The sequence below is a fragment of the Dactylosporangium sp. NPDC051485 genome, from assembly GCF_040682015.1.
Lineage (GTDB): Bacteria > Actinomycetota > Actinomycetes > Mycobacteriales > Micromonosporaceae > Dactylosporangium.
On record NZ_JBFAZW010000024.1, the window covers coordinates 55,154 to 109,147 of the forward strand.

47 protein-coding genes and 1 pseudogene are annotated in these 53,994 nt (G+C 73.1%); 25 read left to right on the forward strand and 23 right to left on the reverse strand.

From position 1 onward, the window contains the following. Positions 1 to 343 precede the first annotated feature (343 nt). Entirely contained in the window at positions 344 to 1,825 is a 1,482-nt protein-coding gene (locus AB0M46_RS16510) for an SDR family NAD(P)-dependent oxidoreductase (RefSeq protein ID WP_363336700.1), read from the forward strand. 76 nt (positions 1,826 to 1,901) lie between these two features. On the opposite strand, the gene AB0M46_RS16515 is transcribed toward AB0M46_RS16510, so the two are convergent. Together AB0M46_RS16515 and AB0M46_RS16520 are read right to left on the reverse strand one after the other, a co-directional pair. After that, the gene (locus tag AB0M46_RS16515; RefSeq protein ID WP_363336702.1) at positions 1,902 to 2,603 is read right to left on the reverse strand and encodes a bifunctional nuclease domain-containing protein; all 702 of its coding nucleotides are present in this window, start codon (positions 2,601 to 2,603) and stop codon (positions 1,902 to 1,904) included. Positions 2,604 to 2,707: 104 nt separating this feature from the next. Further along, positions 2,708 to 3,370 carry a sporulation protein gene (locus AB0M46_RS16520; protein ID WP_363336704.1) on the reverse strand — a complete coding sequence of 221 codons (663 nt, stop codon included), beginning with the start codon at positions 3,368 to 3,370 and terminating at the stop codon, positions 2,708 to 2,710. A gap of 36 nt (positions 3,371 to 3,406) precedes the next feature. Here AB0M46_RS16520 and AB0M46_RS16525 point away from each other — a divergent pair, with 36 nt between their 5' ends. Further along, entirely contained in the window at positions 3,407 to 3,808 is a 402-nt protein-coding gene (locus tag AB0M46_RS16525; protein WP_344620860.1) for a MerR family transcriptional regulator, read from the forward strand. Positions 3,809 to 3,890: 82 nt separating this feature from the next. Here AB0M46_RS16525 and AB0M46_RS16530 read toward each other — a convergent pair whose 3' ends face one another. Continuing rightward, a complete protein-coding gene (locus AB0M46_RS16530; protein WP_363336706.1) occupies positions 3,891 to 4,532 on the reverse strand; it encodes an NAD(P)H-dependent oxidoreductase in 642 nt (213 codons plus the stop codon). A 95-nt stretch (positions 4,533 to 4,627) separates the two neighbouring features. On the opposite strand from AB0M46_RS16530, the gene AB0M46_RS16535 reads away from it, so the two are divergent. Next, positions 4,628 to 5,176, forward strand: coding sequence for a MarR family winged helix-turn-helix transcriptional regulator (locus AB0M46_RS16535; RefSeq protein WP_363336708.1), 549 nt, complete (start codon positions 4,628 to 4,630; stop codon positions 5,174 to 5,176). Between the two features lie 59 nt (positions 5,177 to 5,235). Here the strand turns inward: AB0M46_RS16535 and AB0M46_RS16540 are convergent, their stop codons facing one another. Then, positions 5,236 to 5,988: a helix-turn-helix domain-containing protein gene (locus AB0M46_RS16540; RefSeq protein ID WP_363336710.1), complete on the reverse strand. Its 753-nt coding sequence runs from the start codon at positions 5,986 to 5,988 to the stop codon at positions 5,236 to 5,238. Between the two features lie 77 nt (positions 5,989 to 6,065). Here AB0M46_RS16540 and AB0M46_RS16545 point away from each other — a divergent pair, with 77 nt between their 5' ends. Together AB0M46_RS16545 and AB0M46_RS16550 are read left to right on the forward strand one after the other, a co-directional pair. After that, positions 6,066 to 6,620: a TIGR03086 family metal-binding protein gene (locus AB0M46_RS16545; protein WP_363336711.1), complete on the forward strand. Its 555-nt coding sequence runs from the start codon at positions 6,066 to 6,068 to the stop codon at positions 6,618 to 6,620. A gap of 29 nt (positions 6,621 to 6,649) precedes the next feature. Then, positions 6,650 to 7,378 (forward strand): M23 family metallopeptidase, encoded by a 729-nt coding sequence (locus AB0M46_RS16550; RefSeq protein ID WP_363336713.1) that lies wholly within the window; start codon positions 6,650 to 6,652, stop codon positions 7,376 to 7,378. Between the two features lie 11 nt (positions 7,379 to 7,389). On the opposite strand, the gene AB0M46_RS16555 is transcribed toward AB0M46_RS16550, so the two are convergent. Both AB0M46_RS16555 and pta read right to left on the reverse strand, forming a co-directional pair. After that, complete coding sequence (locus AB0M46_RS16555) at positions 7,390 to 7,740, reverse strand: VOC family protein (protein ID WP_363336715.1); 351 nt, start codon at positions 7,738 to 7,740, stop codon at positions 7,390 to 7,392. 53 nt (positions 7,741 to 7,793) lie between these two features. Further along, positions 7,794 to 9,833 carry a phosphate acetyltransferase gene (gene pta / locus AB0M46_RS16560; RefSeq protein WP_363336717.1) on the reverse strand — a complete coding sequence of 680 codons (2,040 nt, stop codon included), beginning with the start codon at positions 9,831 to 9,833 and terminating at the stop codon, positions 7,794 to 7,796. Between the two features lie 18 nt (positions 9,834 to 9,851). Here pta and AB0M46_RS16565 point away from each other — a divergent pair, with 18 nt between their 5' ends. Next, positions 9,852 to 10,958, forward strand: a complete 1,107-nt coding sequence (locus tag AB0M46_RS16565) for an acetate kinase (RefSeq protein ID WP_363336718.1) — start codon at positions 9,852 to 9,854, stop codon at positions 10,956 to 10,958. Here the strand turns inward: AB0M46_RS16565 and AB0M46_RS16570 are convergent. Beyond that, a complete protein-coding gene (locus AB0M46_RS16570) occupies positions 10,944 to 13,430 on the reverse strand; it encodes a tetratricopeptide repeat protein (RefSeq protein ID WP_363336720.1) in 2,487 nt (828 codons plus the stop codon). The two genes, AB0M46_RS16565 and AB0M46_RS16570, sit on opposite strands and share 15 nt — an antisense overlap. A 119-nt stretch (positions 13,431 to 13,549) precedes the next feature. Between AB0M46_RS16570 and AB0M46_RS16575 the strand changes: the two genes are divergently transcribed. The 5 genes from AB0M46_RS16575 (at position 13,550) to AB0M46_RS16595 (ending at position 18,589) form a co-directional block, all read left to right on the forward strand. Then, positions 13,550 to 13,657, forward strand: coding sequence for a class III lanthipeptide (locus AB0M46_RS16575; protein WP_363336722.1), 108 nt, complete (start codon positions 13,550 to 13,552; stop codon positions 13,655 to 13,657). A gap of 144 nt (positions 13,658 to 13,801) precedes the next feature. Continuing rightward, positions 13,802 to 13,909, forward strand: coding sequence for a class III lanthipeptide (locus tag AB0M46_RS16580; RefSeq protein ID WP_363336724.1), 108 nt, complete (start codon positions 13,802 to 13,804; stop codon positions 13,907 to 13,909). 26 nt (positions 13,910 to 13,935) lie between these two features. Continuing rightward, entirely contained in the window at positions 13,936 to 14,043 is a 108-nt protein-coding gene (locus AB0M46_RS16585; protein ID WP_363336726.1) for a class III lanthipeptide, read from the forward strand. 362 nt (positions 14,044 to 14,405) lie between these two features. Continuing rightward, positions 14,406 to 17,060: a class III lanthionine synthetase LanKC gene (lanKC, locus tag AB0M46_RS16590; protein ID WP_363336728.1), complete on the forward strand. Its 2,655-nt coding sequence runs from the start codon at positions 14,406 to 14,408 to the stop codon at positions 17,058 to 17,060. Further along, positions 17,060 to 18,589, forward strand: a complete 1,530-nt coding sequence (locus AB0M46_RS16595; protein ID WP_363336730.1) for an ABC transporter ATP-binding protein — start codon at positions 17,060 to 17,062, stop codon at positions 18,587 to 18,589. Before lanKC ends, AB0M46_RS16595 begins: the two co-directional genes overlap by 1 nt. 163 nt (positions 18,590 to 18,752) lie before the next feature. On the opposite strand, the gene AB0M46_RS16600 is transcribed toward AB0M46_RS16595, so the two are convergent. Together AB0M46_RS16600 and AB0M46_RS16605 are read right to left on the reverse strand one after the other, a co-directional pair. Next, positions 18,753 to 19,502 carry an SGNH/GDSL hydrolase family protein gene (locus AB0M46_RS16600; RefSeq protein ID WP_363336732.1) on the reverse strand — a complete coding sequence of 250 codons (750 nt, stop codon included), beginning with the start codon at positions 19,500 to 19,502 and terminating at the stop codon, positions 18,753 to 18,755. Positions 19,503 to 19,781: 279 nt separating this feature from the next. Next, on the reverse strand, positions 19,782 to 21,170 hold the full coding sequence (locus AB0M46_RS16605; protein ID WP_363336734.1) for an aminotransferase class I/II-fold pyridoxal phosphate-dependent enzyme: 1,389 nt from the start codon (positions 21,168 to 21,170) through the stop codon (positions 19,782 to 19,784). A gap of 154 nt (positions 21,171 to 21,324) precedes the next feature. Here AB0M46_RS16605 and AB0M46_RS16610 point away from each other — a divergent pair, with 154 nt between their 5' ends. The 7 genes from AB0M46_RS16610 (at position 21,325) to AB0M46_RS16640 (ending at position 32,211) form a co-directional block, all read left to right on the forward strand. After that, positions 21,325 to 22,161: a nitrilase-related carbon-nitrogen hydrolase gene (locus tag AB0M46_RS16610; protein WP_363336736.1), complete on the forward strand. Its 837-nt coding sequence runs from the start codon at positions 21,325 to 21,327 to the stop codon at positions 22,159 to 22,161. Then, positions 22,158 to 23,567, forward strand: a complete 1,410-nt coding sequence (gene hydA / locus AB0M46_RS16615) for a dihydropyrimidinase (protein ID WP_363336738.1) — start codon at positions 22,158 to 22,160, stop codon at positions 23,565 to 23,567. Before AB0M46_RS16610 ends, hydA begins: the two co-directional genes overlap by 4 nt. Positions 23,568 to 23,580: 13 nt before the next feature. Next, positions 23,581 to 25,065 (forward strand): CoA-acylating methylmalonate-semialdehyde dehydrogenase, encoded by a 1,485-nt coding sequence (locus AB0M46_RS16620; RefSeq protein WP_363336740.1) that lies wholly within the window; start codon positions 23,581 to 23,583, stop codon positions 25,063 to 25,065. Positions 25,066 to 25,069: 4 nt separating this feature from the next. Continuing rightward, positions 25,070 to 26,065, forward strand: a complete 996-nt coding sequence (locus AB0M46_RS16625; protein WP_363336742.1) for a TIGR03842 family LLM class F420-dependent oxidoreductase — start codon at positions 25,070 to 25,072, stop codon at positions 26,063 to 26,065. A 228-nt stretch (positions 26,066 to 26,293) separates the two neighbouring features. Then, entirely contained in the window at positions 26,294 to 26,683 is a 390-nt protein-coding gene (locus AB0M46_RS16630) for a hypothetical protein (protein ID WP_363336744.1), read from the forward strand. A gap of 186 nt (positions 26,684 to 26,869) precedes the next feature. Next, positions 26,870 to 30,622, forward strand: a complete 3,753-nt coding sequence (locus AB0M46_RS16635; RefSeq protein ID WP_363336746.1) for a GTPase — start codon at positions 26,870 to 26,872, stop codon at positions 30,620 to 30,622. After that, positions 30,619 to 32,211, forward strand: a complete 1,593-nt coding sequence (locus AB0M46_RS16640; protein ID WP_363336748.1) for a hypothetical protein — start codon at positions 30,619 to 30,621, stop codon at positions 32,209 to 32,211. Before AB0M46_RS16635 ends, AB0M46_RS16640 begins: the two co-directional genes overlap by 4 nt. An 87-nt stretch (positions 32,212 to 32,298) precedes the next feature. Here the strand turns inward: AB0M46_RS16640 and AB0M46_RS16645 are convergent, their stop codons facing one another. After that, positions 32,299 to 33,639, reverse strand: a complete 1,341-nt coding sequence (locus tag AB0M46_RS16645; protein ID WP_363336750.1) for an aspartate aminotransferase family protein — start codon at positions 33,637 to 33,639, stop codon at positions 32,299 to 32,301. Between the two features lie 79 nt (positions 33,640 to 33,718). Between AB0M46_RS16645 and AB0M46_RS16650 the strand changes: the two genes are divergently transcribed. Next, positions 33,719 to 34,333 (forward strand): pyridoxamine 5'-phosphate oxidase family protein, encoded by a 615-nt coding sequence (locus AB0M46_RS16650; protein WP_363336751.1) that lies wholly within the window; start codon positions 33,719 to 33,721, stop codon positions 34,331 to 34,333. A 102-nt stretch (positions 34,334 to 34,435) separates the two neighbouring features. Here AB0M46_RS16650 and AB0M46_RS16655 read toward each other — a convergent pair whose 3' ends face one another. From AB0M46_RS16655 to AB0M46_RS16670, 4 genes are all read right to left on the reverse strand, one after another. Next, positions 34,436 to 35,200 carry a putative protein N(5)-glutamine methyltransferase gene (locus AB0M46_RS16655; RefSeq protein ID WP_363336753.1) on the reverse strand — a complete coding sequence of 255 codons (765 nt, stop codon included), beginning with the start codon at positions 35,198 to 35,200 and terminating at the stop codon, positions 34,436 to 34,438. Continuing rightward, complete coding sequence (locus AB0M46_RS16660; RefSeq protein WP_363336755.1) at positions 35,197 to 35,838, reverse strand: response regulator transcription factor; 642 nt, start codon at positions 35,836 to 35,838, stop codon at positions 35,197 to 35,199. The genes AB0M46_RS16655 and AB0M46_RS16660 overlap by 4 nt, the downstream gene beginning before the upstream one ends. Continuing rightward, entirely contained in the window at positions 35,790 to 37,079 is a 1,290-nt protein-coding gene (locus AB0M46_RS16665) for a sensor domain-containing protein (protein WP_363336757.1), read from the reverse strand. Before AB0M46_RS16665 ends, AB0M46_RS16660 begins: the two co-directional genes overlap by 49 nt. Before the next feature lie 116 nt (positions 37,080 to 37,195). Next, positions 37,196 to 37,690: a DUF892 family protein gene (locus AB0M46_RS16670; RefSeq protein WP_363336759.1), complete on the reverse strand. Its 495-nt coding sequence runs from the start codon at positions 37,688 to 37,690 to the stop codon at positions 37,196 to 37,198. Between the two features lie 138 nt (positions 37,691 to 37,828). Here AB0M46_RS16670 and AB0M46_RS16675 point away from each other — a divergent pair, with 138 nt between their 5' ends. Beyond that, positions 37,829 to 39,328: a bifunctional 3-(3-hydroxy-phenyl)propionate/3-hydroxycinnamic acid hydroxylase gene (locus AB0M46_RS16675; protein WP_363336761.1), complete on the forward strand. Its 1,500-nt coding sequence runs from the start codon at positions 37,829 to 37,831 to the stop codon at positions 39,326 to 39,328. A 5-nt stretch (positions 39,329 to 39,333) separates the two neighbouring features. On the opposite strand, the gene AB0M46_RS16680 is transcribed toward AB0M46_RS16675, so the two are convergent. Further along, positions 39,334 to 39,642, reverse strand: coding sequence for a hypothetical protein (locus AB0M46_RS16680; RefSeq protein ID WP_363336763.1), 309 nt, complete (start codon positions 39,640 to 39,642; stop codon positions 39,334 to 39,336). An 82-nt stretch (positions 39,643 to 39,724) separates the two neighbouring features. On the opposite strand from AB0M46_RS16680, the gene AB0M46_RS16685 reads away from it, so the two are divergent. From AB0M46_RS16685 to AB0M46_RS16695, 3 genes are all read left to right on the forward strand, one after another. Further along, a complete protein-coding gene (locus tag AB0M46_RS16685) occupies positions 39,725 to 40,291 on the forward strand; it encodes a helix-turn-helix domain-containing protein (RefSeq protein ID WP_363336765.1) in 567 nt (188 codons plus the stop codon). Between the two features lie 177 nt (positions 40,292 to 40,468). Then, entirely contained in the window at positions 40,469 to 41,833 is a 1,365-nt protein-coding gene (gene tnpB, locus AB0M46_RS16690) for an IS607 family element RNA-guided endonuclease TnpB (RefSeq protein ID WP_363336767.1), read from the forward strand. Positions 41,834 to 41,912: 79 nt separating this feature from the next. After that, positions 41,913 to 42,455: an RNA 2'-phosphotransferase gene (locus AB0M46_RS16695; protein ID WP_363336769.1), complete on the forward strand. Its 543-nt coding sequence runs from the start codon at positions 41,913 to 41,915 to the stop codon at positions 42,453 to 42,455. On the opposite strand, the gene AB0M46_RS16700 is transcribed toward AB0M46_RS16695, so the two are convergent. Then, the gene (locus tag AB0M46_RS16700) at positions 42,452 to 42,877 is read right to left on the reverse strand and encodes a hypothetical protein (protein WP_363336771.1); all 426 of its coding nucleotides are present in this window, start codon (positions 42,875 to 42,877) and stop codon (positions 42,452 to 42,454) included. The two genes, AB0M46_RS16695 and AB0M46_RS16700, sit on opposite strands and share 4 nt — an antisense overlap. A gap of 109 nt (positions 42,878 to 42,986) precedes the next feature. Between AB0M46_RS16700 and AB0M46_RS16705 the strand changes: the two genes are divergently transcribed. Continuing rightward, positions 42,987 to 44,696, forward strand: a complete 1,710-nt coding sequence (locus AB0M46_RS16705) for a DEAD/DEAH box helicase (RefSeq protein WP_363336773.1) — start codon at positions 42,987 to 42,989, stop codon at positions 44,694 to 44,696. A 16-nt stretch (positions 44,697 to 44,712) separates the two neighbouring features. Here the strand turns inward: AB0M46_RS16705 and AB0M46_RS16710 are convergent, their stop codons facing one another. From AB0M46_RS16710 to AB0M46_RS16740, 7 genes are all read right to left on the reverse strand, one after another. Further along, positions 44,713 to 45,138 (reverse strand): hypothetical protein, encoded by a 426-nt coding sequence (locus tag AB0M46_RS16710; protein ID WP_363336775.1) that lies wholly within the window; start codon positions 45,136 to 45,138, stop codon positions 44,713 to 44,715. A 10-nt stretch (positions 45,139 to 45,148) separates the two neighbouring features. After that, positions 45,149 to 46,360 carry an adenylosuccinate synthetase gene (locus AB0M46_RS16715; RefSeq protein ID WP_363336777.1) on the reverse strand — a complete coding sequence of 404 codons (1,212 nt, stop codon included), beginning with the start codon at positions 46,358 to 46,360 and terminating at the stop codon, positions 45,149 to 45,151. A gap of 8 nt (positions 46,361 to 46,368) precedes the next feature. After that, entirely contained in the window at positions 46,369 to 47,334 is a 966-nt protein-coding gene (locus tag AB0M46_RS16720; protein ID WP_363336779.1) for a hypothetical protein, read from the reverse strand. A 20-nt stretch (positions 47,335 to 47,354) separates the two neighbouring features. Beyond that, positions 47,355 to 48,299: a lipopolysaccharide kinase InaA family protein gene (locus AB0M46_RS16725; RefSeq protein WP_363336781.1), complete on the reverse strand. Its 945-nt coding sequence runs from the start codon at positions 48,297 to 48,299 to the stop codon at positions 47,355 to 47,357. Further along, a complete protein-coding gene (locus tag AB0M46_RS16730) occupies positions 48,296 to 49,048 on the reverse strand; it encodes an NUDIX domain-containing protein (RefSeq protein ID WP_363336783.1) in 753 nt (250 codons plus the stop codon). The genes AB0M46_RS16725 and AB0M46_RS16730 overlap by 4 nt, the downstream gene beginning before the upstream one ends. A gap of 124 nt (positions 49,049 to 49,172) precedes the next feature. Further along, positions 49,173 to 51,008 (reverse strand): winged helix-turn-helix domain-containing protein, encoded by a 1,836-nt coding sequence (locus tag AB0M46_RS16735; RefSeq protein ID WP_363336785.1) that lies wholly within the window; start codon positions 51,006 to 51,008, stop codon positions 49,173 to 49,175. Between the two features lie 795 nt (positions 51,009 to 51,803). Continuing rightward, entirely contained in the window at positions 51,804 to 52,145 is a 342-nt protein-coding gene (locus AB0M46_RS16740; protein WP_363336787.1) for an MmcQ/YjbR family DNA-binding protein, read from the reverse strand. 1,740 nt (positions 52,146 to 53,885) lie between these two features. On the opposite strand from AB0M46_RS16740, the pseudogene AB0M46_RS16745 reads away from it, so the two are divergent. Beyond that, positions 53,886 to 53,994, forward strand: a pseudogene (locus tag AB0M46_RS16745) (alpha/beta hydrolase); the annotation flags it as partial.

Sequence of the window (53,994 nt, forward strand, 5' to 3'; positions counted from 1 at the left end):
CCCAAGCCGCTCAAGTCGCGGCGCGCCCGACTTGTCCATCCCGATCTTGCCGCACGGGACGGGGGAGGTCATCGCGAAGGCCAGCCGGCGCATAGCGGCCGCGCAAACCCGGCGTCGAAGAGCCCTAACGGCGGAACCTCACCCCGAATTATCCGGATATGCCGGATTTGCGAGGCATGCCGGGTTTAACTGAGGCGATCGCACGGAACGACGTGGTGTCGCCGAGGTGCAGTCGCAACGGGGGACGGTGTACGCCACGCAGCAGCGGGTCCGGGAGGCAAAGGCGCCTCCCGGACCCGCTTTGGTTTGGTGCGGCGGTGGGGGCGTTGCGTACAGTTCCTGCGTGACCCCGCACGACCCTGCCCTCCACAACCCTGCCCCCCACGACCCTGCCCACGGCCCCGGCGTCGACCCCGAGCGGCTCGCGATCTGCCTCGCCGTGTTCGACGAGCTGCAGGAGCTGCCGCCGGACCACCCGGACGTGCAGCTGGTGCGGCGCGCCACTTCGCACCTGTACAAGAGCGTCAAGCGGCAGCGGCGCAGCGAGCGGCGGGCGGCGATCACCGAGGCGGACCGGCAGGTGACGGCGTCGACGGCGACCGGCGCGCCGGGGCGCATCGACGACGAGACGGCCGGGATCGCGCTGGTGTCGCCGACGGCCGGGGCGTCGGCGGGGCGGCTGCTGCGGGCCCGGTCGTGCTACACGTGCAAGAGCCGGTACGTCGACGTCGACGCCTTCTACCACCAGCTCTGCCCGCCGTGCGCGAAGCTCAACCGGGAGCGGCGCGACCAGCGTACCGACCTGACGGGGCGGCGGGCGCTGCTGACCGGCGGGCGGGCGAAGATCGGGATGTACATCGCGCTGCGCCTGCTGCGCGACGGGGCGCACACCACGATCACCACGCGGTTCCCCAACGACGCCGTGCGGCGCTTCGCGGCCATGCCGGACAGCGGGGAGTGGCTGCACCGGCTGCGCATCGTCGGGATCGACCTGCGCGACCCGGCGCAGGTGGCGGCGCTGGCCGACGACGTGGCCGCGCAGGGGCCGCTGGACATCCTCATCAACAACGCGGCGCAGACGGTGAAGCGGACCGCCGGGTCGTACTCGCACCTGGTGGCGGCCGAGGCCGCGCCGCTGGTGCTGGAGGGGCCGATGCCGGACGTGGTCACGTTCCACAAGGCCGACCCGCACGCGGAGCTGACCCTGGAGGCGGGGGTGGCGCCGACGCTGATCCCGCCGGACGCGCTCACGGCGCTCGCGCTGACCAGCCGCAACACGACGCCGGAGAAGGTCGCGGCGCTGACCGCGATCGACGCCGGCGGGCTGGTGCCGGACCTCGCCGACTCCAACAGCTGGGTGCAGACGGTCGAGGAGGTCGACCCGCTGGAGCTGCTCGAGGTGCAGCTGTGCAACGTGACCGCGCCGTTCATTCTGGTGAGCCGGCTGCGCCCGGTCATGGCGGCCTCGTCGGCCCGGCGCAAGTACGTGGTGAACGTCTCGGCGATGGAGGGGCAGTTCAGCCGGCGGTACAAGGGGCCCGGCCACCCGCACACCAACATGGCCAAGGCGGCGCTGAACATGCTGACCCGCACCAGCGCCGAGGAGATGCTCTCCGACGGCATCCTGATGACCGCGGTCGACACCGGCTGGATCACCGACGAGCGGCCGCACCCGACGAAGATGCGGCTGCACGAGGAGGGCTTCCACGCCCCGCTGGACCTCGCCGACGGCGCCGCCCGGGTGTACGACCCGATCGTGCGCGGCGAGCGCGGCGAGGACCTCTACGGCTGCTTCCTCAAGGACTACGAGCCGTCGAGCTGGTGAGCGGGCACTATCGCAGCTGGTACTGCAGCGTGAACTTGCCGAAAGGACTACGAGCCGTCGAGCTGGTGAGCGGGCACTACCGCAACTGGTACTGCAGCGTGAACTTGCCGACCTGGACCTCGTCGCCGTCGCTGAGGGCGGCGGACTTGACCCGCTCGCCGTTGACGTAGGTGCCGTTGAGGCTGCCCAGGTCGAGCATCGTGTAGCCGACGCCGCCGGAGTTGCGGTGGAACTCGACGTGCTTGCGGGAGACCGTGTTGTCGTCGAGCACGATCTGGTTGGCCGAGTCGCGGCCGCAGCGCACCACTTCGCCGTCCAGCGCGAACTCGGCGCCGGCCTCGGCTCCCTTGCGGATGAGCAGGGTGGCCCGGCCCGTCGGGAGCTTCTCCATGTGCGCGGTCAGGTCCAGCGGCTGGGTCGGCCCCTCGGGCGCGGCCACGGCGGCCTGGTCGAGCAGCTCGTCGGTGGTGAGGATCGGCACGCCCCAGTGCCGGGCGAGGGCGATCGCCTCCAGCGGCGCGGCCGGCACCCGGATGCCCTGGCCGAGGACCAGCTGGAACGGCCCGTGCGCGGCGACGACCTCGACGGCCCGCAGCGGCGCCCCCAGCGCGGTCAGCGCGCGCTGGAACAGCTCGGCGCTGACCGGCTCGTCCATGCTGCGAGGGCCGCCCTCGACGGGCAGCTGCAGGTGCCGCCCGGTCGGTTCGTCCTTGAGCAGGACCACAGGACGGCTCTGCCAGGTCTGCGCTCGCACACCCACCACGACGAGCTCTCGCATGCCCCGCCTCCTGCGTCCGTCGTCAACCTGCCGTCAACTCTTGTCGCCTAACGGTACCGTGTCGACCGATCGACAACCTGGCCCGGTCAGGTAGGAGTGCATCGTCAGATCTGCCCGATCTGTCGCATCAGACGGTCGACGGCGGCCGCCCAGTCGACGGGTTCGCGCCGGTCGTGGCGGATCCGCAGGCGCCCGTCGAGCACCAGTTCCACGTAGTGGACTCCGGTCACGAATCCGACACGGATCTCGGTGGCCAGGTCCTGATACTGCGGCGCCACCCAGAATTCGAACACCTGTGTCACGTCGGCGGACTTGAACCGGAACCCGAGCGAGCGCAGCGCCTCGAGCGCGGCCGCCTCGGCCGGCAGGGGATGCACCGCCACCGGATCCAGGTCGCCGGGGTCGACCGCGAAGGCGACCTCGAGATCGGTGCGCACCCCGACGGCCAGCCCGGGGACCCGCTCGCCGTAGACGTGCGTCACGGGGGTGTGCAGGGGAATGTGGAGCCGCATCGGCAGGTCCCGGTGCTCGCCGGCGGCCAGCCGGAACCCGCCGTCGACCTCGTGCCGGGCGATCTCCGCCGTGCCCGCCCCGTCCCTGGTCACCAGCGTGAGCACGATCCGCTCGATGTCCACGTCGCGCTCGCCGCCGGTGAGCCGGACCGTCCCGGGGAGTGTCGCGCCCGGGCGGGTCACAGATTCGTCTAGTACCGTGTCGACGGCCGGCCCGCCCACGCCCATGGCGCGGCGCAGGCTCCGGAAGACCATGCAGCACACTAACACGCGGCACTGTAGGGTTGGATCGTGTCAAGACTGCTGCGGATCGGGGAGCTCGCCAGCCAGGCCGGCGTGTCGACCCGCACCGTCGACTTCTACACCGGGCTCGGCCTCATTGAGTCCGCGCAACGCACGGCGGGCAACTTCCGGCTGTATGACGCCTCGTGCGTCGAGCGCATCGCCGCCATCAAGGTCCTGGAGGCCAACGGCGTGAGCCTGGCCGACATGGCCGAGGCGCTGGAGCGCGGCGTCGGCGACCTGCCGGGCCAGCTGAGCCAGGTCCAGGGCGACCTGGAGACGCTGCGCGAGGCCGCCCTGCACGCCGGGCCGGCCGCCCACCAGCTGCTGCTGGCCCTGACCGCGCGGCTGCAGTCGCTCATCCACACCGCGATCGAGCTGACCAACAACCTGCCCCCACTGGGCGGCTGACGGAACACGTGCGGCCGGCGGACAGGCCACGACATCGCGCGATGCCGCGACCTGTCCGCGTGCTGGCGCGCGCCGCGGGCGATCAGGCGCGGACCAGCTCGGCGATCCGGCGCCCGTGCGTCGCGGCGTGCTCGTGCCCGGCCTTGAGCAGGTCGGCCGCGAGGCCGCGCAGCGGGGCCATGGCGGGGTTCACGTCGGCGAGGGTCAGCTCCGCCTCCGCCACGTGCACGTCCAGGTGCAGCACCTCGCCGAGAATCCGGCGCAGGTACGGCCCGTTGTAGTCCCAGCCCTCCTTCGGGGCGCCCGGGCCGTAGCCGCCGCCGCGGCTCAGGGTCAGCACGGCCGGGCGGCCGGCGAGGGGGCGGTCGCCGGCGCCGCCGAAGCGGGGGTTGAGCGACACCAGGTCGATCCAGGTCTTCACGTGGGCGGGGACGCCCCAGTTGTACAGCGGGATCGCGAAGATGTACGCGTCGGCCTCCAGCAGCTCGGCCGACAGCTGTTCGACCAGCTCCTGGGCGTCCGGTGCGGGCGGGGCCGCCGGGTCGAACTGTGCCTGGACGGCGCGCGCCCACACGTTGGCCGGCAGCGGCTCCAGGCCCAGCTCGCGGCGGGTCACCACGGCGTCGTGGTGCTCGGCGAGCCAGGCCTGCTCGGCGGTGTCGGCCAGGGCTCGGCTGACCGATCCGGCGACCCGGATGCTCGCGTCGAGACGGAAGAGATGCATCGGTGGTACCTCCACGAAGTGCCAGTGGCTACGCAGAAAGTCTGCGCCACAGAACATCTTGTGGCAAGAGTGAGTGAGCCGTTTATCATTGCTCCATGACGCAGGCGCCGCAGAGCCCGGCTCACTCCCATGTCGAGCTCCAGTCGGATCTCGGCTGGGCACTGGGCGTGCTGCTGCGCGCATACGCGAAGGGCGCCCAGTCCGTCATCGCCGACGTGCCGGGCGGGCCGCGTGGCTACCAGGTGCTGACCTCCGCGGTCGACGGCTGCGCCGCCACCCAGCTGGCCCTGGCCAACAAGCTGGGCATCGACCGGACCGTCATGACGTATCTGCTCGACGACCTCGAGAAGGCCGGCGTGATCGAGCGCCAGCCCGACCCCGCCGACCGCCGCGCCCGGCGGATCGTCGCCACCGAGGCCGGGCGGGCCACCCTGTGCGAGTTGCAGCGCAAGCTCCGCCACGTCGAGGACCGGGTGCTCGGTGCCCTGCCGGAGGACGAGCGCGCCCAGTTCCGCGCGCTGCTGCGCAGCGTCGCCGTGAGCATCGACGCCCACGACCCGCTGGACGATCCCTGCGGCGCCATCGAGGCCCTGGCCGTGCAGGACGAGCCCGTCCGCCGCAGGGGCAGGAACAAGGCTCAGTAGCGGCCCGCGCAGAGCGCCATCGAAGATGAGCCGGTCCGCCGGAGGAGCGGGAACAAGGCTCAGTAACGGGCCGCGTAGGCCGTCGGGGACTCGCCGAACATCGTGGTGAAGTCGCGGACCAGATGGGCCTGGTCGGCGTAGCCCAGGTCGGCGGCCAGCCCGGCCCAGTCGATCGGCGCCCGCGCCGCCATCCGCTGCGTGACCTCGTGCAGCCGGTACCGGCGCAGCACCCACTTCGGGCCCACGCCCACGTGGTCGGCGAAGAGCCGCTGCAGGCGCCGGGTGGGCACGCCGTAGCGCCGCGTGAGGTGCTCGACCCGCAGCAGCCCGGGGCTGGCGGCGATGTCGGCCATCCACGACGCCACCTCGTCGCCGGCCGGATCGGGCGGCGACGGGCAGGCCCGCAGGAAGTCCTCGAAGGCGGCCGCCGTCGACAGCTCCACGGCCGGGAGGGCGTCGCCGAACACCTCGGCGGCCGGAACCGCCCGGTCGGTGACGGAGTCGACCGGCGCGCCCAGGAACCGGCGGAAGATCCCGGGCCGGAAGGTCACGCCGAACACCGACCCGAGCCCGGACAGCGTGCGCCGGACCCGCCCGCGGGCGACCCCGCGCACCATGGGCGTGCCCTCACCGAACGTGAGCTGCACGCTCGGGAACGGCACGATGAGCTGCACGTAGTCGGGCTGGCCGCGCAGGTCCCAGCGGGCCCACCAGTACCGCGCGACGACCTGCGCCACGTCCGGCGCGGGCGGGGCGAAGCCGTGACTCTGGAAGTCGGCCCAGGTCCCAGCCAGTTCACGGGCGTCGCGCATCGCCGCCCATCATGCCACCGGGGGAGTGTCGCGTTTGTTCAAGACGCACGGCGTACCGCTGCGGGATCTTCGAAGGCATGGCGAATCACGTGTTGGTGCAAGAGGCGGCACTCGGGATGCTGGCGGTGGTGGACCGGATCGGGCCCGGCGACCCGGCTGCCCCGACCCCGTGCGGGGGCTGGGACGTCGCCGGCCTCCGCGCGCACCTGCTGGAGTGGGGCCCGCCGCTGGAGGGCGCGGCCCGCAAGGAGAGCGTGGCCCCCGGTGCGACCGGCGTGTCGCTGCGCGAGCAGGTCGAGCGGCTGGCCGAGGCGTGGGGCAAGCCGGACGCCTGGGCCGGCACCACCCGCATGGGCACCGTCGAGCTGCCGGCAGACCTCGTCGGCGGCATGGTCCTCGGCGAGTTCGTGCTGCACGGCTGGGACCTGGCCCGCGCGCTCGGCGTGCCCGTGACGTGGGGCGACGAGGTCCTGCGCCAGGTGTACGCCGAGATCGCCCGCAGCGCCGATCAGGGCCGAGCGATGGGGGTGTACGGCGCCGAGGTCCCCGTGCCGCGCGACGCCCCGCTGCTGGCTCGCTGCCTGGGCCTGAGCGGCCGCGACCCGGACTGGACGCCGCCGGCCGCCCCCTGACTGGCACCCGTGGCGTAGGGTGGCGGGCGATGTCTGCGCTGCGTGTGAGTCTCGCCGGGGTGGCCCTGCTGGTCGGCCTCGCCGCGGCCGGCTGCGGCGGCGACCCCGCGCCCGCCACCCAGGCCCCGGCCGCCCAGGAGTCGCAGGGCCGCCAGGTGCCGGACGCGTCCTCGTCCTCGGGCAGCGCCGCCGCCGGGCTCGCGCCGTCGGGCGCCGCGAGCGCGGTCCGGGGCGGCACGACCAAGCACGCGTTCCCGCTGCAGGGCAAGGGGTCGTATTCCCACGACCACCACGACTACCCGGCCACCGACATCATCGCGAACTGCGGGCTCAACGCCCTCTCGCCGGTCAACGGCACCGTGCTCGAGGTCGCCCGGGTCGACACCTGGACGGCGAGGGCCAACGAGGGGTCCTCCCGCGGCGGCCTGTCCGTGTCGATCCTCGGCGACGACGGGGCGCGGTACTACATGTCGCACTTCGCCTCGATCAACAACGGCATCGAGGCGGGCGCCCGGGTGGAGGCCGGCCAGCCGGTGGCCAAGGTCGGGCGGACCGGCGACGCCAGCGCCTGCCACATCCACTTCGGTCTGTCGCCCGTATGCCAGAAGACCGGCGACTGGTGGACCCGGCGCGGGGTGATCTGGCCGTGGGCGTACCTCGACGCGTGGAAGGCCGGCACGGAGAAGTCGCCGGTGGCCGAGCTCAACGCCTGGGAGCAGCAGCACGGCTGCCCCGCGAAGGCGAGCGTCGACCCGTAGCGGCACCCGGCTCAGGGGTGCTCCAGGCAGAACGGGTGCCCGGCCGGGTCGCTGTAGACGCGGAAGCCGGCCTCCTTCGCCGACAGCAGCTGGGCACCCATGCGCAGCACCTTCGCCTCGGCGGCGTCGATGTCGTCGACCCAGATGTCCAGGTGGACCTGCTGCGGGTAGTTGGGGTCCGGCCACTGCGGCGGAATGTGGTTCGGGGCCAGCTGGAAGCTGATTCGGCTCGCCCCGTCGCCGATGTCGATCCAGTCGCCGTCGACCTTCGTGATCGGCAGCTCCAGCAGCTCGGAGTAGAACCGGGCCAGAGCGTGCGGGTCGGGCGTGTCGAGCACGACGGAAGAGAGTCTCGCAGTCATGCCTCCATCCTGCCCTGCGTGCGGGCGGCCCGCTCGGCAGCGCGAGCCGGCCGTTACGCCTTCTGCGCCTGGATGGCGGTGATGGCGACCGTGTTGACGATGTCCTTCACCGTGGCGCCCCGGGACAGGTCGTTCACCGGCTTGTTCAGGCCCTGCATGACCGGGCCGACGGCCACGGCGCCGGCCGAGCGCTGCACCGCCTTGTAGGTGTTGTTGCCCGTGTTGAGGTCGGGGAACACGAACACCGTCGCCTGGCCGGCCACCGCGCTGCCGGGCAGCTTCGTGGCCGCCACGGCGGGGTCGATCGCCGCGTCGTACTGGATCGGGCCCTCCACCGGCAGGTCGGGGCGGCGCTCGCGCACGAGGGCGGTCGCCTCCGCCACCTTCGTCACGTCGGCCCCGGAGCCGGAGGTGCCGGTGGAGTACGACAGCATCGCCACCCGCGGCGTGACGCCGAAGCGGGCCGCGGTGTCGGCGGAGGAGATCGCGATGTCGGCCAGCTGCTCCGCGTCCGGGTCCGGGTTGACCGCGCAGTCGCCGTAGACCAGCACCCGGTCGGGCAGCAGCATGAAGAACACGCTGGAGGCCACGCTCAGCCCCGGGACGGTCTTGATGATCTCGAACGCCGGGCGGATGGTTGCCGCGGTGGTGTGGGTGGCGCCGGAGACCATGCCGTCGGCGTGGCCCAGCTGCACCATGAGCGTGCCGAAGTACGACACGTCGGTGACCACGTCGCGGGCCAGGTCCAGCGTTACGCCCTTGTGCGCGCGCACGTCGCGGTAGGTGGCGGCGAACTCCTCGCGCAGCGGGTCGCGCACCGGGTCGACCAGCCGGGCCGCGCTCACGTCCAGGGCCAGGTCGCGGGCCCGGGACCGGATCGTGTCCGGGTCGCCGAGCAGGGTCAGGTCGGCCACCCCGCGGCGCAGCAGGATGTCGGCGGCCCGCAGGATCCGCTCCTCGGTGCCCTCGGGCAGCACCAGGTGGCGGCGCTGCGCCCGGGCGCGGTCGATGAGGTCGTACTCGAACATGAGCGGCGTCACCCGCGCGGGCGCGCTCAGCTCCAGCGCGCCGGCCAGCCCGTCGGTGTCCACATAGGACTCGAAGGCGCCCAGCGCGGCCTCCACCTTGCGCGGGTTGGCCGGGCCGAGCCGGTGCTCCATGCGGGTCGAGGTGGCGATCGTGCCGTAGGAGGCGGTCGGCACCGACAGCACGGCCAGGCCCGGGTTGAGCCGCTCGAAGAGGGCCAGGGCGGTCGGGTCGGGGGTGATGCCCAGCGTGAGGACGATCCCGGCCAGCGGCACCAGGCCCGAGGCGTGCGCGGCGCCGGCCGCGACCAGCAGGTCGGCCCGGTCGCCGGGGGTGATGAGCAGGCACTCCGGGGTCAGGTGCGACAGCAGCGCCGGCACCTGGGCGGCGCCCACGACGTAGTCGAGCACGTCGCGGCCCAGCGCCGCGTCCGGGTCGCCCCGCCCGGCGGTGACCACGCTCGCGCCCAGCTGCGCGGCGACCTCGGCGACCGTGGGCGCGCCGATCGTCGGCACCTCCGGGATCACGTAGCAGGGGACGGGCAGCTGCGGTGGGGCCACGACCTCCGGGGTGCGGTTGAGGATCACCGCGGCGACGGTGGCGTCAAGGTCGGCGAGCGCGTGGTATGCCTGGCGGGCGGCCGACTCCAGGGTGTGCGGGCCCGTGCCGGAGCCGTTGACGACGGCCACCACGACCGCGCCGAACTCGTTGGCCAGCCGCACGTTGAACGCCAGGTCGTCGTCGATGTCGGTGCCGATGACCACGACCGCGTCGTGGCGGTGTGCCAGGGGGCGGAACTGCTCGACGATCCGGCCGACCAGCTCCTCGGCCCGCCCCTCGGCCAGCATCGCGGCGGCCTCGGCGTGGGTGACCCCGTGCAGTTGTTCGTCGGCGATGCCGTACCGCTGGCGCAGTAACTCCAGGAGAACATCCGGCGTCGCGGGGTTGACCGGCCGGAAGACCCCGATGCCGGGCACCTTGCGGGACAGCAGCTCGGCCAGGCCCAGGGCCACCGCCGACTTGCCGGAGTCCGGACCGAGCTCGAGCAGGTACACGATGCGCGCCACAGGGTTAGTCTGCCTTGCATGATCCTCGTGCTCAACAGCGGCTCCTCGTCGGTGAAGTACCGTGTCGTGGACCTCGCCGACCCGGCGGCCGGGCAGCGCGGCCTGATCGAGCGCATCGGCGAGCCCGGCGGCGTCCCCGACCACAAGGCGGCGCTCGACCGGGTGCTCGACGGGCTCGGCGACGCCCCGATCGAGGCCGTCGGGCATCGCATCGTGCACGGCGGCGCGCGCTTCGAGCGGCCCGCGCTCATCAACGACGAGGTGCTGGGGGCGCTGCGCGAGCTGGTGCCGCTCGCCCCGCTGCACAACCCGGGCGGGATCATCGGCATCGAGGCGGCCCGCGAGAAGCTGCCGGACGTGCCGCACGTCGCCGTGTTCGACACCGCCTTCCACGCGACCATCCCGCCGGCCGCCGCGACCTACGCCATCGACCGGGAGCTTGCCTCGAAGTACGACATCCGGCGCTTCGGCTTCCACGGCACCTCGTGCGGCTACGTCGCCGGGCGCGCCGCCGCGCTGCTGGAGCGGGAGCCGGCCGAGCTCAACCTCATCGTGCTGCACCTGGGCAACGGGGCCAGCGCGACGGCGGTGCGGGGCGGGCGCAGCGTCGACACGTCCATGGGCCTGACCCCGCTGGAGGGCCTCGTGATGGGCACCCGCTCGGGCGACCTCGACCCGGCCATCGGCTCCTACCTGAACCGGGTCGCCGGCATGGACTTCGCCGCGGTCGACGACGCGCTGCAGCGCCACGCCGGCCTGCTCGGCCTGGCCGGGGTCAACGACATGCGCAGCGTGCTGGAGCGCCGCGCCGCCGGCGACGAGGCCGCGGCGCTGGCCTTCGACGTGTACTGCCACCGCATCCGCAAGTACGTCGGCGCCTACCACGCCGTGCTGGGCCGCCTCGACGCGATCGTGTTCACCGCCGGGGTCGGCGAGCACGCCCCCGCCGTGCGGGCCGCCGCGCTCGAGGGCCTGGACGGGTGGGGGATCGTGGTCGACGAGGCCCGCAACGCCGCCAACGCGCGCATCATCAGCCCCGACGGCGCGAAGGTCGCGGTGTGCGTGGTGCCGACCGACGAGGAGTACGCGATCGCCGAGCAGACCGCCGACCTAATCCGGGGCTGAGATCCGGGCGCTGACCCGGTCCGCCTCCGGCATCTCCAGGTCGCGGTAGAGCCGCAGCGCCTGCTGCAGATGGGCGCGGGCCAGTGCCGGGTCGGGGTCGTGGCCGGCCAGCCCGAGGTGGGCCCGGGCCTGCTGCTCCCGGGCCCCGATGTCGACGGCGACCGCGTGCGCGGCGGCGTGGCAGGCCAGCGCCCCGGCCGGGTCGCCGGCGGCGGTCGCGGCCTCGCCCAGCCCGTTGAGCGCGCTGGCCTCACCGCCGCGCTCGCCGGCCGCCCGGAAGATGGCCAGCGCCCGCTGGTGGTGGGTGGCGGGCCGGCCCAGCCGGGTGTCCAGCGCGCCGAGGTTGTCCAGCGCCCACGCCTCGCCGACCTCGTTGCCCAGCGTGCGGTACAGCTCCAGAGCCTCCCGCAGGTGCCCGGCGGCCGCCGCGTGCCGGCCGGTGCGCAGCTCGGCCTCGCCGAGGCCGTTGAGCGCCCACGCCTCCCCGGTGCGGTCGCCGGCGCCGCGGAAGATGTCCAGGGCCTGCCGCAGGTGCTCGATCGCCGGGCCGTGCCGGCCCAGCCGGCCCTCCGCGTCGCCGAGGTTGACCAGGGCGTTCGCCTCGCCGGTGCGGTGCCCGCCCCGGCCGAAGAGCTCCGCGGCCCGCGCGTGGCGCCCGGCGGCCGAGCGGTTGCGGCCCTGCCGGGCCTCCACCACGCCGAGGTTGATCAGGGCGCGGGCCTCGCCGTCGAGGTCGCCGGCGGCGCGGAACAGCCGCAGCGCCTCGCCCAGCCGCTCGGCCGCCTCGCCGGGCCGGCCCAGCTGCAGGTGCGTGATGCCGACGCTGATCAGGGCGTGCGCCTCGGCGACCCGGTCGGCCCCGCCGCGGGCCGCGTCCAGGGCGTGCGCGTGCACGGTGAGGGCGTCGCCGGGGTGGGCGGCGCCGAGGTACCGGAACAGGATCCCCGACAGCCGGGTGGCGTGCCGCGGCCAGCCGTGCGCGGCCGCGTGGGCGGCGACGGCGACGAGGACCGGCCGCTCCGTGTCGAGCCACCGGCGGGCCGCGGCGGGCTCGGCCGTGCGCGGGTAGCGGGGCGTCTCCACCGGGTAGAGCGCGTCCATCGCCGCGGACGCCCCGGCCAGGTACCCGTCGAACAGCCGGGTCAGCGCGGCCCGCCGCTGTGCCGGCGGGTCCTCGTCGGCGGCCCGGTCGGCCGCGTAGGCGCGGACCAGGTCGTGCAGCGTGTACCGGCCGGCGGGCCCGCGCTGCAGCAGGTTGTCGCGGCACAGCTGGGCCAGGTGGGCCTGCGCGGCGGGGCGGCTCACGCCGGCCAGCGCCGCCGCGGCGTGCGCGTCGAAGTCCTGCCCGGGGTGCAGGGCCACGAGCCGCAGCATCCGCTGCCGGGCCGGGGTCGCCCGCCGGTACGACAGGTCCAGGGCCAGCTCCACGCCCCGGTCGAGCCGCCCGCCCCTGTGCCGCTCGTCGAGCCGGGCGGCGTGGTCGGTGAGCGTCCAGCCGGGCCGGGCCCGGATGTGCGCGGCGAGCAGCCCCAGCGCGAGCGGCAGCCCGCCGCAGCTGTCGGCGATCCGGCCCGCGGCGCCCGGGTCGGCCCCCGCGGCGACGTGCGGCACGGCCCGGGTCAGCAGCGCGACCGCCTCGTCCCGGCTGAACCCGTCGAGGTCCACGTGCTCGGTGGCCGGCAGGTCGGCCAGGCTGCGCCGGCCGGTGACCAGGACCGTGCAGCCGGGCGCGTCCGGCAGCAGCGGGCGGACCTGCCCGGCGTCGGCCGCGTCGTCGAGCACGACGAGGGTCCGGGTGCCCGCCAGCCGCTCCCGCCAGGCCGCGGCCCGGGCCTGCAGGTCGTGCGGGATCTGCTGGCCGGCCGCGCCGAGCAGGCGCAGGAAGCCGTCGAGGACGGCGGCGGGATCGGCCGGCGGCTGGGCCGGGTCGGGGTGGTGGCCCCGCAGATTGACGAAGAGCACGCCGGTGTACGGCGACGAGCCGTGCAGCAGGTGCGCTGCCCGCACGGCGAGCTGGGTCTTGCCCACGCCCGGCATGCCGGTGATCACGACGGTCCCGCCGCACCCGGCGGCGGCCCGGATGCGGCGCAGCTGCGCGTCGCGGCCGACGAACCCGTCCGGGTCCGGCGGCAGTGCGGCGGAGACCCGCACCTGGGCGCCCGCCCGCGTCTCGCCGGTGACGACCCGCAGCGCCTGGTGCCACTGGGCGACGTAGCCGGGGTCGGGCAGCAGCGCGGTCACGACCGCGACGACGAGGTCGGGGTTGAGCCGGCGCCGCCCGGTGCGGAAGCAGTCGGCCACCGTGGTCTTGCCGGTCAGCTCGGCGGCGGGCCGGCCGGCCGCGGTCCACGCGGCGTTGATGCGCTCCTTGACGGTGTCGTAGGACGGGTCCCCGGCCCAGACCTTGAGCCTGCGCAGCCGGTCGATGAGGTCGTCGAGCGTCCGGGCCGTCCCGGGGTCGGGCAATGTCACCCATCAACCGTTAGCAAACGGCGTGCGTCAATGCCAGCGCGTTCGGGATCGTTCGGGATTCGTCCCCGGCCGGCCGTTGCCGGGTGAGGCTGGAGCCGGATCGGGAGGGGGTGACACGGATGAGCGTTCTGAAGCTGCAAGCCATGCAGCAGCGCGTCGCGGACAACAGCCAGCGCGGCAACTCCACGACCAGTTCCACCAGCAACTGTTGCATCAACGCGAACTAGCGAGGGAGTGATCGGGACATGAGCGTGCTCAAGCTGCAGGCCCTGCCCCAGCGCGTGGTGGCGAACACCAGCATGCGCGAGAACAGCTGCAGCAGCAGCACCAGCAGCTGCTGCAACAGCCGGAACTAAGGAAGGAATCCGACCATGAGCGTTCTGAAGCTGCAATCCCTGCCGCAGCGCGTCGCCGACAACAGCATGCGTGGTAACAGCTGCAGCAGCAGCACCAGCAACTGCTGCACCAACGTGAACTAGTCGCAAACCGGAGGAAGGAACCCGTCATGAGCGTCCTGAAACTGCAGGCCATGCAGCAGCGCGTCGCGGACAACAGCCAGCGCGGCAACTCCACGACCAGCTCCACCAGCAACTGCTGCCACAACTCGAACTAGCCGCCGCCCGGACGTGGGGGCGCGGCGCCCGGTGCGGCGCGGCGCCCCCGCGCTCCGCGGAAAAACTCGCTCCGCGGAAAAACTCGTTCCGCGGAAAAACTCGCTCTTCGGAAAGGAGGTGAGACCTTTGAGCGTCCTGAAGTTGCAGACCCTCGCGCAGCGCGTGAAGGACCTGGGCCGGGCCACCCCGCACAGCGCGTGCAGCAGCCTGTCCAATTGCTGCGCCGATCCGAACTAGGACTATTTCCCCCCTTCCCCGCCGGAGGGGAGGTGCAGCGCTGGCGCGCCGGTGATGTCGGCACGCGCAGCACGATGTTCGGCAGCAGCCAACGACAGTCGTCTTTCTGACATGAGGTGATGTGGTGCGCGAGGAACGCTGGGTGAACCGTTTCTTCTACGCCTGGAACGACACCCTTTTCTACGACCCGCTCGAGGTCGCCTACCGCCCTCGCCGCGACCACTTCCTCACCGGCCTGGACGAGCAGGTCCGGGCACGGTTCGAGCGGGCCGGCATCTGGTGGAGCCACCGGCACGACCCGGACCTGCCCGCCCAGGGCTGGAAGATCCACGTGTCGGCCACCCGGCACAACGTCCACGACGTCGCCACCCGGGTGCTGACCTACCTCGCCGGGCGGGACATCGACTGCAAGGTCGCGCTCGACCTCAACATCTTCGAGATGCTCAACTCCAAGGGCATGCACCGCGGCAGCAGCGGCAAGCTCATCACCGTCTACCCGCACGACGAGGACGAGTTCCGCTCCTGCGTGGCCGGCCTGGCCGAGCTGCTCGGCGACGCCGAGGGCGCGTACATCCTGTCGGACGTGCGCTACCGCGCCCACAAGGCGCTGTACTTCCGCTACGGGCAGTTCCTCGACACGCACACGATCGACGCGCTCGGCCGCAAGGTGCCGCACATCGTCGGGCCGGACGGCCGCGTCCCGGACGAGCGGCGCGCCGGGTTCGCCGTGCCGTGGGACCTGCCGTGGCCCTTCGCCGACTGGAAGCCCGACGAGGACGAGAGCGGCCCGGACCTGCTCGGCGGGCGGTTCCGGGTGGTGGAGGCGATCCAGTTCTCCAACAGCGGCGGCGTGTACGTCGCCGAGGACACCGCCGACAACGACCGGGTCGTGGTGGTCAAGGAGGCCCGTCCGCACACCAACCCCAACCCGCGCTACGACCACGACGCCGTCGACATCCTGCGGCACGAGTGGTCGTTCCTGCGCCGGCTGGAGGGCACCGGCCACTTCCCGGCCGCCATCGCGGAGTTCACCCAGTGGGAGCACCACTTCTTCGCCATGGAGCACGTCGAGGCGGCCGACATCCGCGAGCTGCTGTTCGAGCACAACCCGCTGGTCCACCCGGCCGTCGAGGCCGAGGCGGCCACCGGGTTCCTGCGCGTCTACCTCGCCATCTTCGACAGCTTCACCCGCGCGATCCGGGCCGCGCACCAGCGGGGCGTGATCCTCGGCGACCTCAACGCCACGAACCTGCTGGTGGACCCCGAGACGTTCCACGTGACGATCATCGACCTCGAGAGCTGCCGCCTCGTCGGCGCGGCGGACGGCGGGGACGCCATGCTCGGCACGGTCGAGCTGTTCACGCCCGGCTTCAGCCACTCGCGGCGGGCCGACGGGGCACCGGAGCTGGCCGGGGACCTCTACAGCCTCGCGGCGATCATGGCGTACCTCATCTTCCCCATCGCCGCCATGTCGTTCCTGCGCGACGACGTCTTCGAGCTGTTCCGCCGCTACGTCGACCGCCTCGGCTGGCCGCCCCGCCTGCACGGGCTGCTGCTGGACCTGGCCGAGGCCCGCGTCACCCTCGACGAGGTGCTCGCGAGCCTGGAGTCGCTGCGCGGGGCCACCGCCGCGCCGAACCCGCCCCGCCCGCTCGACGCCGAGGGCGAGGCCGGTCTGGCCGCCGCGCGCGACGGGGTGGCCGCGTTCGTCACCGCCGTCGCCGACCCCGAGCGCGCCACGCTCTTCCCCGCCGACCCGTTCGCGCACGTCACCAACCCGCTCAGCCTCGGGCTCGGGGCCGCCGGCGTGCTGTGGGCGCTGCAGGAGAGCGGCGTCGAGGTCCGCCCGCAGTGGCGGGACTGGCTGCGCGAGCGCATCGAGGGCCTCGACCCGGCCGAGTACCCGCCCGGGCTGATGACGGGCCTCGCCGGCATCGCCTGGGCCGCCGACGGCCTCGGGCTGCGCGAGCAGGCCCGGGACCTGCTGCGGCGGGCCGAGCCGGGGGAGGACTACACGTTCTACTACGGCCTGTCGGGCATCGGCACGACCCGGCTGCGCTTCTACCTCCGGCAGCGGCGCGAGGCCGACCTCGCCGCGGCCCGGGCCTGCGCGGACGCGCTGCACGACACCGTGGAGCGCGACGGGGAGCTGGCCTTCTGGCGCAACGGGTACGCCGTCGACGGGCCGCTCACCGGGCTCGGCTTCGGCCAGGCCGGCGCCGCGCTGTTCCTGCTGCGCATGCACCAGGTCACCGGCGAGGACACGCACCTGCGCCTCGGCCGGCGGGCCCTGGCGTGGGAGATGGCCAACGCCCGGCCGTGGGGCGACGCGCTCACCTTCGAGCACGAGGGGACCCTGTTCCCGTACGTCGAGGTCGGCTCCGCCGGCGTCGCCCAGGTGCTGCTGCGCTACGGCGACGAGGAGGCGGCCCGCACCGTGCTGCGCGGCCTCGACATCGACTGCTCCGCGCTGCCCGGCTACGCGTTCGGCATGAGCGGCATCGCCGACGCCCTGCTCGACGCCCATGCGTTCCTCGGCGACCCGTCGTACCGGGCCATCGCCCTGCGGCAGCTGGACTACGTGCGCAAGGTCTTCCTGTTCACCCCGCCCGCACGGTTCGGGCTCCCGGCCGGCGGGATCGCGCCGCTGGCCGTGCCCGGCGAGGGGCTGCTGCGCTGCAGCTGCGACCTCATGACCGGCTCGGCCGGCGTCCTGCGCGTCCTGCACCGCGCCACCACGGGCGGCCCCGCCGACTTCCTGCTGGACGAGGCCGCCTGATGGGGGAGCTCTGGCGCACCGTCGACGGCCACCGGCTGCAGGTCGCCGGGATCGTCGGAGCCGAGGCCGCCGTCGGCGCGGTCGAGGCCGGGGTGCACCCGCTGCTGCTCAAGGCGCTGTTCGACGTGGCCGTCGTGGCCCGCGACCCGGGCCGGTTCGCGCTGCTCGGCGCCGGGTACCTCGCGCTGGGCGTGGTCATCAACCTCGCCACCTACGCCGCCGGCCTCTGGCGCCGGCGCTTCGAGCGCGGCTTCGCGCAGGGCCTGGAGGGCGAGCTGCTGCAGCGGGCCCTCGCGGGCGACGCCCGGCAGGTGCCCGCCGACGGCTCCTACGTCAGCCGCATCCACAACGACGTCACCGAGGGCCTGCTGCCGGCGATGGAGACCGCGGTGCGCATCGCCCGGCAGGCGGCCACCTCGGCGGTGCTCACCGGCGTGCTGGTGTACCTGTCGTGGCAGGCGAGCCTGGTGCTGCTGGTGGTCTTCCCGCCGCTGGTGCTGCTGAGCAACCGCCTGGCCCGGCGCATCGAGGACAACACCGGCCCCGAGCGGGAGGCCGAGGCCCGTTACCTTGACGTGCTGACCCGCACCCTGACCGCGTTCCGGGCGCTGCACGGCCTGCCCGGCCTGCGCCCGCCGAGCCGGGCCGTCAACGCCGAGGCCCTCGCCGGGCTGCTCGGCATCACGTACACCAACCACCGCCTCCGCCTGCAGCAGCGCACCCTCAGCGACCTGATCATGAACCTGTCCGACACGGCGTCGCTCATCGTCGGGGCGTTCTTCGTCTTCGCCGGGCGGATGTCCTTCGGCGGCTTCCTCGCCTTCGTCAACTCGCTGTGGCGGGCCGTGGAGGGCATCGTCGGCGTCATCAACCTCATCCCGCAGCTGCGGCGCAGCGCCGCCGTGCTGCGCCGGATCAACGCCCTGCGCGGCTCGTCCGCGGCGGCGTACCACGAGCCCGCCGCCCTGGTCGCGGTCCACGGGGTGCGGGTGTCCTACGGCCCGCAGACGACCGTCGCCGTGGCCGACTTCGTGCTGCACCCGGGCGAGCACGTGCTGCTGCGCGGCCCGAACGGCTGCGGCAAGACCACGCTGCTGCAGGTCGTGGCCGGCATGCTCGCCCCCGACGCCGGCACCGTCGCGCTGCCGCCGCGGGTGGCCTGCCTGACCGCCCCGGTCGACCTGCCGCCGCTGCCGGTGGGCCGCCTGGTGCCGGACCCGGCCCTGCGCCTCGCGCTGCACCTGGACGACCTCGCCGGCCAGCTGCCGGCACAGCTGTCCTCGGGGCAGCGGCAGCGGGCCGGGATCGGCGCCCTGCTGAGCGAGGACGCCGACGTGTACCTGGCCGACGAGCCCTTCGCCAACCTCGACGCCGCCGGCCGGACCCGCGTGCTGTCGGAGTTGGAGTCCCGCACCCGCGGCCGGGGCCTGGTCGTCGTGCACCACGGCGACGCGGACCTCGACGGGCGCGTGGACCGGGTGGTCAACCTGGAGCCCGTCGCGCGCACCGCGGAACCCGTGCGCTCCTGACACCGGCGGCCGTGACAGCAGCCGGTCGTCCAGGAGCCCCCGCTCCCGCGCCGTCGGGCTACCGGGCCGGGACGACGTCCGCGCACCGCCGACCACCCCGCGGCCGGCGCTGGCCCTGGGCGGCACCGCCGGCGCACCGGCGCTATACCCCGCGGGCGGCCGATCAGATCGGCGCGGCGGTCCAGTCGGCGTACTTTGCGGCCCGGCCGTCCCCCGAGGACGTCCCCCGCAGCCGGCGCCCGATCCAGGGCAGCACGTGCTGCCGGTAGTACCGCGCCTCCGCCAGCACCCCCCGCGCCCGATCCACGGCCGCGTCCAGCCGGTGATCCTCGGCCGGCAGCCCGAGCCCGCCGAGCACCAGCCCCGCCACCCGCCGATGCCCGTCGGCGTTGAGGTGCAGCCGGTCCGCCGACCAGTACCCCGCCCGGCGCAGCTCAACGTCGTTGAAGCAGTCCACGAAGAGCACCCCGTGGCGCAGCGTCATCTCCCGGACCAGCTCGGTCAGCGCCCCCGCCCGCTGCCGCACCACCCGCCCGAGCGGCATGTGGTCGGACGGGTCGGCGCCGCTGAGCACGACCAGCCGCACCCCGGCCGCCTCGCAGCGCACCACGGCGCCCTCGATCAGCTCGGCCAGGCGGGGCAGGTCGGTGCCGCGGCGCATGGTGTCGTTGCCGCCGCCGTTGAGCGAGATCAGGGTCGGCGCCGGGGACATCGCCAGGGCGGTGTCCAGCTGGGCGGTGACGATCGGCTCCAGCAGGCGGCCGCGGATGGCCAGGTTGGCGTACCGCACGTCGTCCCCGTTCGCCGCCGCCAGACCCGCCGCGACCAGGTCGGCCCAGCCGCGCGGGGTGCCGTCGGGGCGCTCGTCGCCCATGCCCTCGGTGAAGCTGTCACCGATCGCCACGTAACGCATGCCCACTCCCGTCCCCGTGCCCGATCCCTCATGCTGCCGCGTCGGCCCCCCGCGCGGCCAGAGCCCTCGCGTGGTTGTCACGGCCGTCACGCATCAACCGGACCGGCTACTCCGGGCCTTATGGCCCCTCCCGCCGGGAGAGGTGTGCACTCCAGTGTGGACTGTCCATGCAGGATGGTCCGGCGCCCTTCAACAGCAGCCAGGCCGCGAACACCCTGACCCGCCGGCCCGGCCAACCGTGGCCACAGCGGGGCGGCCGGCCCGGATGGAGGGCGCCGGTCAGCGCCAGCCGCGCGGGTGATTGGCGGTTCTCGGGCCGCTCACTCTCGTCGGGGTGCCCGCGGCCTCGGCGAAGATGTCGGCCAGCGCCTCGAAGTCGTCGCGGATCAGGCCGGCGGTGATGCGGACGTGGTCCGAGTCGCCGTGGCGCACCTCGAAGGGGGCACCCGGGGCCACGGCTATGCCGTGCGCGGCCAGGGTCAGCATGGCCACCTGCTGGTTGGCGACGGCCATCCAGACGTTGATGCCGTCGGCGCCGGTGGCGGTTACGCCCCGTGCGTCCAGGGCGTCGAGCAGGGTGGCCCGGCGGGACGCGTACTCGTCTCTGGCGTGGGCTACCTGCCGTACCGTCGCCGGGTCTGTCAGGAGATCGACCAGGACGGCCTGCAGCAGGCGGCTCGACCAGCCGGGGCCGAGCAGGCGGCGGTCGGCCACCGCCGTGATCACGCTCGCGGGGCCGCCGATCGCGGCCAGGCGCAGGTCGGGGCCGTGGCTCTTGGAGAAGCTCAGCACGTGGACCGTGCGGCCCGGCAGGCGCCGGCCCAGGCTGACCGGCGGGGCGGTGGCGATGCCGCCGGCGTGGTCGTCCTCGATGACGGTGACGCCCGGGTGCTTGGCCAGGATGCGGGCCAGCTTGTCGGCCCGGGCCTGGGTCATGCTCGCGCCGGTCGGGTTGTGGGCGCGCGGCTGCAGGTAGAGCGCGACCGGGTCGCAGCTCGCGAGCGCGGCGCTCAGGGCTTCGGGGCGCAGGCCGTGCTCGTCGATCGGCACGCCGACGACCGTGGCGCCGACCGTCTCCAGCAGGTCCAGCGTGGGCGGGAAGGCCGGGTCCTCGACCAGCACGTGGTCGCCGAAGCGGACCACCACGCCGGTGACGCGGTCCAGGGCGTCCAGGGCGCCGTCGACGACGGTCAGCTCCTCCGGGGGGTAGGGCCAGCGCTCGCGCAACACCTCCTCGAGGCGGGGCAGGACGGCGCCGTCGAGGTAGGAGGTGGTGAGGCGGGCGTCGCCGATGCGCTGCAGGGCCTCGGTCAGGCTCGGCAGGAGGTCGTAGTCGGGCACGCCGGTGGAGTAGTCGCGCAGCAGGCCGGCCCGCAGCTCGCTGACTCTGCCGCCGAGTTGGGCGTAACGCAGGCGCTGGCGGGGTACGGTCGGGCCGGCGACGAAGGTGCCGGAGCGGCCGCGGGTCTGGATGGCGCCGGCGCGGGCCAGGCTGCGCCACGCCTCGCTCACCGTCGTCGGGCTGATGCCGAGCTCGCGGGCGACGTCGCGGACGGTCGGCAGGCGGGTGCCGGCCGGCAGCGTTCCCGCGGTCACCAGGCGGCTGACGGCCGCGGCGATGCCACGGGCGGAGCGGTCGTCGACCGCACCGGCGATGAGGGCGAGCAAATTACATCTCCGAAACATTCTGTAACGACGGGACCATTGTCCGCCTAGATTTGTGTCGTTAGTGTCCTACGGCATCCGACCCGGCGACAAGGTCGAGATCCGGTTGGGACGAACCCCGCAACGGCCAATGTGGACCGACCAGAGAGGGGCAGCCATGACGATCATCCGCGCCGCCGTCGTCCAGACCAACTGGACGGGCGACAAGGAGTCGATGATCAAGGCGCACGAGGACTACGCCCGGCAGGCCGCCGCCCAGGGCACCCGGGTGATCTGCTTCCAGGAGCTGTTCTACGGCCCGTACTTCTGCCAGGTACAGGACTCCGCGTACTACGAGTACGCCGAGTCGATCCCCGGCCCGACCACCGAGCGCTTCCAGGCCCTCGCCGCCGAGCTCGGCATGGTGATGATCCTGCCGATGTACGAGCAGGAGCAGCCGGGCGTGCTGTACAACACCGCCGCCGTGGTGGACGCGGACGGCACGTACCTCGGCAAGTACCGCAAGAACCACATCCCCCAGGTGAAAGGCTTCTGGGAGAAGTTCTACTTCCGCCCCGGCAACCTCGGCTATCCCGTCTTCGACACCGCCGTCGGCAGGATCGGCGTCTACATCTGCTACGACCGCCACTTCCCCGAGGGCTGGCGGGCGCTGGGCCTGGGCGGCGCCCAGATCGTGTTCAACCCGTCGGCCACCAGCCGGGGCCTGTCCGCGTACCTCTGGCAGCTGGAACAGCCGGCCAGCGCGGTGGCCAACGAGTACTTCATCGGCGCCATCAACCGCACCGGCATCGAGCCGCTGGGCGACAACGACTTCTACGGCACCAGTTACTTCGTCGACCCGGAGGGCAAGTTCGTCGGCGAGGTCGGCGACGCGCACAACCCGGAGCTCATCGTCCGCGACCTCGACATGGACCTGCTCGCCGCGGTCCGCGACCGCTGGCAGTTCTACCGCGACCGCCGTCCCGACGCCTACGGGGAGCTGGTGCGGCCGTGACCGCGTTGCTCATCAGGGGCGGGACGGTGGTCGGGCCGCAGGGCGCGATCCCGGGTGATGTCCTCGTCGTCGGCGAGAAGATCTCCGCCGTGTTCATGCCCGGCGACGGGCCGCGGGAGGGCGACTTCGAGGTCCTCGACGCCACCGGGAAGTACGTCATCCCCGGCGCCGTGGACGCGCACACGCACATGGAGATGCCGTTCGGCGGCACCAAGGCCTCCGACACCTTCGACACCGGCACCCGCGCCGCGGCCTTCGGCGGCACCACGACCATCATCGACTTCGCGATCCAGCGCTACGGCGAGGTGGTCCAGGACGGCCTCGCCGCCTGGCACGCCAAGACCGAGGGCGAGTGCCACATCGACTACGCCTTCCACATGATCCTCGGCGGCGTCGGCGACGACTCGCTCAAGGCGATGGACCAGCTCGTCGCGAACGAGGGGATCACCAGCTTCAAGCTGTTCATGGCCTACCCCGGCGTCTTCTACAGCGACGACGGGCAGATCCTGCGCGCGATGCAGAAGGCCCGCGACAACGGCGCCATGATCATGATGCACGCGGAGAACGGGCCCGCCATCGACGTGCTCGTCAAGCAGGCGATCGAGCGCGGCGAGACCGACCCGATCCACCACGGCATCACCCGCCCCGAGGCCCTGGAGGCCGAGGCGACCAGCCGGGCGATCTGGCTGGCCAGCGTGGCCGCGGACTGCCCGCTCTACATCGTGCACCTCTCCGCCTCCAAGGCCCTGGAGCAGGTCGCCGCCGCCCGGGACCTCGGCCGCAACGTCTTCGCTGAGACCTGCCCGCAGTACCTGTACCTCACCCTGGAGGAGCAGCTCGGCGCGCCCGGCTTCGAGGGTGCGAAGTGGGTCTGCTCGACGCCGCTGCGCAGCGGCAAGGAGCGCCACCGCGCCGACCTGTGGCGGGGCCTTCGCAGCAACGACCTGTCCGTCGTCTCCACCGACCACTGCCCCTTCTGCTTCAAGGACCAGAAGGAGATGGGCATCGGCGACTTCTCGAAGATCCCCAACGGCATCGGCGGCGTCGAGCACCGCGTCGACCTGCTCTACCAGGGCGTCGTCGACGGCAAGCTGTCGCTGGCCCGGTGGGTCGAGACGATCGCCACCACCCCGGCGCGCATGTTCGGCCTGTTCCCGCGCAAGGGCGTCATCGCGCCCGGCTCCGACGCCGACATCGTGCTCTACGACCCCGCGGCCCGCACTCGCATCGGCGTCGAGACGCACCACATGAACATGGACTACTCGGCCTGGGAGGGCTTCGAGGTCGCCGGCAAGGTCGACACCGTCATCTCCCGCGGCGCTGTGATCGTGTCCGGCGACACCTACCACGGCACCAAAGGCCACGGACGGTTCGTCCGCCGCGGACTGTCGGACTATCTCCTCTAGGGGTTGCACAGATATGCGAGAGATCAAGCACTGGCTCGACGGGCAGGCCGTGTCCGGCACCAGCGGCCGGCAGCTGCCGGTCTGGGACCCGGCCACCGGCGAGCAGCAGGCCTACGTCGTCGCGGCCACCGCCGCCGAGACCGACGCCGCCGTCGCGAGCGCCCTGGCCGCCTACCCGGCCTGGCGGGCCGCGTCGCTGTCGCGCCGGGCCGAGGTCATGTTCCGCTTCCGCGAGCTCGTCGACGCCAACCGCAAGGAGATCGCGTCGCTGGTCAGCGCCGAGCACGGCAAGACCGTGGCCGACGCCGGCGGGGAACTGGCCCGCGGGCTGGAGAACATCGAGTTCGCCACCGGCGCGCCGCACCTGCTCAAGGGCGGCTACAGCGAGCAGGCCTCCACCGGCGTGGACGTGTACTCCATCCGCCAGCCGCTCGGCGTCGTCGCCGGCATCACGCCGTTCAACTTCCCCGCCATGGTGCCGATGTGGATGTTCTGCAACGCGCTCGTGTGCGGCAACACGTTCGTGCTCAAGCCCAGCGAGAAGGACCCGTCGGTCTCGCTGCTGCTGGCCGACCTGCTGCGCCAGGCCGGGCTGCCCGACGGCGCGTTCAACGTCGTGCAGGGCGATCGGGAGGCCGTCGAGCGGCTCATCGGGCACCCCGACGTGCAGGCGCTGAGCTTCGTCGGGTCCACGCCCATCGCCAGGGCGGTCTACGAGGCCGGCACCCGCGCCGGCAAGCGCGTCCAGGCGCTCGGGGGAGCGAAGAACCACATGGTGGTACTGCCGGACGCCGACGTCGACGCGGCCGCCGACGCCGCCGTTTCCGCCGGCTACGGCTCGGCGGGGGAGCGGTGCATGGCCGTCTCCGTCGTCGTCGCGGTCGGCGCGGTCGCCGACCCGCTGGTCGCCGCCATCTCCGAGCGGATCGGCCGGATCGCGGTCGGCCCGGCCACCGACCCGGCCGCCGAGATGGGCCCGCTCATCACCCGCGAGCACCGCGACCGGGTGGCCGGCTACCTTGCCGACCCGGGCACCGCCGAGGTGGTCGTCGACGGCCGGGAGGCGCCCGTCAGCCAGGGGCCCGGGTTCTTCCTCGGCGCCTCGCTGGTCGACAGGGTCAGCACCGGCTCGCCGCTGTACACCGACGAGATCTTCGGCCCGGTGCTCGCCGTCGTGCGGGCCGAGACCTACGACGAGGCCGTCAGGCTCGTCAACGACAACGAGTACGGCAACGGCACCGCCATCTTCACCCGCGACGGCGGGGCGGCCCGGCAGTTCCAGTACGACGTCGTCTGCGGCATGGTCGGCGTCAACGTGCCCGTGCCCGTCCCGGTCGCCTACTACAGCTTCGGCGGCTGGAAGTCCTCGCTCTTCGGCGACCTGCACATGTACGGCCCCGAGGGCATCCAGTTCTACACCCGCAGCAAGGTCGTCACCTCGCGCTGGCCCGACCCGGCCACGTCCGAGGTCGACCTCGGCTTCCCGAAGGTGCGGTGACGGGATGGACATAGGGGTGGTGCTGCAGTGCGATCCGCCCGCCATGGGCGTGGTCGAGCTGGCCAAGCGGGCCGAGGCGGCCGGCTTCAGCCACGTGTGGACGTTCGACTCGCACGTGCTGTGGCAGGAGCCGTTCGTCATCTACTCCAAGATCCTCGCCGACACCGAGCGGGTCGTCGTCGGGCCGATGGTGACCAACCCCGGCACCCGGGACTGGACGGTCACCGCGTCGCTGTTCGCCACCCTCAACGAGATGTACGGCAACCGCACCGTCTGCGGCATCGGCCGGGGCGACTCGGCGGTGCGCGTGCTAGGCTCCCGCCCGACCACGCTGGCCGAACTGCGCGAGTGCGTGCAGGTCATCCGGGAGCTCGGCAACGGCCGCGCGGTGCGCCTGCACGACCGGAACCTGCGCTTCGCCTGGGCGCCCGGCAGCCGGCTCGAGGTGTGGGTGGCCGCCTACGGGCCCAAGGCGCTCGCGCTGACCGGCGAGATCGGCGACGGGTACATCCTGCAGCTGGCCGACCCGGACATCGCCGCCTGGATGATCACGGCGGTCCGCTCGGCGGCGCAGCAGGCCGGACGCGACCCGGACGGCATCAAGTTCTGCGTCGCCGCCCCGGCCTACGTCGGCGACGACCTGGCCCACCAGCGCGAGCAGACCCGGTGGTTCGGCGGCATGGTCGGCAACCACGTCGCCGACATCGTGGCCCGCTACGGCACCGGCGGGGCCGTGCCCACCGTGCTCACCGACTACATCAAGGGCCGCAAGGGCTACGACTACGCCGCGCACGGCCGGGCCGGCAGCACCCACACCGACTTCGTCCCCGACGAGGTCGTCGACCGGTTCTGCATCCTCGGCCCGGTGCGGGCGCACCTCGAGCGCCTCGCCGAGCTCAAGGACCTCGGCGTGGACCAGTTCGCCCTGTACCTGCAGCACGACGCGAAGGAGTCCACGCTCGCCGCCTACGGCAAGCACATCATCCCGGCCGTCTCATGAGCAGCCCGCTCAGCGCCTAGTTCCGGCAAGCGCGGCCGCCGGGGCCTTCCCCGGCGGCCGCCTTGTGCCGCCTGACTACGCTGTGCGCGTGGCAGCGGTGGCGTGGTCACGTTCGCCCAGCTGCGCGACCTGCGCGGCCGCCCGCGACGTCTATGGCCAGGTCCGGCGCGGCCTGCCGGACGCCTGGACGCGGTCCACGGCGTCGCCGATCGCCTCGAGGTGGACGGTATGGAGACGGAACAGGCAGCGAGCCGGCGGTGGTTCCTCCGATGGTGCGGATGGTCGGCGGCCGCGATGGTGGTCGCGGCCGTGCTGGCCGCCGAGTGGTTCCGGGAGAGCGACGCGGTCCTGCATCTTCGGCAGAAGGCGTGCGACCTCCACTACTCGGCGGCGCAGCTGGAAGCGCCGGTCAGCACCGTGTGGCTGGGGGTCGGGGCGACCGTGGCGATGGGGGTCGCGGCGGGCTTCGCGGTGGTTGCGTGGCACAGCGCCGGCCGGCGCCTCGGGTACCTGCCGCCGCTGCTGTTCGTCATCGGCCTGCTCGGGGTGCTCTGCTGCGGCTTCTTCGGCATCCACGGCGCCGTCAACGACCTGCATTTCCGGCCCGACTGCGTCTGACCGGCCTGGCAGGTGGTTGCCGGATCGGTGGAGGCGCCGCTGGCGTCCGGGGCCGGTTCATGGCCTTCCGGTGTCTTGTCGAGGGCTTGACCGTCCAGTAGGAACGATCATTGTGACTGTTCCGGGCGGGCTACCGCAGAGCGTGATCTTGTAGTGCCGGCGCCTGGGGTTCAACGATTTGCCGGCGTGTCGCTCGAGGAGGCTGTTCGATCGGCCGTCGAGCAGGGACACGCGGAACTGACGCGCCTGGATGACATCACGGATGACCTGGTCGGCGCATTTGCGCAAGAGCAGCGCGCCGCGCCGTCCTCGTCTGGCTTGATTACCCGGTTGGACGGCTTCACCCGGGGGTTTCCGGAGGCACTGCGAGGTCACCTCGATCGTGGGCGCGGGTCGCTCGGGTCGTTCAACATCGCGTTCTTCGGGCGCAGCGGCGTCGGGAAGAGCACCCTGTTGTCGGTGTTCGGCCGGCTCGACGGGGAGTACGTCTCGCCGTGGGGTGCCAGCGATTGGACCACCGAGGCGTGCCACATCGAGTGGCGGGACTGCCGGCTGTTCGACACGCCCGGGATCAACGGCTGGGGACGGACCGAGCGCCGCGACGTTCTCGAGGCCAGGGCCCGCGAGGCAGTCGAGATCGCCGACATCGTGCTCCTGTGCTTCGACACCCAGTCTCAGCAGGGGATGGAGTTCGAGAAGGTCGCCGCCTGGATCCGCGACCACGGCAAGCCGGTGGTGGCTGTCCTCAACGTCCGCAACCCGCGCTGGCGCCACCCCGCGATCGTTCCCGAGGCTCGCCGCAGGAATCTGTCCGAATCGGTTCGCCAGCACGTGGACAACGTTCGGACCCAGCTCGCACGAATCGGGTTGCCCGGCACACCGGTCGTCGCGATCAACAGCCGGCGGGCCTTGTTCGCGCGCGCCACGACCCCGTTCCGCGGCCCCGCCTCGGAGAACCTCCACCGGGAACGGGAGGAGTTCGGGACGGACTACCTCGATCGCTGGTCGAACTTCGGGACGCTGGAGCGCCTCATCGCCACCTCGATCGAGGAAGGCGCCGCCGATCTCCGGTTGACCGCGCTGCGCGAGGACATCCGATCACGGTGCCGCCGAGGGATCGGCGAGCTCGACGACCTGGCGGCCGAGATCGAGCGGGAAGCGGAATCCCTCGAACGCGAGGTCGAGTCGCTGTTCGCCGTGCTGGGCTATCCGCAAGACGCCGAACGTGCCGAATGGCTGCACGACGCGGCGCTCAGCGCGGATCTGGTCGGCGTTTCCGAGCAGGCGCGGGGCGGCCCGTACACGTCGCCGGGCAACGGGTCGCTGGACCGCTTCGTCCGGCACCTCGCCGCCTCGCACCTTGCGGGATGCCGCCGCCAGGCGAAGGCAAACGCGGACGATGCGATCCAAAGGGCGTTCGCCGAGCGCACCGCGTTCGGCGAGCCGGAGTTCGCGGCGGCCGTGTACGACCAAGGTGCCATATCCGCCGCGGCGGACGCCGTGTGGGCGGCCCGCCAGGTGTTCCTGCAGCGTGAGCTCGAGATCGCGGTGGACCGCACATCCGTCGCCGACGCAATGGCGATGGCGCACGCCGCAACGATCCCCGGCGACAAGGGCGGCGGCGTGACGGGTGGTGCCTTCCGGGGCGCGGGTATCGCGATGGGCATCGGCGCCCTTGCGGTACCCCTCTTCTGGAACCCCGCGGGCTGGGTACTCGCCGCCACTGCCGCGGGCGTCGGGATCGTTGGGCAAGTCGGGCAGTACCTCGGCAAGAAGAAGAGCGGGAAAGACTCGGAGCAAGCCCGGAAAGCGATGGCTGACGCCATTGCCGAATGCCATCGCGCGGTGGACAAGACGTTCGCTGCCTACGAGGATGCGCTCGTCCGCGACAGCCGGAAAGCGGCGTGGACGTCGTTGGCCCCCGCGGTCGGCGAGTCGCTCCGCACCGCGATCGGGCTTCGCATGGCGCGCGGCCGGATCGTGCGGCTGATCGACAGCCTGCAGGCCTACGCGGATTCGGTCCGGCCCGCACCCGCGGTGACCGACGTCCTGCTGCGGGCGCAGCGCCGGATGGGGCACACCCCGGCCGAGGTGACGCGGGCGTTGCTGGGCGAGGACTGGCTCGCGGCCGGCATCGACCACCGGCCGGCGCAGATCGACAGTGCGGTGCACGAGGCGTACTCGAGTCTCCAGGAGGCGAACCGCACGCGGCTGGCGCGCGCCATAGCCGCGGCGTGGGCCGCGCCGACGACGGCGGAGATCCACTCGTGGCGACACGACCTCGAGGACGCGGCGCGGCGCGACCCGGCGCTGTGCGATGTCGTACGAGCCTTCTGGCGCGTCGCCGGGGCACGGCCGGCATTTGCCGTGCTCGGTGACTACAACTCGGGAAAGTCGTCGCTGATCCGCCGGATCATGGTGGACAGCGGCCGGCAGCCGCACGGGCTCGACATTCGGGCGCTGCCCGCGACCACGACCGCGAACCGCTACCGGTTCCCCGGGTTCGATCTCGTCGACACGCCGGGCTTGCAGAGTGGACGCGACCAGCACGACACCACCGCGTTCGAGACGATCACCGAGGCTGCTCTGGTGTTCGTCGTCGTCCACATCAACCTGCTGGTCGGCAACACCTCGGTACTGGAAGAGCTCTTGCGCGGCTCGGAGCTGACCGCCGCCAAAGGCGGGCGGATGGTGTTCCTCGTCAACCGGTGCGACGAACTGGGCGTGGATCCGCTGGCCGCCCCCGAGACCTTTCTCAACCAGCAGCACCGCAAACGCGAGGAACTGCGTGCGGCCTTCGCCGCTCGTGCCGTCGACGTGGACATCGACCTGATCCACTGCTTGTCCGGGGATCCGTTCGGCTTGGTGGGCGGCGACGCGACGGCGGGACCCGCTGATTTCGACGAGCATCGGCTGTGGGACGGCGTGGCCGCACTGACGAGCGCCCTGTCAGGTCTGCGCGACGAACAGCTGTCCGATGCGGCGTCGTCGGCCGCCTTCGACGCGGCGGTCACCGGCCTCAAGCATCACCGGCAGACGCTGCGCCAGGTGCTGGCCGACGGCGCGAAGGAGCTGCGCCGCGCGGAACCGGTGATCACCAGCCTCCGGGCCGCGGTGAACGACGCCACGGTCGTCGAGGGCTCACTGCGCGAGGACGCCCGCCGGATGGTGGACCGCCACGCGGTGACGGCGAAATCCGAGGTCGCGAAGTTCGATCGGAAGGCCGCCCGGAAGCTGGAGAGCCTCGTCGAGTCCTGGTGGAAGGCCCCGCAGTTCGAAGCTGATCTCGAACGATACCTTGCCGATGCGGCGCGCAAACTGGACGAATGGCACGGCGACCACATACCGGCGATCGGGCGCGAGATGCGCGCCGCCGAGTTCCAGGTGGCGCCCGAGTTCGCGGCGGAGTTCAAGGCCCGGGGAACGGCCTGGTACGAGGAGGTGGCCGGGGGCGCCGGCAAGGTCGCGGGAACCGCGGCGTCGCTCGGGAAGGCCCTCGGCAACCGGGAGGCGGTCTACGCGATCGGCAAGCAGTTCGGCCACAAGTTCAAGCCGTGGGGTGCGATCAAGGGCGGCGCCAACGTTGCCCGGGCCGCGGTCGTCCTCGGGGCCATCGCTTCCGTCGTGGACATCGCGGAGATGGCCATGGACGCCCAGAAGGCCGGCAAGCACAAGCAGCAGCAGGAATCGGCGTCACAGAAGATCGACGAAGCGGCCGCGCGGATCGTCGAACAGATCATGCACGGTGATCAGGCGGAAGGCCCCGTCGGATACATCGAGCAGCGGACCAGGGAGCTCGAAGCGCTCCTCGACGAACACCTCGATCTCGAATCGTCGGTCAACGAACGGATGGACTCGGCGAGCGTGCGGGCCGAGGCCGCCGGAGCCTTGATCGCGGCTGCGGAAGCATTGATCGGTACGCCGGAGAGGAATGCATGACAGTGGTTGACATCGATGCGGTACGAGACTGGCTGGGGCGGCTTCCCGGCGGACCGACCGGGCCGTATGTCGACGACTGGGCTGCCTTCCAGACGCTGGACAGGCCGGTCGTGACCCTCTTCGGCTCCTACGACACCGGCAAGAGCTCCCTGCTGCGCCGGTTGCTCATCGACTCGGGCCGCGACGTTCCCACCTGGCTCACGATCAGCGCACGCCACGAGACCTTCGAGGTCAACGACATCGAGGTCGGTGGGTGCATCATCCGTGACACCCCCGGATTCGAGGTCGGTGCGTCCGACATCCGTGCGCAGAACAACTCGCGCCGCGCGATGGCGGCGGTCGGGCTCACGGACGTCGGCATCGCGGTACTGCCTCCGCAGCTGGTGACCGCCGAACGCGACGTGCTGCAGAAGCTGTTCACGCAGGGCTGGCCGGCGGGGACGATGTGGTTCGTCATCTCGCGGTTCGACGAGGCGGGCAGGGACCCGGAATACGAACTCGCGGAGTACCGGGAACTGGGTGCTCGCAAGGTTCGCGAGTTGCGGGAGCTGTTCGGCCTGGACGAGCGGGCGCCGGTCTTCGTCGTCTCGCAGGACCCGTTCCAGACGGCCGGGCCGGCCACCGATCTCGGCCGGGAGACCTGGGACGAGTTCCGTGGCTGGGACGGCATGCAGGACCTCACGGATGCGCTCGGGGCGGTGTCGCCGTCGGCACTGCCCGGATGGCGGCATGCGGCCGGGCAACGGTACTGGACAGCGGTCCTGGACGAGACCGTGACCGAACTGCGCAGGCAACTGGCGGACTACACGGCGCAGGCCAAGGTAGCGGCCGACGGCGTCGCTCGCCGCGACCAGTGGCAGCGCGAGCTCGACACGCTCGACCAGGCCGCCCACGCCGGCCTCGACGGTCTCGTCGAGGAAGTGATGCGGCGGTCGTGGGAGCCGGGCTCCGGCACCGATGAGCTCCAGCGCACGCTCGACGAATGGTTCACCAAGCACGAGGTCCGCCTCGAGCGGCTGCGGCAGTCGATCCGCAAGACCAAGGAGCGAGAGCGCGCCCGGCCGTCCTGGCCCGGCTTCGCTTCGCTGATCGCGACACTCGAGTCCGGGGAAAATCCCTCCACCGCCCCGGAAGGGCCCGGCCGGATCGCGGAACACACCAACAACATCGGAACCATGCTGCTCGGTGTGTTGAAGACCATGAACGACGCATCCGAGACGACCGCCGGCAAGAAGGCCACGTTGGCGAAGGCGGCCGGGAAGCTGGGACCGCGCCTCGACATCGCCGAAGCCGCGCTTCCCCTTGCCGTCTACCTGGCGACGTTCATCGACGAGCACCGAGCGGATCGCGCGCGCCTGCACCAGGACAAGGCGGCGGCCGAGAAGCGGCAACAGGTCGTCGCCGAGTGCACCCAGCGCGCCCGCGACACCTGGCAGCCCTTCGTCGACGACGTGCGCGACGAGATGGTCGCGCAGACGAGAGACCAGGTCGACCTCGATGCGAGCCTGCGCCAACTCGTCGAGCAACTCCACGAAGCCGTTGCGCAAGGCGAGGGCCTCGCCCGAGGATCCGCTGGGACCACCCGCTGACACCGCCACCGCGCGGGCGTCGTGGGCGACCCGGCTGCGTCTGACCGGGCGGCGGCGAGGGGAGCCCTGCCGCCGGCCGGGCCGGACTCAGGCGGCGTAGGCGTCCGCGACCTCCAGGGCGTCGTCGATGGCGTCGATGCCGCGCAGCAGGTCGTCCTCGGAGATGACCAGCGGCGGCACCACGTGCACGCGGTTGAAGTGGGTGAACGGCCAGACGCCGCGCTCCTTGCAGGCGGCGATGACCTCGGCCATGGGCTTCGCGGCCGGGCCGGCGGCGTTGTACGGCACCAGCATCTCCCGCGTCTCGCGGTCGCGGACGAGTTCGATCGCCCAGAACAGGCCCAGGCCGCGCACGTCGCCGACCGACGGGTGCCGCTCGCGGAGCTTCTCCAGGCGCGGGCGGACCACCCGCTCGCCCAGGTCGCGCACCCGCTCGGGGATGGACTCCTCGCGCATGACCTCGATGGTGGCGACGGCGGCCGCGCAGGCCAGGGGGTGGCCGCTGTACGTCAGGCCGCCCGGGAAGGGGCGCTCGGCGAACGTCTCGTAGACGCGGGGGCCCAGGATGACGCCGCCCAGCGGTACGTAACCGGAATTGACGCCCTTGGCGAACGTGACGAGGTCGGGCACCACGCCCCAGTGGTCGACCGCGAACCACTCGCCGCAGCGGCCGAACCCGCTCATTACCTCGTCGGCGATCAGCAGGGCGCCGTGGCGGTCGCACAGCTCGCGCACGCCGGTCAGGTAGCCCGGCGGGGGGACGAGGATGCCGTTGGTGCCCACCACCGACTCCAGGATCACCGCGGCGATCGTGTGCGGGCCCTCGAGTGTGAACACCTCCTCCAGGTGTGCCAGCGCGCGCTCGGTCTCCTGCTCCTCGCTCGTGGCGTGGAACGGGGAACGGTACGGGTACGGCCCGAAGAACCGCACCACGCCGGGCATCGCCGGCTCGTTGGGCCAGCGGCGCGGGTCGCCGGTGAGCGTGATCGAGCCGGTGGTGGCGCCGTGGTAGGAGCGGTAGGCGGCCAGGACCTTGTGCCGCCCGGTCGTGCCGCGGGCCATCCGGATCGCGTGCTCGTTGGCCTCGGTCCCGCCGTTGGTGAAGAACACGTGCCGCAGGTCCCCGGGCGCGACCTCGGCGATGAGCCGGGCCGCCTCGCTGCGGGCCGCGTTGGCGAAGCCCGGCGAGATCGTGCACAGCTTCGCGGCCTGCTCCTGGATCGCGGCCACGATCCGCGGGTGCTGGTGGCCGAGGTTGAGGTTGACCAGCTGGGAGGCGAAGTCGAGGTAGCGCCGGCCGGACTCGTCCCAGAAGGTCGCGCCCTCGCCGCCGGCCACCACGACCGGATCGAGGGTCCGCTGCGCCGACCACGAGTGGAAGACATGCGCGCGGTCGTCGCGGTACGCGTCGGTGCGTTGGTCCGTCATGAGCTGACGCTAATGGCACACATCCGGCCGTACAATATCCGCTCTGTTACAGGTTGTTACCGCCAGTATGCTGAGGTTCATGCAGATCACCACGGTGGGAGAACTGGAGGAACTGCTCGGGTCGCCGATGCCCCGGGCCGTGACCAAGGAACGCGACACCCTCTGCCGCACCGACCGCGAATGGCTGGCCCTGTCGCCGTTCGTCCTGGTCGCCACCGCCGACGCGGCCGGCAACTGCGACGTCTCGCCGAAGGGCGACCCGCCGGGCTTCACCCACGTCATCGACGAGCGCACCATCGCCGTCCCGGAGCGCCCGGGCAACCGCCGCGCCGACGGCTTCCACAACATCCTGAGCAACCCGCACGTCGGCCTGATCTTCCTGGTCCCCGGCCGCCGCGAGACGTTGCGCATCAACGGCCGCGCCCGGCTGCTGACCGACGCGCCGTGGTTCGACGCGCTGGTCGTGGAGGGCCACCGCCCGGCCCTCGCCCTGGTCGTCGACATCGACACCATCTTCTTCCACTGCCAGAAGGCATTCATGCGCTCGAAGCTGTGGAAGCCCGACACCTGGACGCCCGAGGCCCTGCCGAGCCACGCCAACCTGGTCAAGAGCGTGCAGGAGACCCCGGAGACGGTGGAGGATCTCGAGGCGTACTACGCGGAGGCCAGCTACGGCCGCCGCCTCTACGGCTGACCGGCAACGTCGGCTGAACCGGCGGCAATCTGCGCGCCTCGCCCCGGCACAGCGCCGGTGATTGCCGCTGGTCAATGCCCGAGGTGGGTCGGCGGCTATTGCTTAACGGGGAGCGCCGCCGAGGACCACGGTGGTCTCGGTGTCCTCGTCGGTGATCGTCGACGGGGTCAGGCCGGCCCCGCGTAGTGCCTTGTGGGCCGCCTCCAGCTGATCCGGGGCGGCCTCGCACAGCAGGACGCCGCCCGGGGCCAGCCAGTGCGGGGCCTCGGCGGCGACCCGGCGGAAAACGTCCAGGCCGTCCTCGCCGCCGTCCAGGGCGGCGCGGGCCTCGTGGACGCGGAACTCCTCCGGCAGGTAGGCGATCTCGGCCGTGGGCACGTACGGCACGTTGGCGAGCAGCACGTCGACGCGGCCCCGCAGGTCCGGGGGCAGCGGGTCGAACAGGTCGCCGCAGAAGACCTCCGAGGAGACGCCCGTCAGGTTGGTGCGGGCGCAGGCGACCGCGGCCGGGTCGATGTCGGCGGCGACCAGGCGCACGCCCGGGACGTCCCGGACGGTCACCAGGCCCAGGGCGCCCGTGCCGCAGCAGAGGTCCAGCACCGTCGCGCCCGGGTGGAGCAAGCCGCGAGCCGTGGTGGTCAGCAGCTCGGTGCGGTGCCGGGGCACGAAGACGCCTTCGGTCACTGCCAGCCGTACACCCGCGAAATCTGCGAAACCGAGGACGTGCTCCAGCGGGACGCCGGACACGCGGCGCGCGACCATGGACTCCAGCGTTGCCGGGTCGGGGGCGGCGGAGGACAGCAGCTCGGCCTCGTCCTCGGCGAAGACGCAGCCGGCGGCGCGCAGGCGGGTGACGAGGTCGGTCATGCGTTCAGGTACGCCAGCACGGCCAGGACGCGGCGGTTGTCGTCCTCGGACGGGGGCAGGCCGAGCTTGCTGAAGATGCCGTTGATGTGCTTGCCGATGGCTTTCTCCGTGACGTAGAGCCGGGCGGCGATGGCGTTGTTGGAGCGGCCCTCGGCCATCAGGGCCAGTACCTCGCGCTCGCGCGGGGTCAGGGCGCGGGTCGGAGCGCCAGCGTAGCGGGCCAGCAGCTGCGAGACGACCTCCGGGTCCATGGCGGTGCCGCCGGCGGCGACCCGGCGCACGGCGTCGATGAACTCGCTGACGGTCGCCACGCGGTCCTTGAGCAGATACCCCACGCCGCCGTGACGGTCGGAGAGCAGCTCCCTGGCGTACAGCTGCTCCACGTGCTGCGACAGCACCAGCACGGGCAGTCCCGGCACCTCGGCGCGGGCGGCGATGGCGGCCCGCAGCCCTTCATCCGTGAAGGTGGGCGGGAGTCGTACGTCCACCACCGCCACGTCCGGTCGCAGTTCCAGCAGGGCCGTGCGCAGGTCGGCGCCGTTGTCGACGGCGGCGAGGACCTCGAAGCCGTAGGCGTGCAGCAGCCGGATCAGGCCGTCGCGGAGGAGGGCGAGATCTTCGGCGATGACAACGCGCACGGCAGCTCCATGGTCAGCACGGTCGGGCCCCCGGGTGGGCTGTCGACGCGCAGGACGCCGTCGAACGCGGCCAGGCGGCGCTCGACGCCGGACAGGCCCGAGCCGGCGCGGGGCGCGGCGCCTCCCACGCCGTTGTCGCCGACGGTCAGGTAGAGGGCGCCACCGAGGTACGACAACGATACCCACGGCGCCGTCGCGCCACTGTGCTTGACGACGTTGGCGAGGGCCTCGACGGCGGCGAAGTACGCGGCCGACTCCACCGGCGCCGGCGGTCGCCCCGGCAGGTCGCCGTCGACCGTCACGGGCAGGGGCAGCGTCAGCGCGAGGGCCCGCAGGCCGCCCAGCAGGCCCCGCTCGGCCAGCACCGGCGGGTGGATGCCCCGCACCAGCTGCCGCAGCTCCGCCAGGGCCAGACCGCTGGCCTCCCGCGCCTCGGCGATGAGCGCCTGCGCCGCCGCCGGGTCGCGGACCACCAGGTCCTCGGCCATGCCCAGGCTCATGCCGAGCGCCACGATGCGGGCCTGCGCGCCGTCGTGCAGGTCCCGCTCGATCCGGCGCAACTCGGCGGCCTGCGCGTCGACCACCTGCGTGCGGGTGCGGGTGAGCCCCTCGACGCGCCGCTCGAGGGTGGCGCTGCGCGTCGGCCCGAGGAGACTCTGGTCGTACCTCGCCAGCCCCCACACCAGCCAGGGCGCCGCGTACAGGACGCCGAACGTGATCAGCGCCCCTTGCGGCGGGACGAGCAGGAAGTCGGCGAGGTCGTCGACGGGCCACGTGACGCCATAGCCGTACGGGCCGGACTGTGCCTCCGCGATGACCGGCGCCAGGATGATGCCCTGCAGGCCGTACACCAGGAATATCACGGTGGCGAGGCCCATGGCGGTGCCGATCGGCGCCCCGGCCAGGAGCCACAGCAGGTCCCGCCACGTCGCCGGGTCGCGCACCAGCCACAGCCACCGCTTGGGCGACCCGAGCCACGCGCCGCCGGGCTTCGGCCGGTAGGGCACGGCGATCTCCACCCCGGCCCAGTCCCGCGCGAGGCGGCGGCGCAGGTTCGCGTACCGCCGGACCAGCATCTGCACCAGCGGCGCGAGCACGAGCCCGGCGCCGGCCAGGGTGAGCACGAACGACACGAGGGTGAGGACGAACAGGACGAGGTGGACCGGGAACGACAGCAGGCCGGCCACGCTCACCCGGGCGACCGCGACCAGCCCCCGGCGGACGAACGGCCACGCCTTCATGCCGCCAATTCTGTCCGCCGCGACGGCCACGCGCAGTGGGTCTAACCCCCCGGTTGCGCCCCTTACGGGACCGGCCTGGTTCGGGCCGCCGGGGTCACCCGGCGGCCCTTCGTGCGTCAGACGCTCATGACCACGCGCTGGCCGAGCTCGTGGCTGATCCGCTCGAACGTGCCCGCGTTCTCCTGCTTCTGCACCAGGTTGGTCCGCAGGATCTGCGCGCACTGCATCTCGCCCATGAGCAGCGCCTTGTCGATGAGGTTCTGGTACCCCGCGATGCCGTAGTGCGCCAGCCGCGTCTCGGCGTCGACGGTGTAGATCTCCATCGCCTCCATGGTGGGCCGCTGGTCGGCGAACGCCTGGAACTCGGCCCGCATCCCGTCGATCGCCATACAGGGCGCCTCGACCGGCTCCGTCTCCATCATCGCGAAGCACGTCTCGAGGTTCTGGATCTTCTGCTGCCCCTGCTGCTGCTGGGCGCGCAGAATCTGTGCCAGCGGGCTCTGCTCCGTCTTCGAGAGGATCTCGCCCACCATCTGGTTGCTCTTGCGCTCGGCGTCGTACATGCCCGACAGTTCGTAGAGGAACAGGTCGGCCGGGTTGTCCAGTGGCATTGCCGTTCTCCTGCCTGGGTTGAGGTCCACGTTTGCGGTGCATGGGGTGGTGCCGCCGAGGTCTCTACCCGTGGGCCGCGGACATGTGCCCCGTCCGAGGGTGGTTCCCCGCCACCGCGGTGGCCTAGATTCGGGCCCGTGGATCGCGTCGTGGTGGTCGGGGCCGGGCCGGTGGGGGTGGCCGCCGCGATCCTGCTGGCCCAGCGCGGCGTGCCGTGCCTGGTGCTGGACCGTTACGCGGAGCCCTACCCGCTGCCCCGGGCCGTGCACCTCGACGACGAGGTGCTGCGCATCCTGCAGGAACTGGGGATCGCCGAGGCGTTCCTGCAGGTCAGCCGCCCCGGACTGGGCCTGCGGCTGCTCGACGGCCGGCACCGGGTGATGGCCGAGTTCCGCCGCGACGAGTCCGCCGGCCCGCACGGCTACCCGCAGGCCAACATGTTCGACCAGCCCGACCTGGAGCGCCTCCTGCGCGCCCGCATGGCCGAGCTGCCCGCCATCGAGTTCGTCGGCGACGCCGAGGTTTTCGCCATCGACCACCCGCGGCCGGCCCCTGAATCGATTGCGCAGGCCGCAGCCGCCGGGCCGACGGCTGCGGGGCTGGCGGCTGAGGGGCTGGCGGCTGAGGGGGCGGCGGTCGCGGGGGCGGCGGTCGTGCGGTATCGCACGCTCACCGACGGCGTCGAGCATGCGACCCCGGCGGCGGCGGTGCTGGGGTGCGACGGCGCGAACAGCACGGTGCGGGAGCTCATCGGCGCCCGCCGCGTCGACCTGCGCTTCGCCGAGCGCTGGCTGGTCGTCGACGGCGTGTGCGACGAGGACCTCGACGCGTGGGGCGGCGTCCACCAGGTCTGCGACCCGCGCCGGGCGGCGACGTTCATGCAGCTGGGTCCGCGCCGGTACCGCTGGGAGTTCCGCCTCTTCGACCACGAGCCCCCCGTCGACGCCGACGCCCTGCTGGCCCTCTGGCTGGGCAGCGCCGGCGTGCGGATCGTGCGGCGGGCCGAGTACACGTTCCGCGCCGGGCTCGCCGACCGCTGGCGCGCCGGCCGGGTGTTCCTGCTCGGCGACGCGGCCCACCAGACGCCGCCCTTCATCGGGCAGGGCCTCGGCGCCGGGCTGCGCGACGCCTGCAACCTGGCCTGGAAGCTCGCCACCGACCTGGCCACCCCCGGCGGCGCCGAAGACCTCCTCGACTCCTACGAGCGCGAGCGCGCCCCACACGTCCGCGCCCAGATCCGCCTGGCGATCGTGGCCGGCTGGGCCATGACCGGCGGCCAGGACCGCGCCGCCGCCGTGCGCCGGGTGGTGCTCGGCGCGGTGTGGCGCCTGCCCGGCCTGAAGGGCCTGGCGCTGCGCTCGACCAGCCCGCCCCTGCGCGGCGTCGGCCGCGGCCGCCGGGCCGGCACGCTCTGCCCCCAGCCGAGGGTGGTGCTGGACGGCCGCGAGATGTGGCTGGACGAGGCCCTCGGCCCGGGCTGGGCGATCCTGCACACCGGCGCCCCATCGGCGACCCTCGAGGGCGCCCGCGAGCTGCGCGTGACCCCGGAACTGGACCCGTCCGGCACCCTGCGCCGGTGGCTGCGCGGCCGCACGGCGATCCTGCGCCCCGACCGGGTGGTCTTCGCCGTCGCCTGAGCCGCTCAGGCGTTGCGGGTCCGTTTGCCCCACGGGTCGGGGTCGCGCCAGGTCCGCGCGTGGATCAGGCCCACGATCAGCAGGCCCGCGGCGGCGGCGAGCCGGCCGGGCCACGGATGGGCCGCGACGCCGGCGAAGTGCCAGGCGGCGCTGGCGATGAGGAAGCAGCCGAGGCCGGTGGCGACGCTGACGGCCGGATGGTCGGGAAACGGCGACGGGTTGTGGCCCTCGCCCAGGCTGCCCTGCAGGAAATATGGCAGGCCGTTGCCCGCGAAGAACCCGGCGACCAGGGCCAGGAAGACGGTGAGTGGCATGGCTCCTCCGGGACGTACAATCGGACTGCTGGCTCCGGTTCAAGCATACGGAGCGGGCGCTCCGAATGTCAAAGGGGTGGGCGTGGACGAACACGAGAAGCCGCTGCGGGCCGATGCGCGGCGCAACCGGATGCGGGTGCTCGAGGCGGCCGAGGCCGTGTTCGCCGATCAGGGGGTCGGGGCGTCGACGCAGGAGGTGGCCCGGGCGGCCGGGGTCGGGATCGGGACCGTGTTCCGGCACTTTCCGACCAAGGAGGCGCTGCTGGAAGCGGTCCTTGTCGAGCGGATGCGCGGCCTCGTCGAGGACGCCCGGGCGGCGGCCGCCCGGCCCGACGTGGGCGTGGCCGTGTTCGGGTTCCTCGAGCACGTCATCGGGCAGAGCGCCGCGAAGAACGCGTTCGCGGACGCGCTCGCCGGGGCGGGGGTGGACGTCTCGGGAGTATTCGCGCAGGTGCGGGAGGAACTCCTCGCCGCGATCGAGGTCCTCGTCCGGCGGGCCCGCGACGAGGGCACCCTGCGGGGCGACGTGGGGGTGAGCGAGGTGGTCGCGGTGCTGGTCGGGGCCTCGCACGCGGTCCGCTGGGCACCCCCGCAGGCCCAGGCCAACACGGTCACCGTCATCCTCGACGGGCTACGCCCGCGGGGGTGAAAAAGCCGATGGCCGCGGGGAGCAGTCGGCGCGCAAACGGGCCACGCCCGTGGGGGCTGTCAACTGTCGCCGATTGAGTGTTCTCTGGCGTTCAGGAATTCGCTCTGATGCTCACCGGTTCAGAAATTGTCGTACCCGTCGTCGATACTGATCGCCGTCCGGTAAGGAGGTGAGGGTGTGAAGACGGTCCGGGCGTACCGCTTCGCCCTCGACCTGACTGCGGTGCGGGAGCGGGCGGTGCTCGCGCATGCGGGCGCGGCTCGTGTCGCGCACAACTGGGCCCTTGCCCGGGTGAAGGCCGTCATGGGGCAGCGGGCGGCGGAGCGTTCTTATGGTGTCCCCGACGAGCAGTTGACGCCCGGTCAGGGCTGGTCGTTGCCGGCGCTGCGTAGGGCGTGGAACGCGGCGAGGCATGAGGTCGCGCCCTGGTGGCCGGAAGTGTCGAAGGAAGCGTTCAACACCGGCTTCGACAGCCTCGCCCGCGGGTTGAAGAACTGGTCCGATTCCCGCAAGGGTGAGCGCGCCGGCCGGAGAGTCGGGTTTCCCAGGTTCAAGTCGAAGCGCCGCACTATCCCGAGCATCCGGTTCACGACCGGGACGATCCGGGTCGAGCCGGATCGGATGCACGTGGTGCTGCCACGGCTTGGCCGGTTGAAACTGCACGAGTCCGCGCGCAAACTCGCGCGGCGGCTGGAGTCTGGTACGGCGCGGATCATGTCGGCGACCGTCCGGCGTGACGGCGGCCGGTGGTTCGTCGCGTTCACGGTCGAGGTTGAACGGGCTGTTCACCCTGCGGCGCGGCCCGGCAGTGTGGTCGGTGTGGACGTCGGGATCAAGCACCTCGCCGTGCTCTCCACCACCGGCGAACCGGTGCCGAACCCGAAGCATCTCGACGCCGCTCAGGCCCGGCTACGGGCACTCGGCCGTGCGCTGGCGCGGAAACAGGGCCCGGACCGGCGGACCAGGCAGAAGGCGTCGAAGCGGTGGCAGCGCGCCTCGGCACGGCTCGGCCAGGCACACGCCCGGGTGGCGAACCTGCGCCGCGACGGCCTGCACAAACTCACCACGCACCTCGCGGCCACCTACGAAACGGTCGTGGTCGAGGACCTCAACGTCGCCGGCATGCTCCGCAATCGCCGGCTGGCCCGCCGTGTCGCGGATGCCGGGTTCGGTGAGATCCGCCGGCAGTTGGCATACAAGACGGTGTGGCACGGCGGGCGGCTCATGGTCGCCGACCGCTGGTACCCGTCGTCGAAGACCTGCTCGGGCTGTGGTGCGGTGAAAACCAAACTCACCCTGGCCGAGCGCATGTACGAATGCACGGCATGCGGCCTGGTCCTCGACCGGGACGTCAACGCCGCACGCAACCTCGCCGCCCTCGTGACGGCGACTCTGGAACCCGCCGGGAGTGGCTCGGTGGCAGGACGTGGAGCCAACCAGAAGACCCGCCCCGGCGGGCAGGAGGCTACGAAACGTCAACCCGGCACCGCGTCAGCGGATCAGACCGGGACCGTCCTACCGCAAGGCAGGAAAGCCGCATGAGCGCCAAAGAGCACTCAACGGCAACGGTGAAAAACCGATGGGCCGCGGGGGGAGCGTGCGACGCACAATCGGAAGCGATATGGAACACAGCCAACTAGTCAAGATCAGTAAGCGGATGTCGAAGGCGCTGCGGCACGCGCCGGATCGGGTCGGCATCACGCTCGACGCGGCCGGGTGGGTCCCCGTCGCGAAGTTCCTCGCGGCCATGGGCATCGACCGCAGGACGCTCGACGCCGTGGTGGGCGGCAACGACAAGCAGCGCTTCGCGATCGCCACCGGCGACGACGGGGTGGAGCGGATCCGGGCCAACCAGGGGCACTCCGTCCCCGTCGAGCTGGGGCTGGCCGAGGCCGAGCCGCCGGAGCTGCTCTTCCACGGCACCGGGGCGGCGGCCCTGGCCTCGATCCAGGCCACCGGCCTCAACAAGGGCGGGCGGCACCACGTGCACCTCTCGCCCGACACCGAGACGGCGCGGCGGGTCGGGGCGCGCCGCGGCGGGGCGATCGTCATCCTCAGCGTGCTGGCCGGGCAGATGCGCCGCGACGGGCACGCCTTCTACCGCTCCGACAACGGCGTCTGGCTGACCGAGGAGGTTCCCCCGCCGTACATCCGGACGAACTAACGGCCCAGGAGCCGCTGCAGCAGGGTGGCCAGCGGGATGGACTCGCCGTCGCGGGCGCCCTCGCCGATGATCAGGCGCGGCGGCTGCGGCGACACGTCGGCGCCGGTCAGCCAGGCCGTGGCGGACGCCGGGACCAGCAGGGAGTAGTACTCGCCGTCGGTGGAGACCGCGATGGTGCGGGCCTGGTCGAGGTACCAACCCTTGAGTGACGTCCGGTAGGAGCGCCCGCCGTAGGAGCGGGCGCGCAGGGGCTCGGGGGCCAGGCCGGCCTCGCGGGCGGCGGCGGCGAACTCGGCGATCATGGCCCGCGCCCGGTCGGCCTCGGCGGCCCGGCGGCGGTCCAGCTCGGCGCCGTGGTGGGCGACCGCCCGGGCCCGCTGGGCGCGCCAATCGTCGGCGTCGGGGTTCGGATCGTCCGGCATCGGGAAACCGTAACCGGTCGCAGATCACAGATGGCTACCGCGCCACCGGGGGCGGTTCGGGCGTTTGGGATGCTAGATGGGTTGCACTGCCGAGTGAGGAGCGGATCCCGTGACCGACGAAGAGGACATCATCGGCTTCGCCGAGCTCGGGCTGCGCGACGAGCTGCTCAAGGCGATCAACGGCCTGGGTTATGAGGAGCCCACGCCGATCCAGCGTGAGGCGATCCCGCCCATGCTCGCCGGCCGGGACCTGCTCGGCCAGGCCGCCACCGGCACCGGCAAGACCGCCGCCTTCTCGCTGCCGCTGCTGCAGCGACTGCCCGCGCCCGGGGGTGACAACCCGTCCGCGCTCGTGCTCGTGCCGACGCGGGAGCTCGCGGTGCAGGTCTCCGAGGCCATCCACCGCTACGGCAAGGATCTGGGCGTCCGGGTGCTGCCCATCTACGGCGGCCAGCCCATCGGCCGGCAGCTGCGCTCCCTCGAGTTCGGCGTCGACGTGGTCGTGGCCACCCCGGGCCGGGCCCTGGACCACCTCGGCCGCGGCACGCTGCGCCTGCACGACCTGCACGTCGTCGTGCTCGACGAGGCCGACGAGATGCTCGACATGGGCTTCGCCGAGGACATCGAGGCGATCCTGCAGGAGACTCCCGAGGACCGCCAGACCGTGCTGTTCTCGGCGACGATGCCCCCGCGCATCGACGGCCTGGCCCGCAGCCACCTCAACGACCCGGTGCGCATCCAGATCGGCCGCGAGCCCACCCCCGCCGGCGAGGCTCCCCTGGTGCGGCAGGTGGCGTATGTGGTACCGCGGGCGCACAAGCCGGCGGCGCTGGGCCGCGTGCTCGACGTCGAGGCCCCGGGCGCGGCGATCGTCTTCTGCCGCACCCGCGACGAGGTCGACCAGCTCACCGAGACGCTGAACGGGCGGGGCTACCGCGCCGAGGCCCTGCACGGTGGCATGGGGCAGGAGCAGCGCGACCGGGTGATGGCCCGGCTGCGCAACGGCACCGCCGACCTCCTCGTCGCCACCGACGTCGCCGCCCGCGGCCTCGACGTCGAGCACCTCACCCACGTGGTGAACTACGACGTGCCGTCGGCGCCGGAGTCCTACGTGCACCGCATCGGGCGCGTCGGCCGTGCCGGCCGCGAGGGCGTCGCCATCACCCTCGCCGAGCCGCGCGAGCACCGGATGCTCAAGACCATCGAGCGGATCACCAAGCAGCGCATCCACGTCGAGAAGGTCCCCTCGGTCGCCGACCTGCGGGCCCGGCGGCTGGAGCTGACCCGCGCGAGGCTGCACGAGAGCCTCATCGCCGAGGCCGGCCTGGAGCGCTTCCGCGTCGTCGTGGAGTCCCTGTCCGAGGAGTTCGACCCGATGGAGATCGCGCTCGCCGCGGTCAAGCTGGCGCACGAGTCCTCCGGGGTGGGGGACTCGGACGAGGAGGAGATTCCCGAGGTACCGCTGCGGCAGCCCCGCGACACCGAGGACCGCCCCGGCCGGCGGGTCAGCGTGCGCGACACCGACCGACGGCCGCGCGGGCGCGAGACGGGCGGGCGGCGCGCGCCGACCGGCGGCATGACGCGGCTCTTCGTCGGAGCGGGCCGGGCGGCCGGCATCCGCCCGCAGGACCTGGTCGGGGCGATCACCGGCGAGTCGAGCCTGACCGGGCGCGACATCGGCGCCATCGAGATCGCCGACCGCTTCGCACTGGTCGAGGTGCCCGACGGCGCCGTCGACGAGGTGATCGACACCCTGCGCCGGACGACCCTGAAGGGCCGGCGGCCCGTCGTGCGCAGGGAGCGTCCCCGCCCCGAGTGACGGCTGGGCGCTGAGCTCAGCGCACGAGGGGGAGGCGCTGCCCGTCCGGGAGCGTGACCGCGAGCGCCGCCGAGGCCGGCGGCGCCGCGAACGCCACGGTCTCGTCCACCGAGGCCCCCGGCGGCAGGTCCACGACCCGGGACCCGGGCGAGGCCAGTCCCGGCAGCTCGGCGCCGTCCGCGGTCACCGTGATCGCGGCCGGGTCGAGGTGCGCGACGGCCCGGCCCGTGTTGGTGAAGCGCAGGCTGACCTCCAGCCGACGGCCGCCCAGCAGGTCCAGGCTGGTCACGATCACCGGGGCGGCCCGGGCGGGCGCGGGCGCCGGCGGGCCGGCCTCGGCGAACGACGGGCCCAGGATGCCGAGCGCGCCACCCGCGGCCACGCCGGCCGCCGCGGCCACCGTGACCACCCTGATCGCCTCGCGGGCTGTCCCCATCACCATGGGCAGAGGATCACACGGCGGGCTGAGGTTCCGGTGTGGTGCGACTGAGGGGCGATTTCAGGACCTTGTCCGCCGCCGTGGGGCCCCACGACTCCAGGACGACCGGGGCGCCGAGGGACGACTCCACGGCGTCGACCCAGTCGGTGACCTGCGCGTACACGGGCTCGACGGCGCACAGGGCGCGGCTCATCGCCTCCTGCCGGGGCAGGTCGCCGGGCGGCCCGACGCGCAGCGGGTCCGCCACGTAGGAGCGGCACATCGCGCGGACGCCCAGGTCCAGGTGGGTGAGGGCCAGGCCGTCCACGCCGCCGCAGGCCGCCAGCGCGTAGCGGTGCAGCGGCGCGTCGAAGTGCCCCACCCGGAACGGGCCCTGCCAGGCGTCGGCGGGGTTGTTCGGGTCGGTGATGCCCAGCGACGCGTCCTCGGTCGGCAACGGGCCGGCGCCGTGCCGGGTGGTCACGGTCCGCAGCACGCCGAGCCGGTAGGCCGGCGCGCCGCCGAGCAGTTCCTCGGCGTTGGCGAAGGTGGTGGTGCTCCACGTCGTGTACGGGTGGAAGCCGTGCCACTCGTCCAGCAGTACCCCCTGCGCCCCCTCGAACACGCACGGTCCCGCCGGGGTGAAGCCGTCCACCAGCCGGGCCGTGGCCGCGAACCCCTCGTAGGCGGGCAGGCACGCCTCCACCGGCGGCCCGGCGACGCCCAGGCGGCGGCGCAGCAGGGTGAGCTTGCGCCGCAGTTCCGCCGGCGACGCACAATCGCCGGCGCGGGGGGCGTCGCCGGGGTACCGCAGCGCGTATGCCATCGTCTCGCCGACGCCCATCCCGCAGGAGCCGTGCCGGTCCACGCCCCGGGCCAGCTCCTTGGCCCGGTTGGCCTCGCGGTGGTACGGCGTGGAGATGAGCGCGGCGCGATCCACGCTCAGCCGCCGCCAGACGTCGTGGACCCCCAGCGCGATCAGGTGATCCGCCTCGGCGACCAGCGACAGCGGGTCGACGACCATGAACCGGGACAGGTGGGTGCGCACGCCGGGGCGCAGCGAGCCCGCGCCGAACTGGGCGAACGTGTGCTTGCGCCCGTCGGGCAGGACCACGGTGTGCGCGGCCTGGGCGCCGCCGTTGAACCGGACCACGGTGTGGACCTCCCGCGTCGCGCACAGGAAGTCCACCACCGTGCCCTTGCCGCAGTCGCCGAAGCCGAGGTCGACGACGATGACGTGCCGCACCGCGGGTCCTACAGCCGCTCGACGCTGACCGGGCCGGCCAGGTCGGTGGGGGTGGCGCCGGTCGCGGCCGGGGCACGGTCGCCGCCGATGCGCGCGAGGGCCTTGCCCACCGTGCCGGCCGCGGCCGAGCCGATCTCGTCCAGGTCGGCGAGGCCCTCGTCGAGGTCGATGCGGTCCTCGCCGAGGCCGACGGTCAGCGCGATCGTCTCGCAGACCGCGTCGAGGTCGTCGAGGGCGATCACGTTCTGGCCGAGCAGGTCCCGCCAGAAGTCGAGGATGGTCGTGTTGCCCGCGTACGACGAGCCGGCGGGCAGGATGTAGTACGTATCCCAGGTGCGCCGGACCTCGTCGACGATGGCCCGCAGGTCGATCGCCTCGCCGAGCCGGTCGCCGATGACCTTGCGCACCTCGGCCGGCTTGACCCGCGGGTAGGCGTGCTCGTCGCCGATGATGAACAGGTACCCGCGCCGGCCCCGCTTCTCGTAGCAGTCGATGCTGGTGTGCCGGGCCATGAAATAGAGCGCCAGCTCGTACGACTCGGTCATCTGGCCGCCCCCGCCGCCCTCGAGCAGGAACCGGCCGAGGTTGTCGTCGAGGCGGTTGTCCGACTCGAACTGCCCGATCTGCAGCGGCGCGCGGTCGCAGGTGGCGTCGCCGATCGCGCCGAAGAGGATCTGCGGGTCCTGGGCGTAGCCCTTGCGCAGCAGCAGGCCGAGCAGCTTGGGGAGCTTCTGCTGCAGCACGCGCGGGACGGAGCCCATCGAGCCGGTCACGTCGAACAGCACCGCGATGGCGACCGACTCGGGGTGCTCGTCGGAGTCGCGGCTCTCGCGCAGGGCGACGCCCTTCGGGTCGAGGGCCTTGTGCACGGTACTGGCGCCGGAATCGCTGTAGGCGAAGGCGCTCGTGCCGGTGGTGCGCCGGTAGCGGTCGGCGGCGTCATAGACGTCGGTCGACCAGGATCCACTGCCCATGGTGTACCTCCAGTGCTGGATCAGATGGTGAACGGTCGGAACTTGCGGGGGCCGTACAGCCGGTGCAGCAGCTCGTCGAGCTCGGCCAGCAGCCCCCAGGCGTCGTCCGGCCGCTGACGGGGCGAGGCGAGCCGGCAGCCGTCGGCGAAGCGGCGCAGCGCCTTCGGTGCGCGCTCGCCCATCAGCCCGGACATCAGGCCGGCCGCCATGGCCAGGTCGGTGTACGGACCCGGGGTGCCGCGGTCGAGGACCTCGGCGGGGTACCGGTCGCGGTGGCGGGGCACGATCGCGGCGATCCGCTCGCCGGGGGCGCTCGCGCTGTAGCACCAGTCGACGAGCACCACGCCGTGCTCGTCGGGCTCGATGAGGACGTGCTCCGGCAGTACCGCGCCGTGGATCACCCCCGCCCGGTGCGCCAGCCCGAGCGCGACCAGCAGCCGCCGCCACATCCACGCGGCGTCGCGCGGGTCGAGCCCGTCCGGCCGCCGCTGCTGGACCTCGGCCAGGCTGTGCAGGTTGGTGGCCGAGACCCCGATGACGTTGCCGCGGTACACCTTGTCCGTCTTGTGGCGAAACGCGTCCACGAGCCGCGGCACGTACGGCAGGTACCGCGGGTCGCCGTGCTCGGCCAGGCGGCGCAGGGCGGCGGCCTCGCGGGCCATGAGGTCGTTGCAGGACGGGTCGCGGACCAGCTTCAGATGGCCCTCCGGCACCTTGTACAGGTTGGCCAGGTCGCCGCGGTGGTCGAGGACGGCGGTGGAGTACACCCCGCGCCCGCTGCGGATCGTCCCGCGGCTGCGCCACAGCTCGGCCAGGCGCGTGAAGGCCTTGGTGCCCCGCGGCCCGGCGGCGTCCGGGTGGACCAGCCGGGCCAGCCGCAGGTACCGCTGGTGCGCGTCGGCCCCGCCGAACAGCTCCTGCGCGCTGGCCCCCTCGACCAGCGCGATGGCCTCGTCGGTGTTCATCGCACCGTGTCCTCCCGGCTGGGCATCAGCAGGGCGGGGTGCAGCAGCTGGGCGTCCCCGGCCCGGTAGAGCTTGGCCCGGGGTCCGCCGCGGGCGCCCCCGCGCTCGGTGGTGGCCCCGGTGCTCTCCACGAAGCCGGGCACGGAGAGCACCTTGCGGTGGAAGTTCCCGGCGTGCAGCGGCTCGCCCCACACCGTCTCGTACACGGCCCGCAGCTCGGCGATCGTGAACTCCTCGCCGACGAACCTGGTCGCCAGCGGCGAGTACTCCAGCTTGGAGCGGGCCCGGTCGAGCCCGTCGGCGAGGATCGTGGCGTGGTCGAAGGCCAGCGGCGTGGGCAGGTCGTCCATCGGCATCCAGGCCGCCGCCCGCGCGTCGCTGCCGGCCACCGGGTCGGGCAGGTGCGGCGCGAAGGCCAGGTAGGCGACCGAGACGATCCGCATGCGCGGGTCGCGGTCGGGCGTGCCGTACGTGGCCAGCTGCTCCAGGTGCAGCCGCCGGTGCGCGGTGGCGACGCCGGTCTCCTCGGCCAGCTCCCGGGCCGCGGCCGTGGGCAGGTCCTCCCACTCGCCGACGAACCCGCCGGGCAGCGCCCACGCGTCCTGCTGCGGCGGCGCGGCGCGCCGCACGAGCAGCACGTGCAGCCGCCCGTCGCGGATGGTGAACGCGACGACATCGACGGTGACCGCCACCGGCGGGAAGGCGCGCGGGTCGTAGCCGGCGAGGAAGTCGTCATCATCGTTCGTCATGGCCCGTGTCCTTCTCACTTCGAGTATTTCTCGAACTGAGAACAACATAAGGCCGACGGGTGCCGCGCGCAATGTCGTTGCCGTCACTGGCCCTTAATGCCGGAGATGTCCGGTCTGTTGGCCTTCAGGCGAGCCGGGCGCGCAGGTGATGCCCGCGGGCGGCGGACACCTGGGCGGCGACCGCGGCCCGGACCAGCCCGCTGCGATGCCGCACGTGCCCGCCGGGCCCCTCCACCAGCAGGTGCGCGTGCACCAGCCGGTCGACGGCCCCGAGCACGTCGTCGAGCTCCAGCCCGCCCGCCGCGGCCAGCTGCTCGACCCGCAGCGACCCGAGCGCCGCGGTCAGCCGCAGGATCTCCCAGGCGGCCGGCGGCATCCAGCGCGTACGCTGCCGGGCCAGGTGCATCGCCACCTCCCCGGCCAGGTCCGCCGGCAGGTCCCGCCCGGCCGCGACCAGCGCGGGAATGCCGCCGCTGGCCTCGAGCACCTCCGGCTCGAGATCGGCGTCGCCGAGCGGCGCCAGGCGCAGCACCAGGTCGGCGTCGAGCGCGCCGAGGGGGCGTTCGGCGATCGCGGACGGGTAGCGGTACGACACCACCACCCGCACCCCGCGCTCCCGCAGCCAGCGCAGCTCGGCCACGGAGTCGGCGTCGAGGTGCTCCGCGTCGTCGATGGCGACGATGGGGCTCAGGGTTGCGTGGTACCGCAGCAGCTCCAAGATCCCGTCCAGCTCGGCCGGCCGCAGGTGCCTGCGTTCGCCCATCGCCGCGTCGAGCACCTCGTCCGCCGGCGCGCCGAGCTGGTGCAGCGTGGTGCGCAGCCATCCGAGCCGCAGCGCCCCGCCGGGCCCCGGCCCGCGCCCGAGCCCGACGCGCCCGGGGTGCAGCTCGCGAAGCCGCCCGAGCAGCGCGGACTTCCCCGCCCCGGCCGGCCCGACCACGTGTACCGCACCGGGCCCGTCAGCCAGCGCCGCCAGCTCGGCCCCGCGCCCGGCGAACCCCTTCCCCGCGCCGCCTTCGCGTTGTTCACCGCCCTTGCTGCGTTCGCGTTGTTCGCCGCGTTCGCGGTCTTCGCGTTCGCCGTGTTGGGCGTCTTCGCGTTCGCCGTATTCGCTGCGTTTGCCGCCTTCGCTGTTGGCGGCCGGGAGCTCGCGGACAACGGCCAGCCGCGCGCGTGTCTCGGCCTTGCGCCGGTCCCCGCGCCGCCGCTCGTACGCCGGCGGCCCGCTCTCCAGCCCCGACAGCAGCGACTCCCGCAGCCCGGAGGTCTCACCGGCCGGCGCGATCCCGAGCCCTTCGGCGAGCGCGCCGCGGCACCGGTCGTACCACCGGATGACCTCTTCGGGCCGCCCGAGCGCCGCCCCGGCCCGCATGGCCAGCCGGTACCCCCGCTCGGCGAACGGCTCCAGCTCCACCGCCTCCCGGCTCAGCCGCTGCGCCCGCCCAGGGTCTCGTTGCAGCGCGTGCTCCGCGAGGTCCAGCAGCGCCCCGACCAGCACACTGCGCACCTCGGCCCGCGCGGGTGCGGCCCAGTCGGCGTACTCGTCCTCGGCAAACGGCAGGTCCCGCGCCAGCCGCACGACCTCCTCGCGCACGTCGACCCGCCCGGGCTCGGCCTCGGCCACCCGCGCCGCCACCCGCAGCTCGGCCAGGTCCAGCCGCGCCCGATCGGTGGCGAACACGTACCCGCCGGCCCGCGTCACGATGAACGACCGCGCCGTGGGCACGCCCGGCTGCAGCACCCGGCGCAGCACCGACACGTAGTGCTCGAGCGCCGCCGCATGATTGCCGGGAAGCTCTTCCCCCCAGACCGCGTCGGCCAGCGCATCCTTGGACTGCACCCGATCGTGCCGAGCCGCGAGCACCCCGAGCACCTGCCGCGCCCGCCGAGGCAGATCGTCCCCGGTCAGCCGCCGCTCACCCCCTGGCGCACCCTCAATGATCTCGATGCCCCCGAGCACCCGAACTTCCACGCCCGCTGCGATCGGCAGCTCCCTCGCCCACCTGAGCCGTCCCACGGTGCACTTCGGGTCCCCCTGGGGTGCACTTCCGCGCCGCCGGGGGACCTGTCCTGGCGCATGCCCACGGACAACTGCGTGCTTCCCTTGCCGCCGGCCTGATCTCCACTGTCCTCTCCGTCATCGACTGAACCACAGGCCGCCCGAACCCTGCGCCGCACGGAGATCCCTGATTCCGTGCGCGCCGCGCGTCAACACCGACGACGGTGCAAAGCCGCGCCCAGCTGCCGCCGCGCTCGTCCGGGCCCGCGCTCGTCCGCGCCGGGTCCGCGTCCGCCGTGCCCGAGCGCGTCCGGGGCCTGCGCACGCCTGCGCCGGGCCCGCGCCGCGCGTGCGCCCGAGCTCGTCCGCGTCTGCCATCGCCCGCGTCGCGCCCGCGCCCGTCCATGCCGGGCCTGGTCCTCGCCCGTCCACGCGGGCCTGGTCCCCGCCCGCGCTCGTCCGCGCCCCCTTCCCGCCCACGATCGGGCTCCCCGTGCTCCTGCCCGGCCTACCCATCGGCCTCGCGCTGTGGTCTCGCGCTCGCCCCCTGCCGGCGTGGGCTTCTGCGCCGGTCTGGCTCCGTCGTGGCCCCTGGAGTCCGGCCGCGGCGTCCGGGTGTCGCGCCCGGGCCTGCCCGGCGTGGGTAGGAGGGCGCCGCGCCGGGGTCAGGCCCGCGGCAGGTTCAGGCCGGCCGTTGCGCGGTCGGTGGCAAGGCCGTGACGTGACGTACAACTGCGGCAGTTTCAAGAAACGGCATCAGCACAACGGCAGCTCCGCTCGCGCCACGATGAGCCGCGGCGCCGTCATCCTCCAGGCCTCGGTGATCAGGTCGGCCAGCTCGTCCTCGTGCGCCTTGCGCAGCCGCACCTGCACCCAACTGATCCGGCCGGACGTGTGGGCCTTCTTGTAGGCGCGCGGGTCGTCCTCGACCAGCGCGGCCTGATCCTCCCTGGACGCCTTCACGAGCATCGTCCAGTCGTCGGCGCACAGGTATGCGAAAGCCTTGTCCCGCACCCGGAAGCCGACGTGGTTGCCGTGCTGGCGCTCGTCGACCTCGGGCAGCATGAGAACCATCCGGAGCGCCGCTTCGACGCTCACCCCGCGTACGGTCCGCAATCCCATGACTCTGGTGTAACAGGCGGGTACGACACTTTTCCTGGGATCCGATTTTCCCCATTTGGCAACTTTGCCGGGCACGTCCGGTCAGACCCGGCATCCGCGCAGCTCGCGGCCTCCGCCGCCGAAAAATGTCGGTGGGGCTCGCTATCGTGTCGCCCGTCGGTACCCACCCCGGCATCACACCCCGGCGGAACGAGAGGCGCGGCGATGAGCGAGGACAGGTACGTCACACCCGATGCGTGGCGGCGCAAGCTGCTGCCCCGCCGCGGCGGCGCACCCGTCGGCTACACGCCCGATCCGGACGCGGCGGACATCGTGGCGAAGAAGCTCCAGGAGGTGCTTCCGGACGGGCGAGAGACCCTGGAGCACCGGGGCACGCCCCCGGACGTCGGCGCGGCGGGGCTCGCCGTGCTCGACGGCGCGCACGACCCGGCCCCGCTGGGGGTCGCGGCCGTCGGGGCGCTGCTGCTCGCGCGGAAGGAGCGCTGGCCGACCGCACCCCCGTGGGCGGTGGCCGACGACTGGGTGAGCGGCCGGGGGCTGGCCTTCGCCGTGTGTGCCGCGGTGGAGCTGGTCGACCTGCGCTTCCCCAACGCCCACGAGCAACGCGGGGCCGTGATCGGGCCGGCGCCGATGCCGCGGCACGGGCGGGACCGGCCGCCCCGGCACTGGGACGGCTCGGCCGTCACGACGCTGCTGCACCGGCTGCGGCTGGCGATGGCGACCGCGCCGGAGGACGACTATGCGGCGGCGGTGGAGGCGCTGGGTCGGATGCGCGCCGGCAAGCCGGCCCCGCACCAGCAGGTGGTCGCCACCTTCCTGGCCCCGACCCAGGAGGATTGGGTCCGGCGGGACATCGACGCCACCGCGGCCGGGGGCAACGCCGAGTGGACCAACCTGCTGCTCACCGCCTGCATCACCCGGCCCGAGCAGGCGCGGCCGCTGTTCGCCGGCCACGTCGCCCGGCACCTGATCGGCTCGGCGGAGCATCTCTGCACGCTCGCCGAGGGGCTGGGCGCCGACGGGCTGCCGGTGCTGCTGGAGCTGCTCGCCCTGGACGCCGCCTGGGGCGACGACCGGCCTCCGCTGCTGTCGGCGATCGCGGCGGTACCGCACGACGAAGCCTTCCGGACCCTCGCCCAGCGGGCCGAGGAGCGGGACGTGCGCCCGGCGCTGACCGAGGCCGCCGAGCGGTTCCCGCGGCGGGCCATGCGGCTGCTCGCGACCGAGCCGGGCACCGGGCCGCGCGGGGCCTACCTCGCCGAGCTGCTGCGGGCGCTCGCGATCCGGCACCGCGACGCGGCCCGTGAGGTGGCGGCAGAGCTTCCCGACGCGGCGGCCCGGCGGCTCACGGCGATCACCGACCGGCTCGACGCCGTCACCGAGGCCCCGCAGGAGGCGCTGCCGCCGCTGCTGGCCGACCCGCCGTGGGCCCGCGCCGCGAAGCCGGCCAAGCCCGTGGTGGTCGCCGGGCTGACCTGCACCGACCCGGTCGCGCTCGACTGGGCGCCGGGTGAGCGGGAGGCCTGGGCGCGATACTCGCCGCCGTCCTGGCTACGCCACGCCCGCGACCACGCCCGCGTGGCGGAGGACCTCGAGGCGGGGCGGCCGGGCACGCCGTACGACGTCGCCGGGTTCTTCCTGGGGGCGCCGGAGGCCGTTGTGGTACCGCTGCTGGGGCTGTGGCGGCCGGACTACCTGGTGGGCCCGTCGCAGGACTGGCTGCGGGCCGTGGAGTACCGCGACTACGAGGCGTGCTGCCGCGCGGCGATGCAGATCCCGCAGGCGGCGTTCTGTGCGCTGGAGACGTACCGGTGGGCGGTGCGCT

What these genes read in the sequence shown, in the direction of transcription:
- AB0M46_RS16550 (WP_363336713.1), top strand. Translation starts at nt 6,650, where the DNA reads ATGTCTGCGCTGCGTGTGAGTCTCGCCGGGGTGGCCCTGCTGGTCGGC.
- AB0M46_RS16610 (WP_363336736.1), top strand. Translation starts at nt 21,325, where the DNA reads ATGACGATCATCCGCGCCGCCGTCGTCCAGACCAACTGGACGGGCGAC.
- AB0M46_RS16625 (WP_363336742.1), top strand. Translation starts at nt 25,070, where the DNA reads ATGGACATAGGGGTGGTGCTGCAGTGCGATCCGCCCGCCATGGGCGTG.
- AB0M46_RS16695 (WP_363336769.1), top strand. Translation starts at nt 41,913, where the DNA reads ATGGAACACAGCCAACTAGTCAAGATCAGTAAGCGGATGTCGAAGGCG.
- AB0M46_RS16540 (WP_363336710.1), bottom strand. Translation starts at nt 5,988, where the DNA reads ATGCGCGACGCCCGTGAACTGGCTGGGACCTGGGCCGACTTCCAGAGT.
- AB0M46_RS16515 (WP_363336702.1), bottom strand. Translation starts at nt 2,603, where the DNA reads ATGCGAGAGCTCGTCGTGGTGGGTGTGCGAGCGCAGACCTGGCAGAGC.
- AB0M46_RS16595 (WP_363336730.1), top strand. Translation starts at nt 17,060, where the DNA reads ATGGGGGAGCTCTGGCGCACCGTCGACGGCCACCGGCTGCAGGTCGCC.
- AB0M46_RS16650 (WP_363336751.1), top strand. Translation starts at nt 33,719, where the DNA reads ATGCAGATCACCACGGTGGGAGAACTGGAGGAACTGCTCGGGTCGCCG.
- AB0M46_RS16580 (WP_363336724.1), top strand. Translation starts at nt 13,802, where the DNA reads ATGAGCGTTCTGAAGCTGCAATCCCTGCCGCAGCGCGTCGCCGACAAC.
- AB0M46_RS16710 (WP_363336775.1), bottom strand. Translation starts at nt 45,138, where the DNA reads ATGGTGATGGGGACAGCCCGCGAGGCGATCAGGGTGGTCACGGTGGCC.
- AB0M46_RS16720 (WP_363336779.1), bottom strand. Translation starts at nt 47,334, where the DNA reads ATGGGCAGTGGATCCTGGTCGACCGACGTCTATGACGCCGCCGACCGC.
- AB0M46_RS16700 (WP_363336771.1), bottom strand. Translation starts at nt 42,877, where the DNA reads ATGCCGGACGATCCGAACCCCGACGCCGACGATTGGCGCGCCCAGCGG.
- AB0M46_RS16565 (WP_363336718.1), top strand. Translation starts at nt 9,852, where the DNA reads ATGATCCTCGTGCTCAACAGCGGCTCCTCGTCGGTGAAGTACCGTGTC.
- AB0M46_RS16545 (WP_363336711.1), top strand. Translation starts at nt 6,066, where the DNA reads ATGGCGAATCACGTGTTGGTGCAAGAGGCGGCACTCGGGATGCTGGCG.
- AB0M46_RS16730 (WP_363336783.1), bottom strand. Translation starts at nt 49,048, where the DNA reads ATGACGAACGATGATGACGACTTCCTCGCCGGCTACGACCCGCGCGCC.
- AB0M46_RS16600 (WP_363336732.1), bottom strand. Translation starts at nt 19,502, where the DNA reads ATGCGTTACGTGGCGATCGGTGACAGCTTCACCGAGGGCATGGGCGAC.
- AB0M46_RS16725 (WP_363336781.1), bottom strand. Translation starts at nt 48,299, where the DNA reads ATGAACACCGACGAGGCCATCGCGCTGGTCGAGGGGGCCAGCGCGCAG.
- AB0M46_RS16575 (WP_363336722.1), top strand. Translation starts at nt 13,550, where the DNA reads ATGAGCGTTCTGAAGCTGCAAGCCATGCAGCAGCGCGTCGCGGACAAC.
- AB0M46_RS16620 (WP_363336740.1), top strand. Translation starts at nt 23,581, where the DNA reads ATGCGAGAGATCAAGCACTGGCTCGACGGGCAGGCCGTGTCCGGCACC.
- AB0M46_RS16640 (WP_363336748.1), top strand. Translation starts at nt 30,619, where the DNA reads ATGACAGTGGTTGACATCGATGCGGTACGAGACTGGCTGGGGCGGCTT.
- AB0M46_RS16670 (WP_363336759.1), bottom strand. Translation starts at nt 37,690, where the DNA reads ATGCCACTGGACAACCCGGCCGACCTGTTCCTCTACGAACTGTCGGGC.
- AB0M46_RS16520 (WP_363336704.1), bottom strand. Translation starts at nt 3,370, where the DNA reads ATGGTCTTCCGGAGCCTGCGCCGCGCCATGGGCGTGGGCGGGCCGGCC.
- AB0M46_RS16530 (WP_363336706.1), bottom strand. Translation starts at nt 4,532, where the DNA reads ATGCATCTCTTCCGTCTCGACGCGAGCATCCGGGTCGCCGGATCGGTC.
- AB0M46_RS16680 (WP_363336763.1), bottom strand. Translation starts at nt 39,642, where the DNA reads ATGCCACTCACCGTCTTCCTGGCCCTGGTCGCCGGGTTCTTCGCGGGC.
- AB0M46_RS16655 (WP_363336753.1), bottom strand. Translation starts at nt 35,200, where the DNA reads ATGACCGACCTCGTCACCCGCCTGCGCGCCGCCGGCTGCGTCTTCGCC.
- AB0M46_RS16555 (WP_363336715.1), bottom strand. Translation starts at nt 7,740, where the DNA reads ATGACTGCGAGACTCTCTTCCGTCGTGCTCGACACGCCCGACCCGCAC.
- AB0M46_RS16665 (WP_363336757.1), bottom strand. Translation starts at nt 37,079, where the DNA reads ATGAAGGCGTGGCCGTTCGTCCGCCGGGGGCTGGTCGCGGTCGCCCGG.
- AB0M46_RS16585 (WP_363336726.1), top strand. Translation starts at nt 13,936, where the DNA reads ATGAGCGTCCTGAAACTGCAGGCCATGCAGCAGCGCGTCGCGGACAAC.
- AB0M46_RS16630 (WP_363336744.1), top strand. Translation starts at nt 26,294, where the DNA reads ATGGAGACGGAACAGGCAGCGAGCCGGCGGTGGTTCCTCCGATGGTGC.
- AB0M46_RS16535 (WP_363336708.1), top strand. Translation starts at nt 4,628, where the DNA reads ATGACGCAGGCGCCGCAGAGCCCGGCTCACTCCCATGTCGAGCTCCAG.
- AB0M46_RS16645 (WP_363336750.1), bottom strand. Translation starts at nt 33,639, where the DNA reads ATGACGGACCAACGCACCGACGCGTACCGCGACGACCGCGCGCATGTC.